Raw genomic sequence first — 44,866 nt, forward strand, 5'->3', positions numbered from 1 at the left:
ACGAGATATGTACCACCGATGACACAAAACCGTTTGATTATGTTTTGAGAGGAGAAGGAGAGTCTTCCTTCTCTGAGCTGTTGGACTCCATCGAGGGAAAGCGGCGTATGGAATCCGTACGCGGCCTCTCGTACCGCAACGGCGACGGGTTCATCCACAACTCCCCCCGGCCGCCGGAAGACCTTGACAAACTGAACCTCCCCGACAGGACAAAGAGGATATGGCCCGGCAACCACTATAACGGACTGATACTCGACATAATAGAGACGTCCAGGGGCTGCACCATGCCCTGCAATTTCTGCTGTATGGAAAAGATGTACGGAAAAAGTTTTCGGGCGTACAGCATCCCACGGGTCATAGAAGACATCGGAAACTGTAAGAAGCTGGGCGCCCGCTGGATCATCATCTCAGATGACAATATCTGCCTCGACATCAACAGGTTCGAGGACCTGTGTGACGCCATATCGGACGCCGGACACAACGATATAAACTATATAGTACAGGCATCAAGCACAGGCATAGCCTCCTCGGAGAAACTCGTCAAGAAGATGGCGCGGGCAGGATTTAAGATAGTCTTTCTGGGGATAGAAAACGTTGATGAAGAAAACTTGCGCATGCTGAAGAAGGGCAACATCATAAACAGTACGCGCAAGGCGGTAAAGATGCTGCACGACAACGACATGCTGGTGACCGGCGGCATAATCCTGGGCAGTCCCGAAGACAAAGAAGAAGCCATTGCCAACAACTACAGCTTTCTCAAGGAACTGGATGTAGACTTCTACGCTGACCAGATACTTACACCCTATCCCAAGACCCCGATAAGGGATGAGATGCTCCAGATGGGACTCATAACCAACAAGGAAGACTACAGGAGATACAATACCTTCTGGGCCAATATAAAGACTAACCATCTCTCTTCCGAAGAGATACAATTTCTACGGTGGAAGTACAACATGCTTTATGGAGACTATATGCTGGCCACCAAGACCTTCAAAAGGACCCAGCCACTGACATACTTCCTGGTGAACTACTTCTGGAGGCCTATGAACAGATTGAGGAACCTGCTCTCCCGCAAGAATGCCACTGAATGGGAGCGCTACAGGGAAGACATGCAAAGGGCAGAAGACACTAACAGCTTCCCAGACCTGTACAATAACACGGACACCTCCAAGTGACTTTCCCTTGCCTTTCGGCACATCGAGAAGTATAATTTCCCCATCCATTGATTAAGGAAAACATTGTGTCCACAGCACAAACCGTATCCATAACCCGCTGCGATAATTATGATGTGCCCAAGGTCTACAAGGCGGTGAAGCAGACCCTTGAGCAAGTAGACGGCATCCATAAACTGCTGGGCCAGAAGAAGAAGGTGTTGCTCAAATTGAACCTCCTGTCTTCTTCGCTGGGGCCGGAGTACGCGGTAAACACACACCCTGCCGTTGTAAGGGCGCTGGTCGATTTCTTCCAAAAGGAGGTGGGCGCCGAGGTCTACATCGGCGACTCCTGCGGAAGCCTCAGAGACGGCTCCACCAACAAGGCTTTCAGGGTCACAAGACTCGATAAGGTGGCTGAAGACACAGGCGCCAAGTGGGTCAACTTCGACCAGGACAAGCACATTGACATCAAGAAGACCAACGGCGCGACCCTTCCGGCCTTCCGTATGGCAAGGACGGTGAAGGACGTTGACCTGGTGGTCTCCGTCCCGAAGCTGAAGACCCACGGGCTCACAAAATATACGGGGGCGCTAAAAAATACCCTAGGCGTCATACCCGCAAAAGGTAAGAAGGACGTCCACATACAGGCCCCCAAACCCACCGACTTCGCCCAGGCCCTGATAGACATCTATGAAGAGGTCGTGCCACACCTTGTCTTGATGGACGCCATCGTGGGTATGGAGGGTAACGGCCCCAACGCAGGCGACCCGAGGAAAATTGGTCTCATTATCGCCAGTAACAACGGGGTTGCCCTGGACGCCGTGGCCTCAAGCATCATTGGTTTTGAGCCGCTGGGCATACCCACTATCAGATACGCGCAAGAGAGGGGGCTGGGGACGGCCGACCTGAATAAAATTGATATCAAGGGCGAGCGGCTGAAAGACGTCTCGATACCGGATTTCAAGAAACCCGGCAACGCAGTCCAGGACTTCGCCATGAACTATCTGCCGGGATTCCTCTTCGCAAAGTTCTTTGATATTTCCTGCGACTCGTATTCCACCGTTTACGAGCCCAACTGCACAAAGTGTTACGCCTGCATCAAGAACTGCCCCGTCCAGGCCATAACCCCAACCGGAACCGGCGAAACCGCGCGCGTGGATAAAGAAAAATGTATCGGGTGTTTCTGCTGCGACGAGGTATGCGACTACAAGGCCATTGTAATGGAACGTCACGCCATAGGGAAGGTGTTCCTGAAAATAGCAAAGTTCGTTGGCGCGGAAAGGATGTCGGAAGGCTGACCCTCCGGTTACCACCCCCCCCCTCCAGGTCGTAAATCACGTTAGACACCACACGTTGCCACTGTAAGTTTTTCTTTCCATTTTGGTAGTCCGGTAGCCGCCATTCCTGTACAATGCTCCCAAAATAATCCAACTCCCTTACCCGGAAAGGAGGCAAGATGCAGTGGCACAAGATATTCACCCCGGAGATAACGGAACTCATTGAACAGAGAGACCTTAAGGAGCTAGGAGAATTTCTCCGCAGGCTGCACCCGGCCGACATTGTAGACATCCTGAGAGACCTGCCCTCCGCCGACAGGGTCCTGGCATTCAGGGTCCTGGATAAGGCAAAACTCGCCTGGGTGTTCTCCCTCTTCGAGCCGGAAGAGCAGGAGGAACTCCTAAAACTGTTTACAGAACAAAAGGTCAAAGAGATTCTCCTGGAAATGGACCCGGACGACAGGGCCCAACTCCTGGAGGAGCTCCCCGCCAACGTGGTCAAGAAACTTCTGGCCCTGCTGCCGCACGATGAAAAGGAGGTCACAAACCTTATACTTAACTACCCCGACGACTCCGCAGGCAGACTCATCACGACCGACTACGTGGCCTTAAGGGCGGATAAGACCGCCGCTCAGGCCATCGAGTATATAAGAGAAACAGGGCCGGATAAAGAGACCATATACGTCTGCTACGTGATAGACAATACCAGAAAGCTCATAGGCGTAGTCTCCCTCAGAGAATTAATACTCGCGCAGCCGTCCAAGAAGGTGGGCGACATAATGAATACCATCTTCTCCTACGTGAAGACCACCGACGACCAGGAGGTGGCGGCCAAGGTAATACAGAAGTACGACCTCCTGGCCGTGCCCGTGGTTGATCTGGAAGGCCGGCTTGTGGGTATAGTCACCGTTGACGACGTGATTGACATCTTCGAAGAAGAGGCCACCGAGGATATGGAAAAGATGGCCGCCGTGCGACTGCCAGAGGAAGAATACTTCAAGGCCGACTTCTTTAAGGTGATAAAGAAGCGTGGCACATGGCTCATCATACTTATACTCGCCGAGACGTTCACAAGCGACCTGATAGAAAACTACACCACCTCTCTGACGTCCCTCGTGGCCCTGGCCTACTTCATCCCCATGCTCACCAGTTCAGGCGGCAACACGGGCGCACAGTCGTCGACGCTGGTAATCCGCGCCCTGGCCATAGGCGAGGTCGGCCTCGGAGAATGGTGGAAGATCATACGACGTGAGTTATGGATAGGAACCACACTGGGGGTCATACTCGGAGGTATAGCATACCTCAAGGTCTATCATACCCTCGGAGACTCTACAACCGGACTCGCGGTGGGGATTGCGCTGCTTGCCGTAGTACTGTTCGGAAACATCCTCGGCGCCACAATACCACTGATATTCAGACGGCTGGGATGGGACCCCGCTACCGTGTCGTCGCCGCTCATAGCGACGATCCTTGACCTCTCCGGCCTGCTCATATACTTCGAGGTCACACGCAGAATGCTGAGCCTATGAGGCGTGAATACCAGGCTGTATCTTGAAGTCTGATAAATCAGGTCGTGCCTGAGGCAGATTCGCCTCTGGCGAACAACTACAGTTGGAATTGTATTTTTGCGGGTGCCGCAGGGCTTCTTGACCTGCCTTACCCCTAATTCTTTACAGTAATAGGGTATACCCGACGCACCCTCTTCACTTAACGAATATTGCCTGTGGCCTGCTGCTCTATCCATATCGTTATGTTCGGATGCGGCAGCAGCGGGCTTCCAAACCGGAACTCAAGCCCCTCCAGCCTCTCCCTTATACCCTCCTCAATGCCGCCGCTCGCCAGGACGTAGGGGATTACCAGTACACGAGAGTCCTTTCCCGACCGCTTCACCATCTCCCTCAGGTTTCTCCTGGCCTCTTCCCAAACCTCTCTGGAGGCATCGTCCCGCACCGTCGCGACCAGGACGTCCTTGAAACCTCCTGCCTCCTTTACAAACAGGGCGATTCGTCTCATGTCCTTGAGCCACAACTCGTTAAGCTCCGGGTCGTTCGGGCCGTGACCCACCAGTATGACCACCTCGTCCGCCGGGTCCTCGCTAAGCCCCCTTGCCCTTTCCAGGACGATTTCAGAGACCAGGGGTGAGGCATCAAGCGCGCCGGTCATTGTAAAACTGACATTACCCTCTATTTCTCTCTGAGGGTGTTCAGGGTCGAGTCCGAGCAGGCGTTTTGTGTTATAGATAATCGGGCTGTGAGACGAGATAAAGAGCGGGACTGTGATTATAGACATTGCACCCCTCTTTTCCAGCCTGGTTACGGCCTCCTGAATGGTCTTCGGGTCTGCCATACCAAATGCCATGTCGACGTTGTAGCGTTCTTCAAGCGGTTCTACGGCATCCCTGATCTGTTCGTTCCACAAGGCAATTTTGCTCCCGTGCGCCAGAACCAGTATCCCCTCGCCACCCTGAGCGGCATGGGCCGGTAAAACACCCATAACAAATGAAGACAAGATAACACTAATAATTGCAACCATGAACTACCTCCTCCTCTCCCTGAAGAAGAATCTGAGGGGTATTTCGGCGAATGGAAATTCCGAGCGGAGCCTGTTGGCGAGATAGCGAACATACGCGTCGTCAAAGAGGGAAGGGTGGTTGACAAATAACACAAACGTCGGCGGCGCGACCGTTACCTGAGTCGCAAAAAAGACCTTGCCCACCCTGCCGTGCTTTCTTCTCGACGACCGCTCTGAAAGGGCCTCGCCAAGTATCTTATTCAACCCAGAGGTGCCGACCCTGGTATTTGCCTGCCGAAAGAGTTCCTGGGCCAGTTTTACGGTAGCTACCACGTTCTTCGCGTTCTTCGCGCTGATAAAAGAAACTGGCGCATAAGAAAGCCCGGGGAGCTTGTGACGTACATATTTTACAAACTCTGCGGTGTCCGTATTCCCGGCAAGGTCCCACTTATTAATCACAATGATGCAGGGTATGTATTGTTCGGCGATGTATGCGCCCAATTTCTTGTCTACCTGTGAGACCTCTTCGGTGGCGTCCAGCAGTAACAGCACCACGTTGGACCTTCTGACCGACCCCTTGGCCCTGACAAGGCCGTAAAATTCCACTGTTCCCTCCACCTGGCGCTGTTTCCTTACCCCGGCGGTGTCTATGGCCACAAAGGTCTCGCCCTTCAGTTCGAACCTTACGTCCACAGAGTCGCGTGTGGTGCCGGGTATCTCACTGACTATCATCCTCTCCTCGTGGGCGAGGGTGTTTATAAGGGTTGACTTGCCGGCGTTGCGCCTGCCCACCACTGCCAGTTTCATCTGCGGGTCAGGTGCCTCCGCCCCGGATGGGACAAGGGCCGCAATCTCGCCCAGAAGCTCGGCCCTTCCAAGACCCTGCTTGGCCGAAAACGGCAGCGGCTCTCCAAAACCCAGTTTGAAGAACTCGGTCTTGAGGGTGATAAGTCCCGGATCGTCTACCTTGTTCGCCACCAGCAAGACAGGCTTGTGCACATGGCGAAGTCTATCTGCCACCATCTCGTCAAGGGGAACAACCCCGTCGCGAACGTCCACGACAAACAACAATATACTCGCCTTCTCCAGAGCAATCTCTATCTGCTCCTCAACATGACGGGCCATCTCTTCGACATCCTGGATGCCCATGCCTCCGGTATCCATGAGCTCAAACCTCTTGCCACCCTGCGTCATCTCGGTCGACACCCTGTCTCTTGTAACGCCGCACTCAGGGTCCACAATGGCTATGCGCCGCCTTGCCAGACGGTTAAATATGGACGACTTCCCCACATTGGGCCGGCCTACGATTGCCACGACAGGGAGTCCGGTATGGGCGACGTCCCGCCCCGGCCCTTCCGTGACGCCTGTCTTCTCAGTCTTAACGCCATTCGTAACCATGCCCATATTATACCTGAACACTAACGATACGGTAGGGATTTACATGCCGGTCTTCCATAGCGGAAATATGCACGTCCACACCCTCTTATGTCTTTACAAGTACAATAGTTCCGATGAATTTTTTACTTGACTCTCCCGGCAATAACAGAGAAAATGCAGGGGCCGCTTACGGCGTTTGTCTCACGGATTGAGACTTCCGCAAGATATAAAATCTTGAAGTACATTTAGGACATACCGGTGCAACCTCCGGAGGGAGCGTCTTAAGTAATGATTATAATGTTTCTGTTGTCTACAGTAGGCGCGTATCTATTTTACAACAGAAATAAGCGGGGGGGGAAATGCCGTTAACTTCAACAGGCTACATCTCCGCAGGCAAAAACTGCAAATGAGGTGGTTAGGCGAGAGAATTAGAAACCTCTTTACGTAATTCCACTACTACACAGCCCTTCTTTATTTCAAAGGCCACCACGTTTACGTCCTCAGGTATCTTGGACAGGTCCAGCGATACGGACCTGCGTGAATCATCGTAGCTGAGGAATTCTGTCCGGTCGCACATTCCCACGATGTCCAGGAAGTTCTTTAGGGCGGGGCCCTTCTCCTGGCGCACGTACGCCATCTTACCGGACGGGTCGGCCTCCGCGGTACACACAAAGGTCAGGCTGAATATGGAGAAACCGGCGTGAAGATTTAAAAACCCGTCTTCCAGTTCCACTCTGGCAGACACTCCCGGATGATGGATCTTCATGTGCTCAGCAAAGTCTTCCTCGGTGAACGTTACCGGGCCGCTGGTTAATTCTTCAACAATCCCGGCCGCATCTTCTGAATCGCTGCATGCCCTCAGTAGCTTATCCACCCACTGAGCTATCTTGCTGTTTTCTTCTATGTTATTTTTCACAGTTGCCGTGTGCAGTCTTGAGCTAGACCTAAAAGCTGTTTATACATGAAAGCCGGTGCTAGTTCATTTACAGTTTTCCTTGTTTCCCCTATTTCGTTTTCCATGGAATCAAGGGAGCTTATTTCCCCTTTAACTGATTTTACTTCCTTAACCAATGTTGGATACTTCTTTTTTAATTGCGCTAAGCAGCCCTATGTTTCATTCAATTGATCTTACGTCCTTGCTAATATTAGAAACGTCTTTAATTTATTATTAGATTAGCTCATTTTAACTGCTAATAAGTGTAGCACTTAGCAAAAGAAGGAAGAAGTGTATGACCAAATGGGCCGATTTCAAACGAATCAAACAAGAAGTAAGTATTGAGGACGTCCTTGTACGCTGCGGTGTGGCTGGTGTGAATGCGTCAGAAGTCAGATAGCGAGGGAAGAATTTTTTGTTCAAATACTACTTGTGGCGCAGGTCTGCCTGCTATTATGACTATGACGTCAGGGCAAGAGAAAAAGGAAGGGAAATTGTCAGATGGATGTGCTATTACTTTTTATCTTAAGAAACGCCTTTACAATATCGGGGTCAAGTTGCGTTCCGGATTTTTCCTTTAACGCTTGAACGACTTCTTTCTTGTTCATCCCTTTTCTATACGGCCGGTCAGTAGCGGTCATCGCATCTTCTACTTCCGCCACGGCTATAATCCGCGAATAGAGCGGGATCTGATCCCCTTTCAGACTGTCCGGGTAACCTCCCCCACCCCAGTGCTCATGGTGGTGACGTATCGCGAGGCAAATTGTATCAAAGCCATCAACAGACCTCAAGATTTCATCACCTTTTACGGGATGTGATTTTATAATCTCATAATCATCCTTGCTTAGGGCTCCTGCCTTTTCCCATACATCATCATCACTGAGCAATATTCCGATATCGTGGAGCAGGGATGCCAATTTTAGTTCGTTATTTTGGTCAGGGCTCAGCCCAAGTGACTCACCAATCAATCCCGCACTGAGTTCTACGTTCTTCGCGTGTCCCGTCTTCCAGGGCGCTTTACATTCCAGCGCACTTATAATCGACTTTATGGCATTACCGAGCACATCAATGCTGTAGTACTTGGTGTTGCTCATAACGCTGTTCAACTTGTCCAGGTCTCTACATATTTTAGTCGTCCATTTGCTTATATCACTCAGCTGCCGCAAAGGGTTTTCGGCTGGATCTGCACTCCTTGTAAGATAGCCTGCCGGCCCGTTCAGCGGGTTGGAACTTAGGTCGTCTTGAAGAAATATCTCATGCAACTGGATGTTGAGGGCGGCGGCAAGCTTCTCGAGGTTCGCAAGGCTGATATTAACCTCGCCTCTTTCCACGGCGCCCACATAGGTACTGTGAAGCTCGGCCCTGTGTCCCAGTTCTTCCTGGGTGAAGCCGCGGCCGGTCCTTATCTGCCTTATTCTGGTGCCAATCACCTTGCGTTTTGTTATCATTCAGTATCCCGGCTCAAACTGCGTCTTAAATGCAGCGTGTTCCGTAGAAACCCGGCCACATATACGTTTCAAGACCACTATACAATAAAAACTTCACAACCTGAGTTACTAAAAACCCTTACCAGCTAAGACCTTGCGTTGTCGGCACTAATTTGACATTTTATAGGGTTTTTGTCTGTCATAGCTCTCACGAGGAAGGTCTGTTGCCCCTCCTATTCGCTTTTTTCCTCTGGTTCAGCCGGAGACGTGGGCCCAGGCGGCGATTCCTCCGGTGGCGATTCTTCCGGCGGCGATTCCTCTGGCTGTGCCTCCTCCTCAGGTGCCGGAGACGTTGTAAAATCCGCGCCTGTCTCCTCAATATAAACGTCTTCGACTTCCGTGCCGTCTACATCCTTCCTCATTAACAGATAAAGCACGCTCTGGGCAGAGCCCACAAATGCGGCAGCTACGGCCCAGACCATTAGCTTAATCAAAAGCAGGTAAAAAACCAGTGTTATGGCGGTGAAGACCAGTGTCTTTGAACCCAAAACATTGAGGGCAAATTTTGCATGTGTAATATAGCCGTATTTTGTGGCAAGGCCGCTCGGGTGCGTGAGGCCGTTAACGGCCGTTACGACGTCCTGGAACTTTTCGCCCATACCCATGCCGACGGTGGTAAAACTCGTACTTATCAGCAGATCAACGGCTGTGGCAACTAAATACACACAAATGGTGCCGTAGACCGCGGCGGAGGCACAGTAAATAACGAACCCGGCAGGTTTAGACAACACGTAGGAATACGCCCTGCTCATCGCGTCAAAGGCATCGGAGCCATCAGCGCTGATTGTGGGAAACATGAGCCCTGCGCCAACGGCACCAATTATACCCACAAACAATATCAAAAAACTGAACACAAGAATTACCGGGAAGCCTATGGCGACCAACACCTCTAAAAACTTCACCTGTCCGATAAACCCGCCAAGCACGTTAAGCAGCACAAAAAACAACACACCAACCAACGGGGCCATCGGTCCCCAGAAATAAGACCAGAACTTTTTTGTCGAGTACTTAACCGAATCCACCAGCCCCACTTTAGTGCCCCTGGCATACTCCAGTGAGGCTATTCTAGTAATTGCTCCCCCTATGATGGACCATATGGCAAGCAGACCAAATATTATGAGGGCGAGGGGTATATAAGTCTTCCAGTTTCCTGAGGTGAAAGCCATAGAAAAACTGGTAAATATGTCACCGGCGCCCTCCGCAGGGGGCTTTAGAAAACTTGCAACTACCATCACCGGGCTCACCTGAACGATCTTAAACACCGAGAAGGGCCACAATATACCGCACACCCAAAGCACACTCGCCAATACGCCAACAAAGCCCAGAAGAACTCTCTTTAGATCAAAGGCCGCCCAGAAGGCATAAGACATATCCTGCCAGTTCTCTTTCCTCTCTGACATCTCTACCCCTTTATTTTGGACAGGCTAGATTTTGGACAGACTAACGCAAAATTGTAGCATGGAAAATAACCAGAAAGGCCAAGAAAATCAAGGAGTTTTTACTGAACAGATAAACACCGGGACAACTGAAAAGCGTCATTTTCGGCGTTTTAGGGCCTTATTGTCGAACAGGTGCAACCTGCCTACGGCACAAATCAGCCTCTGCCAGCAATAAACAATAAGGACATGATGACAGGACGTATTCTACCACGCGCCAACAACGAAATCCCAAGCATTTTATCCGCCTTCGGATCCATCTGTCTCTTCCGCTCTATCCGGCGACAGAGGCTCTTCTATCTTATGCTCTTCCTCTACCCACTTACCCAGGTCTATAAGCTTGCAACGCTCGGAGCAGAAGGGGAAGAAGGGGAGTTCACTTGTTGACGTATAGACCAATTCCTTACCACAGTATCGACACTCTATCTTGGGTATCATATCAAAATAAAAGGACTTAGGCACACGGCCATAAACGTTTCCGTGTCCCTGGTTCCAGATGTCGTCACACGACAGGCTCTTCTTCGCCCATCTCGGGACCGGTATCCATCCCCCGCGAGTCTCCGGGGGGCGCACCTGGAGATTTTTTTGGGCCCTCACCGGCTTCTCCCGCAGGCTCTTCTGTTTCTGCCGTACTTTTCCCGGCCTCTGCAGCAGTCCTTTTAGAGACCTTAACCTTTGCCGGCCTCAGAACGTTGTCATTCAAAAAGAAACCCTGCTCGACCTCCTCAAGAACGGTGTGGTGGGGAAACTCGTTGTCTTCCATCTCCATGACAGCCTCGTGTAACTCGGGGTTAAACGCCTGGCCCTGTTGTCCGTGTATGGGCCTGACCCCGAAACCGTCAAGAACCTTGATTAACTGGTCCTGGATGAGTTCCACGCCCTGAAGGAATTCTTCCAATGACCCTTTTGACCCTTTGTCAGAATTTTCCGCAGACTTCACGGCCCTTGAAAGATTGTCCAGGACGGGTAAAATGGCGCGCATCACGTCTTGAACCGCTAAACGGTTTTGTATTTCGATGTCTTTTCTCGCCCGCTTTTGATAATTTTGCAGGTCTGCCTTTGCCCTGAGGAGCATGTTCATGTATTCGTCTCTCTCCCCGGCCTTTTTCTTGAGCTCAGAATATTCCTTCTCTGAGAGCTTTGCTGTCTCAGCTTCGGGAGCCGTTTCCGCCCCTTGAACTTCGGATGCCTCTGTTTGCCCGGCCATCATCTCTTCTCTTCTTTTCTTCTTTTCTTTTACCATTACCTGAAGTACTCCTTCACCTTTCGCAAAAAGCTCTTTTGCTTCGGACTAAGGCTCTTGTTCTCCATACTCGCAAACTCCCTGAGAAGTTCCTCCTGTCTCTCCGTAAGCTTAACCGGTGTCTCGACCACCACGCGCACCAGGAGCTGGCCCTTACCCCACCCGCGCATGGAAGGAAGACCCTCTCCCCTCACCGGGATAACGTCTCCGTATTGAGTACCCACGGGTATTTTCACCTTGATAACGGTTCCCTTCAGCGTAGGTACGTCAACTTCACATCCAAGAGCGGCCTGCGTGAAACTCACGGGCAGTTCACAGACGATGTCGCTGCCCTGTCTCTCGAAGATTGGATGGGGCTTAATGTGTATGTCACAATAAAGGTCTCCACTCGGCGCGCCGTTTTCACCGGGTTCTCCCTGGCCCGCAACGCGCAGCCTGACTCCGCTCTCTATACCGGGAGGCACCTGTACCTTTATGTGATGTCTCTTCGCGACGCGCGCGTTGCCATGGCATATCGGACACGGGTGCTCGATTATCTTTCCCTGCCCGCCACACTTGCTGCACGCGGTGCGCAGGACAAAGAATCCCTGTGACTGCTGGACCTCCCCCTTGCCGCCACACTGGGAACAGACCCTGAGAGACGTTCCGGGTTTAAGACCCGTACCCTTACAGGTATCACAGGGCTCACGCCTGTTCAGGGCGATGGTTTTCTCCACACCCGTTGCCGCCTCACGCAGGTCTATTTCTACGTCAACCCTCAGACTCGCGCCGCGACGCGGAGCGGTGCGACTCTGGGCTCGCGCACCGAAGAAATCCTCAAATATATTACCACCGCCAAAGACGTCGCTAAAATGTTCGAATATCTCATCAAACGACGTGAAGTGTGCCTCAGCACCTTTTATGCCTGCGCGTCCATATCTGTCGTAGCGCGCCCTCTTATCCGTGTCGCCCAGTATCTCATACGCCTCCGCAGCCTTCTTAAAGTTCGCCTCAGCGTCCTTGTTTCCGGGGTTTCTGTCCGGATGGTATTTCAGGGCCATCTTCCGGTAGGCCTTTTTTATGTCTTCCTGCGAGGCCTTTTTGTCTACGTCCAGGATACTGTAAAAATCTTCTTGGCTCACCCGGGCCATAAGTCTTTCCCTGTTAACGGTTAGAACAAACAATAGGCATGATTTGCTTGAAGCTTAATTATATTTTCACAACAGTAAAATGCAAGGGTGTTTATTCTGAAGAGCTCTGAAAAAACTATTCCTCATGAAGTCCAGTACCCCTGGCCGTTAAATTTTTTTGGTAGACAACGACCTTTACAGCAGGGGCACGGCATGCCGTGCCCCTGCATTCGTCCGTTCAGAGAACGGACGCTGCACCTGCAATAATCTGCTTGAGTAACGTGCCAGCTTGCCCGTCCCACGCATAGCTTTGGATGGCTTGCCGGCACGTTCTTGTACAAGGCTTTTTTGTTACTCCATACAACAAAAAAGGCTGCTCTGTAAACTCAAACAGAGTAGCCTTTTCATTAGAAGCAGAATTTTGGAAAAACTTGTTTCAGAATAACTATTTCACTGCGCCCTCTACCGGCATGGCGCCCTCCTCATCATCTTCCTTGAGTTCCGTCACCATCGTCTCCGTGGTGAGCATAAGACCCGCGATTGAGGCGGCGTTTTGAAGCGCTACGCGCACTACTTTCGTGGGGTCTATAATACCCTCCTCAAGCATATTGACATACGCGAGGGTGTTTGCATTGAAACCCATGCTGGTCTTCATACCTTTTACGGTCTCTACCACCACCGCACCGTTTTCACCGGTGTTTTCGGCAATCTGGCGCATGGGGGCTTCCAGGGCCCTAGTGACTATTTCAAGCCCCATCTTTTCATCGCCCTTGAATTTCTTTCTGGACTCCTCAAGTGCCGGAATGGCCCTGATATAGGCGACGCCACCGCCGGGTATGATACCCTCTTCAACGGCGGCCCTGGTGGCATGAAGCGCGTCCTCCACACGGGCCTTTTTCTCGTTCATCTCAGCCTCCGTCGCGGCACCCACCTTTACCACCGCCACTCCGCCGGCCAGCTTGGCCAGCCTCTCCTGCAGCTTCTCTTTATCATAATCGGACGTAGAGGCATCTATCTGGTTTCTTATCTGTGTAATCCTTGACTGTATATCGGCTTTTTTACCGGCGCCACTAATGATTGTGATCTTGTCCTTGTCCACAGTTACCTTTTTTGCCTGGCCCATGGCCGAAATGTCCATCTCCTCAAGCTTCTCACCCAGGTCTTCGGTAATGGCCCTGCCCCTGGTCAGTATAGCTATGTCCTCCAGCATGGCTTTTCGCCTGTCGCCGAAACCGGGCGCCTTCACCGCGCAGCAGGAGATGACACCCCTCAAACGGTTCACCACCAGTGCGGCAAGCGCCTCTCCCTCCACATCCTCGGCAATTATCAAGAGCGGCCTCCCACTGCTTGAGACCTTTTCCAGCACGGGAATCAGGTCCTTCATGGCGGAGATCTTTTTCTCGTGTATGAGTATGTACGGGTCCTCAAATTCCGCCAACATCTTCTGTGCGTCAGTTACGAAGTAAGGGGAGATGTAACCACGGTCAAACTGCATCCCTTCTACCACCTCAAGCTGGGTCTCTATGCCCTTGGCTTCTTCCACGGTAATAACCCCGTCTTTGCCGACCTTTTCCATGGCGTCGGCCAAAAGGTTGCCGATGGAGGGGTCGTTGTTGGCGGATATGGTTCCTGTCTGGGCTATCTCAGAGCGGCCCTTTACGGGCTTGGAGAGATTCTTCAGCTCCTCCGTAACAATCTCTACCGCCTTGTCAATCCCCCGCTTGACGGAGGTGGGGTTGGCGCCTGCGGTAATACACTTTACGCCTTCCCTGTAGATGGCCGCTGCCAGTACCGTTGCCGTAGTGGTGCCGTCTCCGGCCGCGTCGCTGGTCTTGGAGGCTACCTCGTTGACCAGCTTTGCCCCCATGTTCTCAAACGGGTCTCTCAGCTCCACCTCTTTGGCTACCGTTACACCGTCTTTCGTGACAGTCGGTGCGCCAAAACTTTTTTCCAACACAACGTTACGGCCGGTGGGCCCCATGGTCACCGCAACGACGTCGGCCAGTTGTTCTATACCTTTAAGCAATTTCTTCCTGGCGTCCACGTCGTAAAGTAGCTGTTTAGCTGCCACCTGTCTTCCTCCCTAAAATTTCTATTCTTGCCGCCGGGCACCTGTAGTCTTAAATGACTGTCCCCGGCGTCGTTATCCTATCCTGGCCAGGATGTCTGACTCTTTCATTATGAGATATTCTTTTCCGTCAACTGTTACCTCTGTGCCCGCATAGTTGCTGAAGAACACGTTGTCACCCTTCTTTATGCTAAGGGGAACCCTCTTGCCGTCATCTCCAAGCCTGCCTTTACCTGCCGCAATAACCTTCCCCCTGGACGGCCTCTCCTTTGCGCTCTCAGGCAGGACTATACCACCGGTGGTTTTTTCCTTCGCCTCTAACCTCTCTATAACAACACGATCATCTAAGGGCTTAATGGACATACTACATCCTCCTCCTTATCGCTTACAGACGGCTTACATACCATGGGCATGGGCCGCCGGCCTTCCCTCTTTCTCTTTCTTGGGGATATCACTGACCACGCAGTCTACCATCAGAAGGGTCCCCGCGATGCTGGAAGCGTTCTGAAGCGCGCAGCGTGTCACCTTGGTAGGATCTATAATACCGGCCTCTATCAAATTAGAGAATTCTTGACCTGTGGCATCAAAACCATACGCGCGGTCCCTGGATTCCAGTATCTTTTTGACCACAACAGCACCTTCCCGTCCGGCATTCTCGGATATCTGTGCGGCGGGCACCGAAAGCGCGCGTCTTATGATGTCACACCCGACGGCCTCGTCTCCCTTGAGACCGAGCCCGTCTTCCAGGATCTGTGCGGCCCTTAAAAGCGCTACGCCGCCGCCGGGCACCACGCCCTCTTCTATGGCCGCCCTGGTGGCATGGAGTGCGTCCTCTATCATCGCCTTCTTCTGTTTAATCTCTGTCTCGGTGGCGGCGCCGACGTTTATCTGCGCAACCCCGCCGGCCAGCTTTGCCAGCCGTTCCTGAAGCTTTTCTTTATCATAATCGCTGGTGGTGGCTTCTATCTCCGAGCGTATCTGGTTTATCCGCCCGACAATGGCCTTGTGAGGACCGGCACCCCTGACAATCGTGGTATGCTCTGAATCGATGGTAACTTTCTTGGCATGGCCCATCTGCTTCAACTCCACGGACTCCAGCTGTATTCCCAGGTCTTTAAAAATGGGTTTTCCGTCCGTCAGAATCGCAACGTCTTCAAGCATCGCCTTTCTGCGGTCTCCATATCCGGGGGCCTTGACCGCGCAGCAGGAAAGCGTCCCACGGACCTTGTTAACTACCATGGTGGCCAACGCCTCACCTTCCACATCTTCCGCTATTATCAAGATAGGTTTCCCGCTCCGGGCTATCTTTTCCAGGATCGGCACCAACCCCTTTATCCCGGAAATCTTGTCTTCGTATACAAGTATGTAAGGGTCTTCAAGCTCTACGCGCATGTTGTCCGGGTCGGTTACAAAGTGGGGAGAGAGGTACCCGCGGTCAAACTGCATGCCCTCAACGACCTCCACCTCTGTTACCGGGCGCTTTCCCTCTTCGACAGTAATGACACCGTCCTTGCCCACCTTATCCATGGCACTGGCTATCATCTTGCCTATCTCGGGGTCATTGTTAGCCGCAATAGCGCCTATGTTGGCTATCTCGGCCTGCTCTTTTATCTGCTTGCTCGTATCTCTCAGGTGTTCAACCACCTTGTCCACGGCCTTCTTCATACCGCGGTTTAACAGTAATGGTGCTGCACCGGCGGCCACGTTCTTCAACCCCTCCCTGAAAATGGCCTCCGCCAGCACGGTTGCAGTCGTTGTCCCGTCCCCGGCCACGTCACTGGTCTTTGACGCGACCTCTCTGACAAGCCTGGCCCCCATGTTTTCGTACGGGTCACTTAGCTCTATCTCTTCAGCCACAGAGACACCGTCTTTTGTAACCGTCGGGCTGCCGTATCCCTTATCCAATATGGCATTCCTACCCCTGGGTCCCAGGGTGGACTTCACCGCGCGCGAAAGCTTTACAACACCCCTTAAAAGTGCTTCCCTTGCGTTTTCTCTAAAGGCAAGCTGTTTAGCCGCCATTACGGTCCCTCCCAATATTAAACGTATGTATCATAAATGCCAGCATGCTTCTAACTTTCGCAAACCTTGTGCCAATACCCACCCATGGAAAGGTAATACATAACGTAATATACCATTTGTACTTACGACATGCCATTCTTCCGGCATATTACCTCCATTCTACACGCCTTACCTGTCAATTTGGCAGGGCTTGAAAGAGATTATAAAAAAGGTTAAGATTGAATGTTTACCTATGGAGACAGAAAACAACTATATATCCATCCGGGGCGCAAGGGTACATAATCTTAAAGATGTCGATTTAGACATACCCAGGGACAGGCTCGTCGTAATCACTGGTATCAGTGGTTCCGGCAAGTCGTCCCTCGCCTTTGACACCATATTCGCCGAAGGCCAGAGGCGCTACATAGAGTCGCTCTCCACCTATGCCCGCCAGTTCCTGGAACAACTCGAGAAGCCTGACGTAGACCATATTGAAGGGCTGCCTCCCACAGTGGCTATAGAGCAGCGAACGATAGCCACCAACCCCCGTTCAACGGTAGCCACAACGAGTGAGATATACGATTATCTTCGCCTTCTATACGCGCGCACGGGCACTCCACACTGTCACCAGTGCGGGCAAGAGGTCAGCCGTCAAAGCGTTGAGGAGATTGCCGAGAAGGTGATGCAGGTACCGCCGGGTACCAGGATAATGCTGCTGGCCCCGGTTATAAAGGGCAGGAAAGGTGAACACCGGGAGGTCCTGGAGGCCATAAGGAAGGAGGGCTTTGTAAGGGCGAGGGTAGACGGCGTGCTGGTAGACATAACAGGGCTCACAAGATTGAGCCGCTACAAGATCCACAACATAGAAGTGCTGGTAGACCGCCTGGTGGTAAAAGAGGAGATTGGTGACAGGCTCTACAATTCTATCCAGACCTGCCTCGGGGTGGGAGAGGGGATGATGGTTCTTTCGCAGGAGAAGAGGCGCGAGTGGCACGACACACTCTACAGCCAGCGCTACGCCTGCAAGCGATGCGGTGTGGGTCTTGAAGAGCTGGCACCAAGGCTATTTTCTTTCAATAGTCCGTGCGGTGCCTGCCCCGCCTGTGAGGGCCTCGGCTCGAAGATGGAGTTCGACCCTGAGCTTGTCGTGCCGGATGACGGTCTCAGTCTGAGACAGGGGGCCGTACAGGCCTGCGAAGACCCAGGTACAAGAATGGACCGTCAATACGCGAGGCTTTTGAAAGATTTCTCCAAGAAATTCCCCGCACCTCTTGACACCCCTTTCAAGAAGCTCCCCAGGGGCATAAGACAGACCTTTCTCTACGGCACAAACGGCACAACAGGAAAAGACTTCGACGGCGTGATACCCACCCTCAGGAAGCTGTACGATAAAACGGGACGCAAGGCTGTGAAGAGGCGGCTCGAGTCTTACATGTCGGAACGCCCGTGTGAGGCCTGCAACGGCGCAAGGCTAAGGCCTGAGGCGCTGGCCGTCAAAATAGACAAGAAAACAATCAGTGAGCTTACGTCCATGCACGTTGAAAAGGCCCTGCAATTCTTCCGGGACCTGTCTTTTTCCGGAGAAAGGGAGCTGATAGCCAGAGAGATACTGAAAGAGGTCGCCGGGCGGCTAAAGTTCATGGCGGAACTGGGACTGGGCTACCTGACCTTAGACCGCACCAGTACCACCCTCTCAGGCGGAGAGGCCCAGCGGCTGAGGCTTTCCTCCCAGGTTGGTTCGGGACTGATGGGGGTGTGCTACGTGCTGGATGAACCCACCATAGGTCTTCACGCAAGAGATTGCGGGAAGCTTATCAAGACGCTTAAATCGCTGCGGGACCAGGGAAACACGGTAATCGTGGTGGAGCATGATGAAGAGACAATCAGAAACGCCGATGAGATAATCGACCTGGGGCCGGGCGCGGGAGACATGGGTGGGAACATAGTAACTCATGGAACACTGTCGAACATAATGGAACGGAACGCCTCTATTACGGCAAGCTATTTAAGAAATGAACTGAACATAAGCCTCCCCTCAAGACGGAGGAAGATAAAACCCGAAAACGCCATAATCATAAAGGGCGCCAGGGAAAACAATCTGAAGTCGATAGACGTTGCGTTTCCCCTGGGTGTTTTCTGCTGCGTCACCGGAGTGTCGGGGTCGGGCAAGAGCACCCTTGTTGACCAGATACTGCACCGGGCACTGAGCCGGGCAATCTACAGGAGCAACCTTAAGCCCGGCGAGCATGACCGCATCGTCAACATCGAGAGGATAGATAAGGTAATCGAAATAGACCAGTCGCCCATCGGCCGCACGCCGCGCTCAAACCCGGCCACATACACCAAGGCCTTCACTCATATCAGGCAGGTCTTCTCGCAGACCAAGGAGGCAAGATTAAGGGGGTACGGTCCCGGCCGTTTTAGTTTCAACGTCAGGGTGGGCAGGTGCCAGGGCTGCGGGGGACAGGGCACGAATAAGCTGGAGATGCACTTCCTGCCGGATACCTACGTTACCTGTGACCAGTGCCGGGGGAAAAGGTACAACAGGGAGACGCTGGAAATCGTTTATAAGGACAAGACCATTGCCGACGTACTGGCCATGACGGTGGACGAGGCCTATGATTTCTACAGGAACATCCCGAAGATAGAGCGCACCCTCAGGACACTAAGAGGCGTCGGCCTGAGTTACATGACGCTGGGCCAGCCGTCTAACACACTCTCCGGCGGTGAGGCACAGAGGGTGAAGCTGGCCACCGAACTTGCCAAATATCCCACAGGAAAGACCCTCTACATACTTGACGAGCCCACCGTGGGCCTCCACTTCGCCGACATAGAAAACCTGCTTAAGATACTCAACCGGCTGGTCGACATGGGCAACACCGTGATAGTTATAGAACACCACATGGACGTAATAAAGCAGGCCGACCACGTTGTGGACCTGGGGCCGGAGGGTGGAGACGCCGGAGGGGAGCTGGTGGCCGCGGGCACGCCCGAGCAGGTGGCAGAAAACAGGAGGTCGCACACCGGCCGCGTCCTGAAGAAATACCTTGCATAGGTAAGTAAGCCCTGTTAAATACGGCGTAAGGTAATTGCCGTATCAAGCAAAAGGAGGTTATCAGGATGGACTTCGATCTGGGTCAGAGCCTGCGCAACGCGTCGAAACAGGTCTTAGAAGGTTGCAGACAGATACACTCAAGCACCGATCACAGGGCAGCCAGGAGAGAACTTCGGGACTATATAACAAAAGAATTTCTCAGAAAATACGTGCCGGACGCGTATGGCACGGAAAGGGGTTACATAATAACCTCCGGGGGACATTCGAGTTATGAACTCGACATCATCATCTACGACAAAACAAAGACCCCCCTGTTGTGCCGGCAGGGAAACTCTCACGTACTGCCGGTTGAAGGGGTATACATTACCGCCGAGGTACACTCTTCACTGACGTTCGAGGACCTGGAGAGGAGCATCGGAGACACCGAAAGGATAAAAAAACTGAAAAAATCCGCGTATCTGAAACCCCCGACGCCAGTATATAGAATACGTGAGTTCGGGGTGTTGAAGGATTATTTCAACATCGTCTCTCACATCCTCGTTTATGACTCGCCGTATACCATGAAAGAACTCACCGGGAAATTAATGGAACTCAACCACAACCGGAACGTACTGCCACAACACCAGATTGACAGCATCTTCATACTCAATAAGGGGGTAATCTTTAATTACAGAGAGGTGGAACTTGGGGGCAAGACGCAGTTCATGGTACTGGAGGACACCTACCGCGCCTATACCGATTCAGAAGACGCCTTACAACTGTTCTACCTGGCCATAATGAGCCGTCTGGGCAGGGTCTGGACGCACGGCATCGACCTTCGGGAATACGTAAAGATACAGCTCGAACCAAACGTGCTGAAACATCTGGAGAGTAACCGGCCGGAGAACTACTAGGGACCACAGAAAACGCCGCACGATTGTTATTCTAAAGCACCGCAGGGGCAGGTCAAGGCCACGCCTTGACCATGAATCAATAGATTACAGTGCGTCGGGTTGAAAACCCGCCCTCAGCCTGGACGCACCCTGCAAACATCAATTGTAGCGGCAGAGCTTGCTCTGCCAGACACTGACTGTCATGTCGAGCGAGCCCAACCACTGCAAAACCCTTTCTGTCTCTACTAAACATTCTACGCAAAGGCCCTCAGTCCCAGCACGTCCCTGCCTATTATTAGCTTCTGTATCTCTGAGGTGCCCTCGTATATAGTGGCCACACGCGCGTCGCGCAGGTATCTTTCCACGGGAAACTCGTCCGAATAGCCGTAGCCGCCGTGTATCTGCACGGCCATATTGGCCGCCCTCAGGGCGGCCTCTGAGGCAAAGTATTTTGCAATAGACGTCTCCAGGGTGCCCCTCTTGCCTTTGTTCTTCACGTCCGCGGCCTTATAGACCAGGAGCCTCGCGGCCTCGGTATCCGTAACCATGCGGGCGACCATGTCCTGAATCAGTTGAAAAGAACCTATGAGCCTGTCGAACTGGACGCGTTCCTTTGCGTATTTGACGCCCGCGTCTATGCATGCCTGGGATATGCCCACGCACCCTGCCGCAACACTGAAGCGCCCGTTATCAAGTCCCGACAGGACCACTTTAAACCCCTGCCCGACCGCTCCCAGCACGGCGGGACCGGGAACTTCACAGTCTTCCAGGAAAATTTCTGCCGTGTTTGAAGACCTCAGGCCGAGCTTGTTCTCTATATCTCTTGTGGTAAATCCCTTCGTCTTCTTGCACTCGACAAGGAAGGCCGTCAGGCCCTCGTGTTTCTCCCTGTCATCGGTTCCGGTTCGCGCGATAACGATGGCAAGGTCTGCGACTCCGGCATTTGATATCCAGGTCTTTGCCCCGTTCAGAACCCAATCGTCTCCGGCCGGGACAGCCCTGGTGCTCTGGTTGGCGGCGTCCGAGCCTGCGCCGGGTTCTGTCAGGGCGAAGCACCCGATCATCTCGCCCCTGCATAGCAGGGGCAGGTATTTCTGTTTTTGCTCCTCCGTGCCCCAGTTGAGGATGCACAGCTCAACGAGTGATACCTGCACGGAGAGGGTTGTCCTTACCGACGAGCATGCCCTTCCAATCTCTTCGGTGATTATGGCATGACTTGTGAAATCCAGCCCGGCACCGCCGTATTTCTCCGGGACGGGGCCGCCCACCAGACCCAGAGGGGCCATCTTTTTTATTATCTCATGCGGGAAGCGGCACTTCCTGTCGTTCTCTCTCGCGACCGGGATGATTTCCCCCTCGGCAAACCTCCAGGCCATTTCCTTTACGGCCTTCTGCTCCGGAGTCAGTTCAAAGTCCATTGAAACCACCTCCTGTGGGTTAGGCAGGTCTTACTTATGCCGTGTGTGGATAGGGGTCATCGCCGTGTGTGGGAGGACAAGAAAACGTTATGCCAAATCTCTCCACAGGCACGGGGCGTCTCCGCCCTGCGAGAGGGCCTGGGCGAGGGCGGTTTCCGCACAACGTATGAGGTCTCCCGGAGTATTTACACCCTTATCGGAGACATTGGATATACCCATGCTCACGGCTAGTTTATTTTCGGGTTGGCCTGGTAATTTGTATTGTGAGAACACCCTGTGAATCCTCTGTGCCACAAAAGAGGTTCCATCGGTGTTTACCATGGGCAGCACTACAAGTAACTTTTCTTTGGTGTAAGGCGCAATGATGTCTGATGTCCTTACCATGCTTGAGAGGAGCGCTATCGACTCGTCCAGCATTTTATCCAGGAAAGCGGCGCCTCTCTTCTCTATGTTCTCAGTAAGGCCAGACACGCACACCACAATACAAGATAGTTGCAGGTCGTATCTCTTGGCGCGCTCGAATTCGGATTTAAGCAGTGTTTCGAGCAGGTTGTGGTCGCGAACTTCCATAACCCTCTCCCCTCCCCTTGGGTCTTAAGATTTTTAAGGAGAATTTCCTCCCATGTATATCTGCCCCCTATTTTATAGAAAATCCCCGCCAGTTACAGTCAATTTAGAGTCTGCCTGGGCGTTCGCGCAATGTCTCTGAGGCGTATGCAGGGCCTCCTCTTAAGAAGAGGTGTGCTCGATGTCTTCCCGGGCTATCTCTCGAATCTTCTTCAGTCTTTCCAGCATGGAAGACAGCTTGTCGATAGGCAGCATGGTTGCCGGGTCGCACAACGCCTTCTCAGGTTCTTCATGAACCTCAATGAATATCCCATCGGCACCTGCAGCCACGGCAGCCCTTGCAACAGGTTCCGCCATACGTCTGTCTCCGCCTGAAGTGTTACCCTGTTCGCCCGGCAGTTGTACACTGTGCGTCGCGTCAAATAATACGGGATAACCAATCTCTTTTAGTATGACTATTGACCTCATGTCGCTGACCAGATTGTTGTATCCGAAGGTGGTCCCCCTCTCGGTAAAGATTATATTGTCGTTACCGGTGCTGAGGATTTTTTCGGCCACCAGCTTCATATCCCATGGCGCCATGAATTGACCTTTCTTGACGTTTACGGGTATGCCGGTCTTCGCCGCACTGAGGATGAGGTCTGTTTGACGACAGAGAAAGGCCGGTATCTGTATAACGTCCAGGACCTTGGCGGCCGCCTCCACCTCTTCGGGGTAGTGAACGTCCGAGAGGACTGGTATCTCCAGCGAAGACTTCACCTCGTGGAGTATTTCCAGGCCCTCAACAAGTCCCGGGCCGCGGAACGAGTGCATGGAACTCCTGTTTGCCTTGTCATAAGAGGCCTTAAACACAAAAGGTAAGTCGAGACCTTGAAGGAGTTCCTTCAGCCTCTTTGCTATTCTAAGACACGCCTCTCTGGTCTCAATTACACAGGGGCCAGCCACAACGGCCAGAGGCATATCAGGTCCAATAGAGAGGTTTTTTATACGGACGGATTTCGTGGGCTTTACCCCCCTAAGTAGATGTTAAATGCTACCTCTTACAAAGGGGTATTTCTCTGAAAACGATACTATACCATAGACTTACTGCACAGTCAAATCCGTAAATCAGATAAATTTTAGTTGCAATCCTAGCCTGTATTGCATATATTTGCCATGTATAAAATGGATGAGGTATACATGTTACGACCTCCCTGTAAATTTCTGCCATTTGCGAGCAACTTGTCTGCTGAGAAAGAGTTGCGGAATCACACCCTGTACGTAGTTGTTGTGTTAAGGAGAGAATATGGATATAGCGGCTGATACAAGTATATTGGAATCCGAGGACATCTCGAGGGATGACGTAAGACTATTAAGAAACAAGGTTTATGCCTCGGCAGACGAAAAGAAAAACCTTGAGGAAGAGGTAGAAAAACTCTCACAGACTGTAAAGAGCGACCAGGACCCTGCTAAGACGAAAATGCTTTGCCAGGGCTTGGGCATCGGTCTCTGGCTGTTAGGACGTGCAAAGGAGGCTGTGGAGGTATTGGGGGAGGTAAAGTCACGAAGGGTCCCCGCCTATTATCTGGGGAAATGTTACGAGGAATTGGGCGAATATGAAAAGGCCTTGGACAGCCTTGAGATGTCCCGAAAAGACGGCGCAAGGGAGTTTGACCTGGAGATGGACTTGATAGGCGTGAAGAGAAAGGCCGGGATGCTAAAAGAGGCCTTGAAGAGGGTGACGCAACTGTCGAAGGCCCATGGTGATGAAGCCGAATTACATTACCAGTGGGGCTGTTGTCTTGAGGACGAGGGGGAGTATGTTGACGCCATGTCTCATTATCAAAAGGCGTTGGAGCTTGACCCCGAGCATGCCGGGGCGCACTTCCGCATAGCCTATAATTACGACCTTGAGGGGGAAGACGATAAAGCCATCGAATATTATGAAAAATGCGAGGGCCTCACGCCCACCTTTACCAGCGTGTTTATCAACCTCGGCACGCTGTATGAAGACCGTGGAGAATACGAGAAGGCGATAACATGTTTTGAAACCGTGCTCAGGGCCGACCCAGACAACGAAAAGGCATATCTTTATCTCAAGGACGCGAAGGCCTCCCTTAACATGTACTACGACGAGGAGAGGATAAAGGCCAGGGATAGAGCGTGTGAGGTACTCAACATACCCATATCAGATTTTGAGCTCTCGGTAAGAAGCAAAAATTGTCTGGAGCGGATGAATATCCGCACCTTAAGGGACCTTACCCTGGTAACTGAGACAGACCTGCTTTCTTACAAGAATTTTGGAGAGACCTCTTTGAACGAGATAAAAGACGTGTTGGTACAAAAGGGGTTGTCCCTGGGGCAGGCCCTGGAGGCACCCAGGAGTTTCCTGGAGGCGTCCAGGAGGTCTGAGGAGCAGGCCGCGGTGCTTGAGAGTCCTTTAGCTATGTTGGAGTTGTCGGCCCGCACCACAAAGGCCCTTGAGAAACTGGAGGTAAAAACCGTTGCTGAACTGGTGTCCATGTCTGAAGAGGAACTCAGTTCTCACAAGACGTTCAAGAGTGATTATCTGGCGGAGATAAAAGAGAAATTGCTGGCGTATGAACTGAGTCTGAAAAAAGAGGGGGAGGAGGAGAAGGAGGAGAGTTCAGAAGACTAGTATGTTTTGAATCCAGGTCTTCGGTCTGCAATTCAAGGGGGGTGGCGCTCAGGTCTTTTTGGAAGAGGGTGTTGTAACATTGCAAGTGTCAGGGTGGGTCTCAGGGCGAGTGTTAGGGGTTGATCCCGGCCTCGCGGTAACTGGTTTCGCCGTGGTGGAGGTTCTTGAACGGGGCGGCCAGGTAAAAGATTACGGTTGCATAAGAACCAGTTCCAAGCTTGCCAAGCCTGAGCGGCTAGGTGCCATATACAACGGTATACACGACATAATCTCTAAGTGGTCGCCGAATTTACTTGTTATAGAAGACGCCTTTGTCAATATGAAATATCCTAAGGCCGCGCTTCAACTGGGAGAGGTAAGAGGCGCAATAAGCGTGGCGGCCCGGAACTTGAACGTAGACGTTTGTGAAATAATGCCTTCCGAGGCGAAACTGGCATTGACCGGTAATGGTGGCGCCGGTAAGGCACAGGTGGCGAACGCGGTGAGGAGGATACTGGTTACAGACGCCCCTTTCGGGTCAAGTCACGTCTCAGACGCGCTTGCACTGGCCCTGACGGGTCTGTCCCGGAGTGGCCGGTTCAATTGGCCCTGAGAGGCGACGGGGAGCCGATTTGGCTGATAAGCAACACCACACTCAACCGATGGCCAATAACCGAACATCTTTTTCCGGCGAAAGAGCCGTCTTTTACGTCACGTGATCCGGTACCTTAAAGGAACACTATTAAAAAAGGAAGACGACAGAATCGTTCTATTTACAAACGGCGTTGGATATGAAGTCCGGTTGCCCGTAGTGGTAAGGTCAACGTACAATGAAAAGGAGATTGGCGAGGAGGTAGAGCTTTACATCTCCTACCAGCAGGCCGAAAAGCAGCCGAAACCTGTCCTTGTCGGTTTCAATAGTGAACCTGAGCGGGAGTTTTTTGAGAAACTCCTTACCGTGCACCGTATAGGGACCTCAACGGCGGTAGACGCCCTCACAATACCCATAAGCAGGATAGCAAAGGCCATTGAGGATAAAGACGTCTCCACGTTGAAAAAGCTGAATGGCATTGGGGCGCGCGCCGCGGAAAAGATTGTTGCCGAGCTAAACGGTAAGATGGCAAAATACGCCCTGATGAGTGAAGGCGCTCCACTTGAGCCAGGTGAACCGGAAGACCTTAAAAAGCAGGTGGTAGACGTGCTGGTCAGGCAGCTGGGGTACAGGTCCAGCGAGGCGTCCAGAATGGTCGAAACGGCCATGGAGAGGTCTCCGGAAATCAGTTCTCCTGAGAAGCTGTTTGAAGAGGTCTACAAGTACCAGAAAACTTGAGAAAACCTGATACGGGTGAGGGGGAAGTTCGCACCTTTTTAACATAGGAGGCCCATAATGGTGCCACCGGAAACTTGTGAAGCCTTACACCCGGCCTCTACCTCCGGCGGGAATGACGTGTACAACCTGAGGCCCAAAAATTTATCCGAATATATCGGCCAGTCACAGGTGGTCGAATCTCTCGGTATCGCCGTAGAGGCCGCGAAGAAAAGGGCCGACGCCGTGGACCACGTCCTTCTGTTCGGCCCCCCCGGACTGGGCAAGACAACCCTCGCCAACATAATTGCCGTAGAGATGGAGGTGGATATAGTTACCACGTCCGGCCCCGCCCTTGAAAAGAGCGGAGATTTGATAGGTATACTGACGAATCTAAAAAAAGGAGACGTCCTTTTTATAGATGAGATCCATCGCGTGCCCAAGACAGTAGAAGAATACCTGTACTCCGCTATGGAAGATTATTTTATAAACGTCATTTTTGACAAAGGGATGAACGCGCGCAGTTATCGTTCGAGGCTGGAGGAGTTTACCATGGTGGGCGCGACCACCAGGGCAGGGCTTCTGTCCTCCCCGCTCAGAGAGAGGTTCGGCATACAGAGGGGCCTGGATTTTTACAGCATAGAGGAACTCTCCAGGGTCATCGCGCGTTCCGCGTCACTTCTCGGCGTGACCATTGAAAATGACGGCATCGGGGAGATAGCAAAACGTTCCCGGGGAACTCCGAGGATAGCCAACAGGGTTCTCAGGCGGGTCAGGGACTATGCCGAAGTACGGTCAAATGGCGTGATAACAAGTTCTGTCGCATGCGACGCCCTTCGCCTGGAAGGTATCGACGAGGAAGGGCTTTCAATATTGGACCGGAAATTCCTGGAGACTATAATCTGTAATTATAAAGGCGGCCCGGTCGGGCTGGAGGCGATAGCGGCCGTCCTTCACGAGGAGCCGGACACCCTCGCGGACATGGTGGAACCCTATCTGCTGAAGGCCGGTTTCGTGCTCAGGACACCAAAGGGCAGAAAGGCCACCGAACGCGCCTATTCCCGTCTGGGGCACCCCGTGCCTGACGGGACCGGCGGACAGCTTCCTCTACTACCCGGACATAAAGGAAGTAATACATGAGACTCCTGCTTCACGTCTGCTGTTCGCCCTGTCTCTGCGCCCCGCTGGAAGAGCTTAAGAAAGACAGCCTGGAGATAGAGGGTTTCTTTTATAACCCGAACATACACCCACTGCTGGAGTTTCGCCGGAGATTGAAGTCGGTTAAGGTATACCAGGAATCATCGCCCGTGCGTATTCATTACTGTGAAGATTACGGGCTGAATGAGTTCCTCGAAACGGTTGAGCGTTATGATGCGCCACAGAGGTGCAATGATTGTTACCACATGAGGCTTACTGCCACGGCCAGGCATGCGCGCGCCAACGGCTTCGACGCCTTCAGCACCGCGCTGCTCTTCAGTGACAGGCAGAAGCACGAACTCCTGAAAAAGGTCGGAGAAGAAGTCTCACACAGGGAGGGATTACCATTTTATTATATGGACTATCGCCACCTCTACGCTGAAAGCCACGAGATGGCAAAAAAGAGGTGTCTTTACCTGCAGTCTTATTGCGGATGTGTGTTTAGCGAACAAGAACGCTACGATCCCACCACTAAATATCTTTACAAGGGGAATCTGAACGTCCGGTCATGAAGTTGTTAGAGGGTGGCATATATAATGGTTATACAGAATAGATGATTGGGAGGATTTAATCTGAGAGTTGACTGCGAGTGCGGCCACCCCACACTCAGGAAGAGGGCGTTACTCCCTATTATATTAACCCTCTATCTTTCATCCTGCGGGAAACCAGCCGCTGAATATAAATACGAGGCCATCTGGCGTAAAGCCCCGGAGGTGCAGGTGGTGTTATTGAAAGACGCAAAAACCGCCAGGCTGGCGCTGCACGCGCCATACAGGCTGGTTAACATGAACAGCGGCAAGACACTTCTTAGAGGCAACGGGCTTGGAGAAACAAGTGTCTCTTTCAGCGGCAGCGCGTTTATACTCGGGAGAGAGAGTTTTCGCGCAGCCGGTGTTAAGCTTGTTTGCCGCAGGGACGGTGCGGTGGAGCTGAACGGCACCCGTTATCGCGGAGAGGTCTCTCTCGTCGCAGCGCCTTTGAACAGGTTGAAAGCCCTCAACCGCCTCAGCGTGGAGGAATATATCAGGGGCGTCCTGGGGAGCGAGATGCCCAATTACTGGGACAAGGAGGCATTGATGGCCCAGGCCATATGCATAAGGACCTACGCACTCGACATGAAAATGAGCGACAAGAAACTCAGCTCCCTGCATCTGGCCTATCGCGGAACCACAAACGAGAATTGGAGACTTGACAAGATAGTGGAGGAGACCAAGGGTATAGTCATGTTCTATAAAGGCAAGCTCTTTCCCGCCTATTTCCACAGCACCTGCGGCGGGCATACGGAGGACGCCGCCCATGTGTTCGGTAACAAGGGCCTGGCACCCCTCAGTGGCGTAGAATGCGGATTCTGTGACAGGTCTAAATACTACCAATGGGAAGCAGACATTAACAAGGCCGATATTGAAGAGAAACTAAAAAAGAAATACCCGGGACTGAAAGGGGTCTCCACCGTAGTGCCCGCCAACCCCGGGCCTGGCGGGCACAGCTCCACGGTAGTGATAAAACACGACGGTGGAGAGCTGAAAATGGGAGCCAACCAGTTTCGTCTCCTGGTGGGCCCAAACGTCCTGTACTCTACCGCCTTTTCCGCGCAGGAAAGCGGCCCTGTGATAAAATTTACCGGGAGTGGATGGGGACACGGTGTGGGTATGTGTCAATATGGCGCAGAAGGGATGGCAGAAAAAGGCGCTCAATGGTACCAGATACTGAGACACTATTACCCCGGGGCAAAGTTTGTAAAGGTTTATCAGTAACGGGCCCGTACCAGCCTGCCGGCTAATGAGGCGCACGAACCGTGAAGGGTGGGCAGGCAGGGAGACTGTTTTTTGCGGTTCAGGGTATTAGGGACAGATAGCCGCTCAAATGCGAGATACGGTGAGATAGAAACGGGCCATGGGACAATAAAGACTCCGGTCTTTATGCCCGTTGGGACCCAGGCAACGGTAAAGACGTTAACACCCGTCCAGCTTAAGGAGCTGGGTGTAGAGGCCATTATATGCAATGCGTATCACCTGAGCCTCAGGCCGGGCCAGCAGGTTGTGAAGGATTTGGGTGGTATTCACCGCTTCATGGGCTGGGACAGGGCTATTGCCACCGACAGCGGCGGGTATCAGGTATTTTCCCTGAAAAATATTACCCGGATCTCTGAAGAGGGTGTAGAATTTTCTTCCCCCGTTGCGGGGGAGCCTGTATTCTTCACACCGGAGAAGGTGATGGATATTCAGATGACTCTGGGAAGTGATATAATGATGCCGTTTGACCATTGTGTTTCTTATCCGTGTGAGCGTGACGACGCGAAAGAGGCCATGCTCAGGACCAGTAGATGGGCCGGGAGGTGTCAGGCCGCCTTATCCGCCCGCAGGCCGGGTAAGCACGCCCTTTTTGGTATAATACAGGGCAGTGTATTCAAGGACCTGCGCCTGGAGAGCGTGGAACGCCTGGGTGAAATGGACCTGGACGGCTACGCCGTGGGCGGGCTGAGCGTGGGAGAGGGCCGGTATCTTATGAACGAAGTACTGGATTATACCATAGAAAAGCTCCCGTGGGATAAGCCGCGTTACCTCATGGGTGTGGGTCCGCCGGCAGATATTATGGACGCCGTCGAAAAGGGTGTGGACATGTTTGACTGCGTGCTGCCGACGCGTAACGGCCGAAATGGCTGCGCCTTCACCTGGAGCGGGAAGATAAAGCTCTTTAACAGCGTTTACAGGAACGACCAAAGGCCCCTGGACGACAGATGTGGCTGCTATACGTGCAGGACGTTCTCCCGCGCCTACCTGCGACATCTGTTTTTCGCAGGAGAGATACTGGCTATGACGCTTGTGTCTCTGCATAACGTGTATTTCTTTCAGGAGATAATGTCCGGCGCCCGTGAGGCCATCCTTAACGGAACCTTTGGCAGTTTTAAAAATAGGCTTGTTGAGGCCCAAGAAAAGGAGAACGATAAATGATTTTCCTAGCTCAAGCACCAGTCCACCCGTCTGTGTTCTGGGCCACTATGGTGCCATTTCTAATAATGGCCACTATCATCTATTTGTTTATCATCAGACCCCAGAAGACAAAAGAGGCGCGGAGACTGGAGATGCTTGCCGGCATAAAGAAGAACGACAAGGTAATAACCAGTGGGGGTGTACACGGCACGGTTCTTAACGTCAAGGAAACGGAACTTGTGCTTCTGATAGACACCAACAAAGATATTAAAATAAAGATAGAAAGAGACGCCGTTACGTCTGTGCTGAATAAGGGAGAGAAAGACAGTGAGGGCTGAGCTGGCCACTAACTCCCGTAAGATTTAAGACAACCTGCACCTGGACGAGGAGGATAAGAAGAGAGGAAAATGCCTAAGGAAATCTACCGCTGGAAGATGCCACTTATAGTAATCTTGATTGCCGTTGCCATCTTTGCCCTTTATCCGCCGACCAACAAGGTGATGAAGGTTGAGAAGATAAAGGAAGTCGACGGGCAGGTCGTGGAACGGGAAATAATAGAAAAGTCGTGGATGACCTTTTTGATGGGGAAACCTGTCCGCAAAGAGGTTATCATCAGGGAGGAAATTGGCGCTGACGGCAAGAAAATAACCGAAAAAATTGTGGAAGAGATAGCCAGGGGTAGAGTAAAGCTGGGTCTGGACCTCAGGGGTGGGTCTGAGCTCACATACAAGGTAAGGATCTCACCCGCTGAGGATAAGCCGGGGATTACCCAGGAGGTTATAGACGTACTGGAGAAGAGAATAGACCCCAGAGGCATAATGGAGTACAGGATACAGGAGCAGGGATACCACCGCATCCTTATTCAGGTTCCGGGCGCCAGCCACTACGAGACAGAAAAGCTCAAGGAGCGGATAGTGCGGCTGGGGAAGCTTGAATTCAGGATTGGCGCGCCAAGAGACTCTAAGGAGTACAAAGACGCCCTCGAGGGTAAACCCGTGGCGGGTTACTACAAGCATTGGGTCGGAAAAAAGAAGGGAGAGACGGGCGAGCTTACGGAAGAATGGTACCTGGTACGGAACAAGATAGAGCTCAGCGGAGAGAATTTGTCCAGGGTCTATCCCGACCGCAAGAACGTGCAACCCGTAGTAGGCTTTGAGTTTAATACCGAGGGCAAGGCAAAGTTCAGCCAGCTCACCGAGCGGAATATCGGGAAGCCGCTTGCCATTATTCTCGACGATATACTGTACTCCTCGCCGGTTATCCGCGAGCGTATACCGGGCCGGGGCATTATCGAGGGGAACTTCACACAGGAAGAGGTCAATAATCTCCTGGCTATTATGCGGGCAGGAAGCCTTCCGGCCGACCTTGACCTGGAAATGGAAATAAGCGTAGGCCCCAGCCTGGGTAGAGATTCTATCAGACACGGTCTAACGGCAGGTCTTGTGGGTGGCGCATTTGTCGTGTTCTTCATGGCGACATATTATCTTGGCGCGGGCCTGGTCGCCAACATGGCGCTGGGTTTAAACATGCTTCTTGTCATAGGGACCCTGGCACTTTTAGGAGCCACGCTGACCCTTCCCGGTATCGCGGGACTGGTGTTGATTGTAGGTATGGCGGTAGACGCCAACGTGCTGATCTTTGAGAGAATCAGGGAAGAGATAAACAGGGGTAAGGCAATACCGCAGGCGCTGAAGACCGGTTACGAAAAGGCATTTACCACAATTATCGACTCGAACCTGACCACACTTATCACCGCCCTCATACTCTACGCCGTGGGTACCGGTCCCGTTAAGGGTTTCGGTATAACCCTGACGATCGGCCTCCTGGTCAACCTCTTTACCGCCATATTCGTTACCAGGGTGATATTTGAGATCCTGGACATGAAGGCGTTCAGGATGTTACAGTTCTTCCAGAGACCACACCTGCAACTCCTCAGTTTCTTTAAGGTGACGGCCCTGGCATCGGTCGTGTTGATTGCCATCGGGCTGACGGTCTTTACGTGGCGGGGCAACGACAAGTACGATATAGACTTTACGGGTGGCACGCTGGTACATCTACAACTGGCTGACCCCACACCAACCGGGGCCGTAAGGGACGCATTGGCCAACGCAGGCTATGACAACGCAGAGGTCCAGGGCATCTGGGATACAGCCACCGTATCTGCGGCAGAGGCGTCAGAGTTTGGAATAAGGATAAAGGGCATAAGCGATGAAAAGGCCTCCGAGAAACTGGAAAACGACGTCAAAAAGGCCCTTGGCAACCGGTTGGGCGATATGGCGTTCGGCGCGACGCCCGCAATTTTGAAGCTGACACTGCAGGCCCCGGCAGAGGAATCTGAACTCAGAGCACAGCTTGCCAACATGGGATATACCAACGAGGACATAATATCACTTTATCCCGTCGGTGTAACGACTAAGAGCTTTAAGATTACCGTACCAACCTTAAGAGATATAAATGCGCGTGTTGAGACCACGGAACTTCTTTCCCAGGGTATACCAGGTCTGGCCTTTAACGAGGTAAACCTAAGTTTTGGAGAGATGAGAGAGGTAGCGCCCCAGGCAGTTGCGCCGGGGATGATGCCCATCGCCCGGGGCGGGCTTGAATGTGACCTCAGCAGCCCTGTAGACCCTCAGCTTCTCGAGCTGGAGCTCGAAAGGTGGGGTTTTACAGACGTTGTCGTCATAATGCGAGAAGAGAGGACGAGAAAAGCACGCAGTTCGCGGCTTGAGATACGCGGCCCGGTGAACACTTTGACCGAGATAAAGGAGGGGATGGAAAAAACCGTCAAGCTCCCCGCGTTTACGTTCCTGACGGACACCTCTCTGAGGATAGAACTGGACAGCCCTCAAGAAAAACAGGTCCTGAAAGACCATCTCACGGCACTCGGTGTCACCCGGCTAATCTCTCTGAACGCGCCGTCCGAGTCCTTCTCAATAGAGATGAACCCCTTAAGCGCCAGCAAGGTCCAAGAGAAGATAAGTGACGACATAATTGATACGTTCAAGGACAGTTTTCTCCATGAAAAGACAGGTGTGAGCTTTGAAGACCTGCCGGAGACGGCCGGCGCGGAGGGGTCCGCCACAGAGCCGGAAGCGGCTGAATCCCTGGTGCTTATGACCCCTGGCAAACCCATGATAAAGGAGAGAATAGAGGACATACTCTCAAAAGCGGGCTACGCCGGTGCGCTGGCAGAGACCCTTGAACCGGGAAAGACCTATCGCTCTGTGAAGATCCGTATAAAGACCACAGAGGTTGAGGCGATGAAGGCTGACCTGACCAAGGCCCTTATGGTTACCGATCCGCTGAAGAGGGTGGTAAGTATTGGTTCAACGGTTGCCGGAGAGATGAAGAACAGGGCGGTTTTGGCACTTATATTTGCCTTGTTTGCCATTATCATTTATATATGGATTCGCTTCGGCGAGATCAAGTTCGGCGTTGCCGCGGTCTTAGCCCTTATACATGACGTGCTCTTTGCTATGGGGGCGGTAGCCGTGGCGGGTTGTTATCCCGCTATCTTTGGCGACGTCAAGATGAACCTCGCCATGGTAGCCTCCTTCCTCACGCTCATCGGTTATTCGCTCAACGATACTATTGTGGTTTTCGACAGGATAAGGGAGAACATGGCCGGTAAAAAGACGGTGAGCGAGGAGTTGGTCAATGAAAGCATAAATCAAACCTTGAACCGGACGGTAATAACGTCTGTAACCACGTTCTTCGTGATATCGTCCCTCTATTTCCTGGGCGGTACGGAGATACACGGTTTTGCGTTTGTTATGATGGTTGGTGTGGTGGTTGGTACGTATTCTTCTATATTTGTTGCGAGCCCCGTCCTTGTCTACTGGTCAACGGTAAGGAAGGGCTTTGGTTTTGTGTTTTTAGTTTTGACTGCGCCCCTGTGGATCCCCTGGAAAGTGATTAAGAGCTTACTTGGGGGCGGGAGCAGTATTCGTCCACGCAGGGCGTAGAAAGACGGAAGGATTTGGGGTGGCGCCTTTTACTGTTTTTCAGGAGGCGTTATGTCTACAGGAAGAAAGAGCATTATCAGAAGATGGGAGACACAGGTAGGAATAGGGGTGGCAGTTGCGTGCTTTGCGGTGCTGGGTGTGTTTCTTGGTCTAAAGATCGGGAGTGATAAGCCGGATAAGGCCATAAAGACGCAGCAGACCGAGAAAGCCTCTATCGTTAAGAAAGCCCCGCGCACCAAAGCGGCCAGACCGGCCGAAGTGGTGCTGAAGGTTGATAAAAGGACTCTAGGGATCCCCGACCTGGGCGGGCCAGGCAGGGAAGTATCAGATTTGCCGCCAGAGGCTTATGGAGAAGGTGAACCTGTTGAGGCGGAAGACGCCCTGGTTCTGTACAAGAGTAACAGGTTGAAAGCGGCGCGGCATGGGCGGCCATCGGTGGTTGAATATTTATCAGAACGAAGGCAGGAAACGGTTTTTGAGGAACCTCCTGCGATAGCGTCTTCTTCTGAGGAGATGGTCGCAGCTAGTGATATGGGAGTAAGCGGCACGGCAGTTGCCGAAGACGCCGTAACGTCGGCGGAGAGTGGCGTCGAGGATAAGGTTGCAGCCGCCTTCCCCAGGGCACATAAGGTCAGGCCCAGTGACACACTGATGGACATCTCAAAAGAGTATTACGGTACCGTATCAAAGTGGAACCTAATCTATGAAACAAACGGCCTGTCGAACAGAGACATATTAATTGTTGGTCAGGAGTTGGTAATCCCGTCCCTGGACTCCCAGGCTGTTCCGCAGCAAAAACCCGTGGTGAAGAAGGTGTCATCCAGCGGCAGGAGAGGTTCATTAGGAGTCGCCCACAGGGTGCAACGCGGCGATACACTGCGGAAGCTGGCCAAGGCATACTACAAAGACGAGTCAGGATGGAAGAAGATTTCCAAGGCGAACAAGGGGGCTCTGAAAGGCCGGGAAACGCTTAAACCAGGGGAGGTGCTTATAATCCCCTGATTAAACATCTGTTGGTATCGGAGAGAGAAACATGGGAAATGCTATGGTAAGGAGGATGCTGCGCCTTTGCTGTTTAACGGGCTTTGTTCTGGCCCTGAGTGGAGGCGCCTACGAACTCAGGGCACAGGTTATGAGCAGTCCGTTTCCTTTGTTCAAGCATGACCTGCAACATACAGGGAGGAGTAAACACAAAGGCGCTCAAACTGCAAACTGCAAGTGGACGTATCCGTCAAATGACCAGATCGTCTCTTCGCCTGTTGTGAGCGATAGCGGAATAATCTATTTTGGGAGCCTGGACGGGAACCTGTACGCGGTAAAACCTGACGGGCATACCAAGTGGTTCTTTACCACGAGGAGCGACATCTTTTCCACACCCGCCATTGACACTGCCGGCACGATATACGTGGGCACCAGCGGCAACTTCCTGTATGCCATCGGGAAGGACATGAAGCAGAGATGGAAGTTCAGGACCGGGGGGGCCATCCTGTCGTCTCCAAACATAGGCCCGGACGGGACCATCTACATAGGGAGTATGGACGGCAAGCTCTACGCCATAACCTCTGACGGGGTCACCCGGTGGACTTATCAGACCGGTGACAGCATAGCGGTTTCCTCTCCAGCCGTGGCCTCAAACGGTACCATTTACGTGGGCTCCAGAGACAGGAAGCTCCATGCCGTAGACGCGAAAACCGGAAAAAAGAAGTGGGTCTTCCTCGCAGGCGACAAGGTCGATTCCGCACCATCTGTCGGGGATGACGGCACCGTATATTTCGGCGCCAATAACGGGATACTGTACGCCCTGGACCCGAACGGTAAACAGCAGTGGAAGTATGAGACGGGGTCCTGGATATACGCCTCCCCCTCCATAGGTGCTGACGGCACGATTTATTTTGGGGCGAAGGACGGCAAGATTTACGCATTGGACAAGGACGGCAAGCTGAAGTGGAGCTTTTCTACCGGAGACGGCGTGAGTTCTTCCTCGGCCATAGGTTCTGACGGGACGATATACGTCGGTTCGTGGGACAGCAAGCTCTATGCCATCGACCCTGACGGCAAACTCAAATGGAGCTACGACACGGGCGCCTCCATAGCCAGTTCACCGGCAATCGCCTCCGACGGCACCGTCTACGTGGGATGCGATAGCGGCACGCTGTACGCGTTCGGGGAGTAGTAGTACTTTTTCCCTGACAGGTGTATAGAAAGCGGTATCTTGACCGGAGCAGCACTTTTGTGATATAAACGAGAAAGTGCTTGTAATCGAGGAGGGGTAGTGTCTGCATGATAGGTATATCTAAATTATACTGTGGGACCGTTGAACCGTCGGATGCGCTCCGCTACGGCAGGCAGTCGAAGCGGCTCCCGTCACATCTCCTCCAGTTCTCCAGCGACAAGAAACCCGTTGTGGTATGGAACATGGGCCAGCGCTGCAACCTGAAGTGTATACACTGCTACTCCCAGTCGAGAGACATAGAGTATCCCGGTGAACTTACGACCGAGGAAGCAAAGGCCATGCTCGACGACCTTGCCAACTACGGCGCCCCCGTTATACTCTTCTCCGGCGGCGAACCCCTTATGAGGGAAGACCTCCTCGAACTCGCCCATCACGCCAAGAGCAAGGGCCTCCGGGCCGTGATAAGCACAAACGGCACCCTGATTACAAGAGAAAAGGCGAAGGAGCTTAAGTCTGTCGGCCTCTCCTACGTCGGCGTAAGCCTCGACGGCATGAAAGAGACCAACGACCGCTTCCGCGCCGTTGAGGGCGCCTTTGACATGGCCATCCAGGGTATCAGGAACTGCATGGCCGAAGGAATAAAGGTCGGCCTTCGCTTTACGATAAACAAGGGGAACGCGCAGGATATCCCCGATATATTCGAGCTTATCTATAACGAGGGCATCCCCAGGGTATGCTTCTACCATCTGGTCTATGCCGGAAGGGGTTCCAAGCTCATAAAGGAAGACCTCAACCACGAGGAGACGCGCCGGGTGGTCGACCTTATTATGGATAAGACAAGAGAGATGCATGGCCGGGGCCATAAGCTTGAGGTGCTGACGGTCGACAACCACGCGGACGGGCCGTACCTCTACCTGCGCATGAAGGGGGAAAACCCGAAGAGGGCCGCCGAGGTCTACGAACTCCTACAGATGAACGAGGGCAACAGTTCTGGCAAGGGCCTCGCCTGCATAAGCTGGGACGGGGCCGTGCACCCGGACCAGTTCTGGAGGCACATCATACTGGGCAACGTGAAAGACAGGCCGTTTAGCGAGATATGGGACGATATATCCAACCCGCTCATGGCCCGGCTGAAGGACAAAAAACCACACCTCAAGGGCCGCTGCGCCGAGTGCCGGTGGCTGAACATCTGCGGCGGTAACTTCAGGGCGCGCGCCGAGGCCTATTACGGCGACATGTGGGCCCCCGACCCGGCCTGTTACCTCAGCGACGAAGAGATCGGCATCGCCGTAGGCGCCGCACGGGAATAAAACCCACCGTCATTATTCATTCAAATTCAAGCCTTTGGATTTGACGTAACCCCCGCCCGCGGCCTTTTCTCCGCGTGAGGAGAGGCTTTTTTGTCGTCCATTAACAAACGCTGCGCGGTTGCGACACCTCTGCCCGGCTCTACCGGGTAGCCGCTGTCGTGCAGGCCCTTCTCCACGGCGGCGATGGCCGTTATGACGTCAAAATCATTCATGTAACCCACGTGCGCCATACGGAATATCCGGCCCTTCAACTCGACCTGCCCGCCGGCTATGCTGACGCCGTATTTGTCCCTCAGATTCCTTATGAAAGCCACGCCGTCTACGCCGTCAGGCACCTTGACCGCCGTCAGTATATCGCAGGGTTGCCGGGCGAAGAGTTCCAGCCCCAGGGCCTTTACGGCCTCTCTTGTGGCCCGTGCGAGCCGTGCGTGCCTGGCCCAGACGTTTTCCAGACCCTCCTCCTTTATCATCTCCAGCGCCGTCTTAAGGGCCACAACAAGCGACACGGCGGGCGTGAAGGGTGTGGTGTCCTTCTTGAGCGCCTTATCCATGACACGGAGGTCCCAGTAGTATCTGGGCAGGCCCGCCTTTTTTATCGCGTCCTGCGCCGTAGGTCTGACAGCCGCGAAGGCCAGACCCGGTGGCATCATAAGGCCCTTCTGTGAACTGGTTACCGCCACGTCCACCTGCCATTTGTCCATAAAAAACGGGCTTACGCCGACAGCCGTTATGGCGTCAACTATTAAAAGAACCGGATAACCCTTGACTATGCCGGCAATGGTCTCAATATCATTCTGCACCCCTGTCGATGTCTCGCACTGGGTGATAAAAACAGCCTTAATGGACTTATTTTTCTCAAGCGCGGCCTCTATCGCCTCCGGTTCTGCGGCGCTGCCGTATTCCACGTCCACGCAAACTGTCTTCACCCCGTACGCCTCGCAGAGTTCGGCCCATCGCTCCCCGAACTTACCGCCGCGCGCTACCAGGGCCGTGTCACCCCTTGATAGCAGGTTGACCACGCATGCCTCCATCGCACCCGTGCCGGATGAGGTGAACGTGTAGACCTTGCCCTCTCTGGTCTGGAACAGGTCTTTGAGGTCTTCCGAGACCACTGCAAGCAGCCTGGAGAATTCGGGCGTGCGGTGGTGTATAAGCGGAGCCGCCTCTGCCAGAGATACCTCCGGCGGTACAGGCGTAGGCCCCGGCGTAAATAGGTAATGCTTCTTTACCATGGTTTTATGTCTAAAGGATTAAGAACTCTCCAAAAACCCTCAGGTTAAACGGGAAAGCGTTATAAAAGTAATTGCGTATTATAGTTTGATGCGGGGCGCTGTCAACAAAATCAAGCCGTCCGGGCGGTCGAGACGTTTCAAAACCGGAACCCCCCTATTCCTTCTTCCGCCTCTCCCGCATCTCGTTATAGAGCAGGATGGACTCGAGGTCGGGCAGGATGGAAAGGGCCAGCTGCCGCTCCACCTGCGCTTCCTTCAGCAGTTTTGCCAGTTTGCCGCCCTCTTCATACGTCAGACCAATCAGGATTTCATCCATCACCTTGCGCCTGTCAACCACTCGTACCATGGCAGTCCTCTTCAACTATGATTAAAGGTTACGCCGGTCAGTTGGCTGGAGGGGCCGAAGATCTTGACGTTACGTCACCTTTACGAGCTTTTCTCCCGCTTTTCTTCCCTGGTCTTTTTGCTCCGCGGTCCCAAAGACGATGGGGAACATCTCATCTATCTTCTCGACAAAGTGGAAGTCAATATCGGCCTTAATCTTTTCGGGCACGTCTACGAGGTCCTTGTCGTTCCTTTTTGGCATTACCAGGACCGAGATACCGGCCCTCTTCGCGGCCAGGACCTTTTCTTTAATACCGCCTACCGGCAGCACCTTGCCCCTTAGCGTTATTTCACCTGTCATTGCCACCTCTGGCAGTACGGGTCGCTGCGTGAGGAGGGATATAAGGGACATTGCCATGGTTACACCCGCTGACGGACCGTCCTTGGGTATCGCCCCCGCGGGCACGTGTATGTGGAAGTCGTATTTTGTAAAATCCTCAAGCGATATGCCTAGTTCCTTTGTCTTGGAGCGCACGTAGCTCATAGCCGCCTCGGCAGACTCCTTCATAACCTCGCCCAGAGACCCGGTGAGTGTCAGCTTGCCGGAGCCGGGCATGTAGGTAGATTCTATAAAGAGTATGTCTCCGCCCGTGGGAGTCCACGCCAACCCGGTAGCAACGCCGGGTTCTGCAGTCCGCTCCGCTATCTCACTGAAGTATACAGGAGGTCCGAGAAGTTCGTCCAGAGAATCCGCCTTTATCGTCATAGATTTGACCTTTTCGGCCGCGACCTCCTTTGCCACCTTTCGGCATAGGGTGGCTATAGTCCTCTCAAGGTTTCTCAGGCCCGCTTCCTTTGTGTAGGTGCTTATGACGGTCTCCAGGGCGTCGTCTTCAATGGTTATGGCCTTCTCGCTGAGGCCGTGTTCCTTTATCTGCTTGGGTATTAAGAACTGTCTGGCTATGGATATCTTTTCCTCTTGCGTGTACCCCGGCAGTTCCAGGACCTCCATGCGGTCCTTGAGGGCCGGGGGAACGGGGTCAAGGAAGTTGGCGGTGGTGATGAACATGACCTTTGAGACGTCAAACGGCACCTCAAGATAATGGTCTGAGAAGGCGAAGTTCTGTTCAGGGTCGAGGACCTCAAGCAGCGCGCTGGCCGGGTCGCCACGGAAGTCCGTGCCAAGCTTGTCTATCTCGTCCATCATAAAGACGGGGTTGTTTGACTCGGCCTTGCGGAGTTGCTGGATAATCCTCCCCGGCAGGGCGCCTATGTACGTACGGCGATGGCCCCTTATCTCAGCCTCGTCTCTTACGCCGCCGAGCGATATGCGCACGAACTTGCGTCCGAGTGCGCGGGCGATAGACTTGCCGAGAGACGTCTTCCCCGTCCCCGGAGGGCCGACAAAACACAAGATGGGGCCCTTCATGTCCTCCTTCAGCTTGCGCACCGCAAGATACTCCAGGATCCTCTCCTTCACCTTTTTCAGGTCATAGTGGTCTTCGTCGAGCACCTTTTGCGCGGCGTTAATGTCCAGGTTATCAGTCGTGCTCACGTTCCAGGGAAGCGACAGAACCCAGTCCAGATATGTGCGTGAAACGGTATACTCGGCGGCCTGAGGGGGCATGTTTTCGAGCCGGGCCAGTTCTCGTTCCGCCTCTTTTTTGGCCTCGGGAGGCAGCTTGATCTCTTCTATTTTCTTCCTGAGTTCGTTAACCTCCACGGTGCGCTCATCGCCTTCACCCAGTTCGTCCTGTATGGCCTTGAGCTGCTGGCGGAGGTAGTATTCCCTCTGGCCCTTATCTACCTTACTCCTCACCTGGCCCTGAATCTTTTTGGCCATCTCCAGCACCTCCATCTCATGGTTGATGAAGGTGTTCACCTTTTTCAGCCTTTGCTTTACGTTTACGGTCTCAAGTATCTCTTCCTTCTCCTGCAGGCTTATCGACAGGTGGGAGGCAATCATATCTGCCAGCCTGCCGGGGTGTTCTATGTTCATAACCGCGATCTTCAGCTCCTCGGGGAGGTTAGCGGCCATGGATATCATCTTCAAGAACAGGTCCGAAGCGCTGCGGGTCAGGGCGTCCATTTCCATTCCCGTTTCCACTTCGTCCTCAAGGGTATGTACCTTTGCGACGAGGTAAGGGTCTTTTTGTGTAAACTCGTCAATCTTGAGGCGCGAGGTTCCCTGAATCAGCATCCTTGCCGAGTTATCCGGCATCCGCAGCATTTGAAGGACTATTACGGCGGTGGCGTATTCATAAATATCTTCCGGCTGCACATCCCCTTCCTTCTTCCCTTCCCTCTGGAGGCTCAGCCCCAGAAGTCTTTTTCCCGTAAGGACGTTATCGAGAAGTTTTAGCTCCTTTTCCGTGGAGACGCCGAGGGCGGTCACCATCTGCGGGAAGACTACGGTGTCCACGACAGGGAGTATCGGCAGTTCGGAAGGTATTTCAACCTCATCGTGTACAAGGACGTCGTCCGGAGCCGGTAATATCTTACTGTCTTTTTCCAGAGAAGATGGTTTCTCCTTGCTTCCCATATTTTTCTGCCTCTGAAAAGATGTACCGGACAAGGCGCGTTACAGGTAGATTCTTACGGCCTTTTCTGTCCTTCGGGGTTCCTGAGACTTGGGCACGGTGATCGCCAGAAAGCCGTCTTTGTAGTGAGCTTCAATTTTGTCTTCATCTACGTACTTTGGGAGAGTGATGCTTCTCTCAAAATATCCGTATCTCACCTCCATAACATAGAAACACAGCTTTTTGTGTTCCGAAGGGTCCAGTCTTTTGCCGCTTATCACCAGGGTATTGCCTTCAAGCACGATGGAGATGTCCTTCTCTCTGGCCCCGGCTACTGCCATTTTTATTATAAATGCCTCTTCCGTTTCATAAACATCGGTTGGTGGTCGCCAGGTCTCAGTATCGAAGGAGTGGAAGGGATTTTTAATGCATATAAATTCCTGGAAGATTTTGTCCATCTTGAAACTGGGGGGCACCGCCATTATCGCCTCCTAACAGTATCATTTAACGGTACTTAGAAACTACTCTTGACAGTTAGTTTACCATAGCCGGGTATAAAATTCAAAAACTTTTTAGCCCTGGCCAGCGGCTCTTCGTGACGAGTCGTGTCGGGGGGGGTGTAGTGATAAAGAAGATTAAGGCGCGGGCCTTTTGCCGTTAGCCCGCCTCTTTTTCACCGGGTTCTCTAGTACATGTCTCCATACCCGCCGTATCCGCCGGGCATAGGTGGCGCGGCTTTCTTCTTTTCAGGAATTTGTCCTACAAGTGCATCCGTAGTCAGCAGGAGAGCCGCCACGCTGACGGCGTTTTGGAGCGCGCACCTGACAACTTTAGTCGGGTCAATGATACCCTCTTTTATCATGTCGCAGTATTTGTTCTTGCTTGCGTCATAGCCGAAGTTGTCGTTGCCGTCCATGATCTTTTCTACGACTACCGGCCCGTGAATTCCCGCGTTGGAAGCTATCTGTGAGGTGGGTGCCCTCAGCGCGCGACGCAGGATGTCAACGCCGACAGCCTCACCGCCCTTCAGCTTCAGCCCGTCGAGGGCCGAGAGGCTCCTTAAGAGTGCCACTCCGCCACCGGGGAGTATGCCTTCCTCCACCGCCGCGCGGGTAGCGTGAAGGGCGTCCTCCACCCTGGCCTTCTTCTCCTTCATCTCGCTCTCCGTCGCAGCGCCTACTTCTATTTGCGCCACGCCGCCAGCCAGCTTCGCCAGCCTCTCCTCCAACTTCTCACGGTCGTAGTCGGACGTAGTCGCGCTTATCTCATTTCTCATCTGTTCTATACGGCCCTGTATGGCCTTACTGTCACCGGCGCCCTCGATGATGGTGGTGTTCTCTTTTTCGATAACCACCTTCTTTGCCCTGCCCAGGTCGCTTAGTTTAACCCCCTCTATGTCTACGCCCAGGTCTTCAAATATGGCGTTTCCGCCCGTCAGGATGGCTATGTCCTGGAGCATCGCCTTGCGCTTGTCACCGTACCCCGGAGCCTTGACGGCGGCACACTTAAGCACACCGCGGAGTTTGTTGACCACTATCAGGGTCAGCGCCTCTCCCTCCACGTCTTCCGCTATTATCAACAGGGGTTTCCCCTGCTGGGCCACCTGTTCCAGAACGGGTACGATGCTCTTTGCGGTGCTTATCTTTTTCTCATGTATGAGCACATACGGCTCCTCCAGGACGGCCTCCATGCCCTTCGGGTCCGTTATGAAGTACGGTGAGAGATAGCCCTTGTCGAACTGAAGCCCTTCAATCCATTTTACGGTGGTCTCCAGGCTTTTACCCTCTTCCACGGTGATAACGCCGTCCTTGCCCACCTTCTCCATCGCATCGGCTATGATCTTGCCCACCTCATGGTCATGGTTTGACGCGACAGTGCCGACCTGCTCTATCTCCTTACGTCCTTTGACGGGGATACTTATCTGTTTGAGTTTCTTTACCACGGCCGCAGCCGCCTTATCGATTCCACGCTTCAGGGCCATCGCATTCTCACCGGCCGTTACGTTCTTCAGCCCCTCGATGAAGATTGCCTCCGCCAGCACCGTTGCCGTCGTGGTGCCGTCACCGGCCACGTCACTGGTCTTCGCCGAGACGGACTTCACCATCTGCGCACCTATATTCTCTAAATGGTCTTCAAGCTCTATCTCTTTGGCAACGGTGACACCGTCCTTGGTTATGGTGGGCGAGCCGAAGCTCTTTTGCAGTATCACGTTCCGGCCCCTCGGGCCTAGAGTTATCTTTACGGCGTCTGAGAGCTTCTTAATGCCGTTACGGATGGCCTCCCAGGCCTCCTGGTTGAAGACTATCTTTTTGGCTGGCATCTCTATCTCCTCTTTCTATATTGAAACTTATCTAATAAGTTAGCAAACCCAGTGCCAAAATTCCAGGCCCAAAACAATGGGTGAGTGTGCGTATAAGTGTTGTGTGTGTAGTACATTAAGTTGCGATATGACATTCCGTCCCCTCCCCCAGCGGCTGTCAAATTGGCAGTGTCTTGTATTTTTAACCATCCGCCTTTTTGCATGTTTTTGCGTAGGGACAGGGCTTGTCCCTGTCCGCGGACAGCCGCAAGGGCTGTCCCTACAATAAACTTTGCTTCCACAGAATGACGTTGGCCAAATTTCTTCTACTGCGGTTCGGCGTATTCCTTGGAGAACAGGCGGTTTACTCTGGTGTCGGCCTCAAGGAGGCCGGTAAGGATCAGTTCTATACCCGTCTCGGAGACGATGTATTCTTGCCCCTCGTCGGTGGTAAGGGGCTGGTTGTGCGCAATCTTGTTTATCAT

General features: G+C 52.9%; 37 protein-coding genes. 17 read left to right on the forward strand and 20 right to left on the reverse strand.

Annotated features, from left to right (window positions below; all coding sequences use genetic code 11):
* The 3 genes from NOU37_08500 to mgtE all read left to right on the forward strand — a co-directional run.
* Nucleotides 1-1,175 (forward strand): B12-binding domain-containing radical SAM protein (locus NOU37_08500; protein MCQ4575270.1); only part of this gene is annotated, 1,175 nt, incomplete at its 5' end.
* Between the two features lie 65 nt (nucleotides 1,176-1,240).
* A complete protein-coding gene (locus NOU37_08505; GenBank protein MCQ4575271.1) occupies nucleotides 1,241-2,452 on the forward strand; it encodes a DUF362 domain-containing protein in 1,212 nt (403 codons plus the stop codon).
* Between the two features lie 158 nt (nucleotides 2,453-2,610).
* Nucleotides 2,611-3,960, forward strand: a complete 1,350-nt coding sequence (gene mgtE, locus NOU37_08510) for a magnesium transporter (GenBank protein ID MCQ4575272.1) — start codon at nucleotides 2,611-2,613, stop codon at nucleotides 3,958-3,960.
* A gap of 178 nt (nucleotides 3,961-4,138) precedes the next feature.
* Here the strand turns inward: mgtE and NOU37_08515 are convergent, their stop codons facing one another.
* The 12 genes from NOU37_08515 to groL (NOU37_08570) form a co-directional block, all read right to left on the reverse strand.
* Entirely contained in the window at nucleotides 4,139-4,963 is an 825-nt protein-coding gene (locus NOU37_08515; protein ID MCQ4575273.1) for a hypothetical protein, read from the reverse strand.
* Between the two features lie 3 nt (nucleotides 4,964-4,966).
* Nucleotides 4,967-6,340 carry a ribosome biogenesis GTPase Der gene (gene der / locus NOU37_08520; protein MCQ4575274.1) on the reverse strand — a complete coding sequence of 458 codons (1,374 nt, stop codon included), beginning with the start codon at nucleotides 6,338-6,340 and terminating at the stop codon, nucleotides 4,967-4,969.
* A gap of 394 nt (nucleotides 6,341-6,734) precedes the next feature.
* Entirely contained in the window at nucleotides 6,735-7,235 is a 501-nt protein-coding gene (locus NOU37_08525; protein MCQ4575275.1) for a hypothetical protein, read from the reverse strand.
* On the reverse strand, nucleotides 7,232-7,390 hold the full coding sequence (locus NOU37_08530; GenBank protein MCQ4575276.1) for a hypothetical protein: 159 nt from the start codon (nucleotides 7,388-7,390) through the stop codon (nucleotides 7,232-7,234). Before NOU37_08530 ends, NOU37_08525 begins: the two co-directional genes overlap by 4 nt.
* Before the next feature lie 360 nt (nucleotides 7,391-7,750).
* Nucleotides 7,751-8,701, reverse strand: coding sequence for an HD domain-containing protein (locus tag NOU37_08535; protein MCQ4575277.1), 951 nt, complete (start codon nucleotides 8,699-8,701; stop codon nucleotides 7,751-7,753).
* 212 nt (nucleotides 8,702-8,913) lie between these two features.
* The gene (locus NOU37_08540) at nucleotides 8,914-10,140 is read right to left on the reverse strand and encodes a hypothetical protein (GenBank protein ID MCQ4575278.1); all 1,227 of its coding nucleotides are present in this window, start codon (nucleotides 10,138-10,140) and stop codon (nucleotides 8,914-8,916) included.
* Between the two features lie 276 nt (nucleotides 10,141-10,416).
* Nucleotides 10,417-10,614 (reverse strand): DNA gyrase inhibitor YacG, encoded by a 198-nt coding sequence (gene yacG, locus NOU37_08545; protein ID MCQ4575279.1) that lies wholly within the window; start codon nucleotides 10,612-10,614, stop codon nucleotides 10,417-10,419.
* A gap of 64 nt (nucleotides 10,615-10,678) precedes the next feature.
* Entirely contained in the window at nucleotides 10,679-11,419 is a 741-nt protein-coding gene (locus NOU37_08550) for a nucleotide exchange factor GrpE (protein ID MCQ4575280.1), read from the reverse strand.
* Nucleotides 11,419-12,549: a molecular chaperone DnaJ gene (gene dnaJ, locus NOU37_08555; protein ID MCQ4575281.1), complete on the reverse strand. Its 1,131-nt coding sequence runs from the start codon at nucleotides 12,547-12,549 to the stop codon at nucleotides 11,419-11,421. Before dnaJ ends, NOU37_08550 begins: the two co-directional genes overlap by 1 nt.
* Nucleotides 12,550-12,973: 424 nt before the next feature.
* The gene (gene groL, locus NOU37_08560) at nucleotides 12,974-14,599 is read right to left on the reverse strand and encodes a chaperonin GroEL (GenBank protein ID MCQ4575282.1); all 1,626 of its coding nucleotides are present in this window, start codon (nucleotides 14,597-14,599) and stop codon (nucleotides 12,974-12,976) included.
* 72 nt (nucleotides 14,600-14,671) lie between these two features.
* Nucleotides 14,672-14,959: a co-chaperone GroES gene (groES, locus tag NOU37_08565; protein ID MCQ4575283.1), complete on the reverse strand. Its 288-nt coding sequence runs from the start codon at nucleotides 14,957-14,959 to the stop codon at nucleotides 14,672-14,674.
* 33 nt (nucleotides 14,960-14,992) lie between these two features.
* Nucleotides 14,993-16,618 (reverse strand): chaperonin GroEL, encoded by a 1,626-nt coding sequence (gene groL, locus NOU37_08570; GenBank protein ID MCQ4575284.1) that lies wholly within the window; start codon nucleotides 16,616-16,618, stop codon nucleotides 14,993-14,995.
* Between the two features lie 232 nt (nucleotides 16,619-16,850).
* Here groL (NOU37_08570) and uvrA point away from each other — a divergent pair, with 232 nt between their 5' ends.
* Both uvrA and NOU37_08580 read left to right on the forward strand, forming a co-directional pair.
* Entirely contained in the window at nucleotides 16,851-19,652 is a 2,802-nt protein-coding gene (uvrA, locus tag NOU37_08575; GenBank protein ID MCQ4575285.1) for an excinuclease ABC subunit UvrA, read from the forward strand.
* 65 nt (nucleotides 19,653-19,717) lie between these two features.
* Entirely contained in the window at nucleotides 19,718-20,545 is an 828-nt protein-coding gene (locus NOU37_08580) for a hypothetical protein (protein ID MCQ4575286.1), read from the forward strand.
* Between the two features lie 233 nt (nucleotides 20,546-20,778).
* On the opposite strand, the gene NOU37_08585 is transcribed toward NOU37_08580, so the two are convergent.
* The 3 genes from NOU37_08585 to kdsA form a co-directional block, all read right to left on the reverse strand.
* Nucleotides 20,779-21,942 carry an acyl-CoA dehydrogenase family protein gene (locus NOU37_08585; GenBank protein ID MCQ4575287.1) on the reverse strand — a complete coding sequence of 388 codons (1,164 nt, stop codon included), beginning with the start codon at nucleotides 21,940-21,942 and terminating at the stop codon, nucleotides 20,779-20,781.
* A gap of 87 nt (nucleotides 21,943-22,029) precedes the next feature.
* Nucleotides 22,030-22,512: a diguanylate cyclase gene (locus NOU37_08590; GenBank protein ID MCQ4575288.1), complete on the reverse strand. Its 483-nt coding sequence runs from the start codon at nucleotides 22,510-22,512 to the stop codon at nucleotides 22,030-22,032.
* A gap of 159 nt (nucleotides 22,513-22,671) precedes the next feature.
* A complete protein-coding gene (kdsA, locus tag NOU37_08595; protein MCQ4575289.1) occupies nucleotides 22,672-23,496 on the reverse strand; it encodes a 3-deoxy-8-phosphooctulonate synthase in 825 nt (274 codons plus the stop codon).
* Nucleotides 23,497-23,794: 298 nt separating this feature from the next.
* Between kdsA and NOU37_08600 the strand changes: the two genes are divergently transcribed.
* The 12 genes from NOU37_08600 (at nucleotide 23,795) to ahbC (ending at nucleotide 38,007) form a co-directional block, all read left to right on the forward strand.
* Entirely contained in the window at nucleotides 23,795-25,147 is a 1,353-nt protein-coding gene (locus NOU37_08600) for a tetratricopeptide repeat protein (GenBank protein ID MCQ4575290.1), read from the forward strand.
* A gap of 109 nt (nucleotides 25,148-25,256) precedes the next feature.
* The gene (locus NOU37_08605; GenBank protein ID MCQ4575291.1) at nucleotides 25,257-25,739 is read left to right on the forward strand and encodes a crossover junction endodeoxyribonuclease RuvC; all 483 of its coding nucleotides are present in this window, start codon (nucleotides 25,257-25,259) and stop codon (nucleotides 25,737-25,739) included.
* A gap of 102 nt (nucleotides 25,740-25,841) precedes the next feature.
* Nucleotides 25,842-26,456: a Holliday junction branch migration protein RuvA gene (locus NOU37_08610; protein MCQ4575292.1), complete on the forward strand. Its 615-nt coding sequence runs from the start codon at nucleotides 25,842-25,844 to the stop codon at nucleotides 26,454-26,456.
* 57 nt (nucleotides 26,457-26,513) lie between these two features.
* Nucleotides 26,514-27,572 (forward strand): Holliday junction branch migration DNA helicase RuvB, encoded by a 1,059-nt coding sequence (ruvB, locus tag NOU37_08615; GenBank protein ID MCQ4575293.1) that lies wholly within the window; start codon nucleotides 26,514-26,516, stop codon nucleotides 27,570-27,572.
* The gene (locus tag NOU37_08620) at nucleotides 27,569-28,141 is read left to right on the forward strand and encodes an epoxyqueuosine reductase QueH (GenBank protein ID MCQ4575294.1); all 573 of its coding nucleotides are present in this window, start codon (nucleotides 27,569-27,571) and stop codon (nucleotides 28,139-28,141) included. The genes ruvB and NOU37_08620 overlap by 4 nt, the downstream gene beginning before the upstream one ends.
* Nucleotides 28,142-28,186: 45 nt before the next feature.
* Complete coding sequence (locus NOU37_08625; GenBank protein ID MCQ4575295.1) at nucleotides 28,187-29,383, forward strand: SpoIID/LytB domain-containing protein; 1,197 nt, start codon at nucleotides 28,187-28,189, stop codon at nucleotides 29,381-29,383.
* A gap of 72 nt (nucleotides 29,384-29,455) precedes the next feature.
* Entirely contained in the window at nucleotides 29,456-30,580 is a 1,125-nt protein-coding gene (tgt, locus tag NOU37_08630) for a tRNA guanosine(34) transglycosylase Tgt (protein ID MCQ4575296.1), read from the forward strand.
* The gene (yajC, locus tag NOU37_08635; protein MCQ4575297.1) at nucleotides 30,577-30,897 is read left to right on the forward strand and encodes a preprotein translocase subunit YajC; all 321 of its coding nucleotides are present in this window, start codon (nucleotides 30,577-30,579) and stop codon (nucleotides 30,895-30,897) included. Before tgt ends, yajC begins: the two co-directional genes overlap by 4 nt.
* Before the next feature lie 69 nt (nucleotides 30,898-30,966).
* Nucleotides 30,967-34,524, forward strand: a complete 3,558-nt coding sequence (gene secD / locus NOU37_08640) for a protein translocase subunit SecD (protein ID MCQ4575298.1) — start codon at nucleotides 30,967-30,969, stop codon at nucleotides 34,522-34,524.
* A 51-nt stretch (nucleotides 34,525-34,575) separates the two neighbouring features.
* Nucleotides 34,576-35,526: a LysM peptidoglycan-binding domain-containing protein gene (locus NOU37_08645; GenBank protein MCQ4575299.1), complete on the forward strand. Its 951-nt coding sequence runs from the start codon at nucleotides 34,576-34,578 to the stop codon at nucleotides 35,524-35,526.
* A gap of 31 nt (nucleotides 35,527-35,557) precedes the next feature.
* On the forward strand, nucleotides 35,558-36,697 hold the full coding sequence (locus NOU37_08650; protein MCQ4575300.1) for a PQQ-binding-like beta-propeller repeat protein: 1,140 nt from the start codon (nucleotides 35,558-35,560) through the stop codon (nucleotides 36,695-36,697).
* 107 nt (nucleotides 36,698-36,804) lie between these two features.
* Nucleotides 36,805-38,007, forward strand: coding sequence for a 12,18-didecarboxysiroheme deacetylase (ahbC, locus tag NOU37_08655; protein MCQ4575301.1), 1,203 nt, complete (start codon nucleotides 36,805-36,807; stop codon nucleotides 38,005-38,007).
* Nucleotides 38,008-38,033: 26 nt separating this feature from the next.
* Here the strand turns inward: ahbC and NOU37_08660 are convergent, their stop codons facing one another.
* From NOU37_08660 to groL (NOU37_08680), 5 genes are all read right to left on the reverse strand, one after another.
* Nucleotides 38,034-39,239 (reverse strand): alanine--glyoxylate aminotransferase family protein, encoded by a 1,206-nt coding sequence (locus NOU37_08660; protein ID MCQ4575302.1) that lies wholly within the window; start codon nucleotides 39,237-39,239, stop codon nucleotides 38,034-38,036.
* A 154-nt stretch (nucleotides 39,240-39,393) separates the two neighbouring features.
* Entirely contained in the window at nucleotides 39,394-39,585 is a 192-nt protein-coding gene (locus NOU37_08665; GenBank protein MCQ4575303.1) for a hypothetical protein, read from the reverse strand.
* 69 nt (nucleotides 39,586-39,654) lie between these two features.
* Complete coding sequence (gene lon / locus NOU37_08670; GenBank protein ID MCQ4575304.1) at nucleotides 39,655-42,105, reverse strand: endopeptidase La; 2,451 nt, start codon at nucleotides 42,103-42,105, stop codon at nucleotides 39,655-39,657.
* Nucleotides 42,106-42,144: 39 nt separating this feature from the next.
* The gene (locus NOU37_08675; protein ID MCQ4575305.1) at nucleotides 42,145-42,564 is read right to left on the reverse strand and encodes an Hsp20/alpha crystallin family protein; all 420 of its coding nucleotides are present in this window, start codon (nucleotides 42,562-42,564) and stop codon (nucleotides 42,145-42,147) included.
* A 203-nt stretch (nucleotides 42,565-42,767) separates the two neighbouring features.
* Complete coding sequence (gene groL, locus NOU37_08680; GenBank protein MCQ4575306.1) at nucleotides 42,768-44,402, reverse strand: chaperonin GroEL; 1,635 nt, start codon at nucleotides 44,400-44,402, stop codon at nucleotides 42,768-42,770.
* Between the last annotated feature and the right edge of the window lie 464 nt (nucleotides 44,403-44,866).

This window comes from Candidatus Bathyanammoxibius amoris (genome assembly GCA_024451685.1).
GTDB lineage: Bacteria > Planctomycetota > Brocadiia > Brocadiales > Bathyanammoxibiaceae > Bathyanammoxibius > Bathyanammoxibius amoris.

Bases quoted from the DNA above. Each gene is read 5' to 3' on its own strand.
- NOU37_08675 (MCQ4575305.1), bottom strand. From the start codon at position 42,564: ATGGCGGTGCCCCCCAGTTTCAAGATGGACAAAATCTTCCAGGAATTT.
- NOU37_08665 (MCQ4575303.1), bottom strand. From the start codon at position 39,585: ATGGTACGAGTGGTTGACAGGCGCAAGGTGATGGATGAAATCCTGATT.
- NOU37_08515 (MCQ4575273.1), bottom strand. From the start codon at position 4,963: ATGGTTGCAATTATTAGTGTTATCTTGTCTTCATTTGTTATGGGTGTT.
- secD (MCQ4575298.1), top strand. From the start codon at position 30,967: ATGCCTAAGGAAATCTACCGCTGGAAGATGCCACTTATAGTAATCTTG.
- NOU37_08590 (MCQ4575288.1), bottom strand. From the start codon at position 22,512: ATGGAAGTTCGCGACCACAACCTGCTCGAAACACTGCTTAAATCCGAA.
- NOU37_08540 (MCQ4575278.1), bottom strand. From the start codon at position 10,140: ATGTCAGAGAGGAAAGAGAACTGGCAGGATATGTCTTATGCCTTCTGG.
- mgtE (MCQ4575272.1), top strand. From the start codon at position 2,611: ATGCAGTGGCACAAGATATTCACCCCGGAGATAACGGAACTCATTGAA.
- NOU37_08550 (MCQ4575280.1), bottom strand. From the start codon at position 11,419: ATGGTAAAAGAAAAGAAGAAAAGAAGAGAAGAGATGATGGCCGGGCAA.
- ahbC (MCQ4575301.1), top strand. From the start codon at position 36,805: ATGATAGGTATATCTAAATTATACTGTGGGACCGTTGAACCGTCGGAT.
- groL (MCQ4575284.1), bottom strand. From the start codon at position 16,618: ATGGCGGCTAAACAGCTTGCCTTTAGAGAAAACGCAAGGGAAGCACTT.
- NOU37_08660 (MCQ4575302.1), bottom strand. From the start codon at position 39,239: ATGGTAAAGAAGCATTACCTATTTACGCCGGGGCCTACGCCTGTACCG.
- NOU37_08645 (MCQ4575299.1), top strand. From the start codon at position 34,576: ATGTCTACAGGAAGAAAGAGCATTATCAGAAGATGGGAGACACAGGTA.
- ruvB (MCQ4575293.1), top strand. From the start codon at position 26,514: ATGGTGCCACCGGAAACTTGTGAAGCCTTACACCCGGCCTCTACCTCC.
- yajC (MCQ4575297.1), top strand. From the start codon at position 30,577: ATGATTTTCCTAGCTCAAGCACCAGTCCACCCGTCTGTGTTCTGGGCC.
- NOU37_08585 (MCQ4575287.1), bottom strand. From the start codon at position 21,942: ATGGACTTTGAACTGACTCCGGAGCAGAAGGCCGTAAAGGAAATGGCC.
- NOU37_08580 (MCQ4575286.1), top strand. From the start codon at position 19,718: ATGGACTTCGATCTGGGTCAGAGCCTGCGCAACGCGTCGAAACAGGTC.
- NOU37_08600 (MCQ4575290.1), top strand. From the start codon at position 23,795: ATGGATATAGCGGCTGATACAAGTATATTGGAATCCGAGGACATCTCG.
- groL (MCQ4575306.1), bottom strand. From the start codon at position 44,402: ATGCCAGCCAAAAAGATAGTCTTCAACCAGGAGGCCTGGGAGGCCATC.
- lon (MCQ4575304.1), bottom strand. From the start codon at position 42,105: ATGGGAAGCAAGGAGAAACCATCTTCTCTGGAAAAAGACAGTAAGATA.
- NOU37_08535 (MCQ4575277.1), bottom strand. From the start codon at position 8,701: ATGATAACAAAACGCAAGGTGATTGGCACCAGAATAAGGCAGATAAGG.
- groES (MCQ4575283.1), bottom strand. From the start codon at position 14,959: ATGTCCATTAAGCCCTTAGATGATCGTGTTGTTATAGAGAGGTTAGAG.
- NOU37_08620 (MCQ4575294.1), top strand. From the start codon at position 27,569: ATGAGACTCCTGCTTCACGTCTGCTGTTCGCCCTGTCTCTGCGCCCCG.
- der (MCQ4575274.1), bottom strand. From the start codon at position 6,340: ATGGTTACGAATGGCGTTAAGACTGAGAAGACAGGCGTCACGGAAGGG.
- dnaJ (MCQ4575281.1), bottom strand. From the start codon at position 12,549: ATGGCCCGGGTGAGCCAAGAAGATTTTTACAGTATCCTGGACGTAGAC.
- yacG (MCQ4575279.1), bottom strand. From the start codon at position 10,614: ATGATACCCAAGATAGAGTGTCGATACTGTGGTAAGGAATTGGTCTAT.
- NOU37_08650 (MCQ4575300.1), top strand. From the start codon at position 35,558: ATGGGAAATGCTATGGTAAGGAGGATGCTGCGCCTTTGCTGTTTAACG.
- uvrA (MCQ4575285.1), top strand. From the start codon at position 16,851: ATGGAGACAGAAAACAACTATATATCCATCCGGGGCGCAAGGGTACAT.